The following is a 57,671-nucleotide window of genomic DNA, read 5'->3' on the forward strand; positions in this document are numbered from 1 at the left end:
CCGGTGTGCTGGCCGACGGCGCGACCACCACGGCCTTCACCTACGTGGGTGAGGAAATCACGCAGGCCATCTACTGGAACGGTTCGATCGGTGCGGCCAAGAAGGACCTGGACGAGAAGGTGCAGGGCATCCGCGCGAAGCTGGCCCCGATCGGCGGCGATGCGCGCGTGTCGGTACTCAAGGCCGTGGTGACACAGGCCAGCTCGGCCATTCCGACCATGCCGCTGTACCTGTCGTTGCTGTTCAAGGTGATGAAGGAAAAGGGCACGCACGAGGGCTGCATCGAGCAGCTCGACACGCTGTACGACATCCTTTACGGCGGCAAGGACACGGGCACCGCTACCGAGCGTCTGCGCCACCAGCTGCTGGCCGATGGCCGCACCGTTGAACTGGTCGACGAAGCCGGTCGCCTGCGCGCGGATTACAAGGAAATGGCGCCGGAGGTACAGGGCGAGGTCGTCGCGCTGTGGCCGCAGGTGACCAACGAGAACCTGTACGAGATCAGCGACCTGGCCGGCTACAAGGCCGACTTCCTGCGCCTGTTCGGCTTCGGCGTGGAAGGCGTGGACTACGAAGCGGACGTGCCCACCGATGTGGCCATTCCGAACCTGGTTGATATGACCTGATCGACGGCATGCCGACCCACGGTCGGCATCTACCGGCAATCCATGAAAAATGCCGCCCGATGGGCGGCATTTTTTTGGGTTATCGCGTGCGTACAAAAAGAGCAGACACGCATGGCGTGTCTCTACGACGGTATGCCGGTGGAGGGCGGTAGGGTTGGTTCCAGAACAACCGCCGACCGTGCCGATCGGCACGGAAACGCATGAACCAAAAACGAAACTGCATTTGACGTTGCTCGCCTCCGGCCACCAGCCAACCGTCAAAGGGTCGGCGGGGGTGGGTTTGCGGGACTGTAGAAAACATGGATGTTTTCTACAAGCCTACATGGACGTATTCACGGCGTGTCCCGCAAACCCACCGCCGCCGGCCCAAAGCAGTGACATCTGCAGGCATGAGCTTAATCAGAAATCGAAGTTCATCACCGGGCCCGCCGGGCCCACGAACTCGCCCTGCACGTAATCGACGCCCGCGCTGAACAACAGGCTCATCGAACCGTTGTCGGCCACGAACTCGGCGATCGTGCGGATGTTGGCTTCCTGCGCGCGCGTGGTGATTTCCTTGATCTTCTCGCTGTTCTCGCGGGTGCGGGCGAAATCGCTGGTGAAGTCGCGGTCCAGCTTGAGGAACTGCGGCTGGAAGTGCGCCAGCAGCTGGAACGAATCCAGGCCCGAACCGAACTGCTCCAGGCCGATCCGGCAGCCCAGGGGCACCACGTCGGCCAGGAACTGCTGTGCATTGCGCAGGTGCGTAAACACCTTGGCTTCCGGCGCATGGAGCCACAGCCGCTCGCCCGGCACGCCCTGTGCCTGCAGTTCGCGACGGATCGTGGCCACCATCTGCGGGTCGTTGAACGACTCCGGCGTGATCTTGACCATCATGTGCGTCGCGTGACCGGCTCGCTCGCGCTCGCCCAGCACGCCGATGGCGTGCTTCACCACCCACCGGTTGATGTCCGCCAGCAGCCCGTGTTCCTCGGCGATCCCCAGGAACGCGGTGGGGCTGACCAGTTCGCCATTGTTGTCCAGACGCAGGAAGGCCTCGTACAACTCCAGCGGCTCGCCGCCCAGATTGAGGACCGGCTGGTAGTAGAGCTGGAAACCGTCGCCGGACAGCGCCTCGTTGATGCGCGCCACCCAGCGCTGGATGCGCTCTTCCTCCACGCGGTCGATCGCGGCCGGGTCGAAGATGCGGCTCGTGTTGCCCAGCTCGGAGGCCGCCTGCTGGCATTCGGTCGCGCGTGCCAGGACCTGTCCGATGCTGGCGATCTTCTCACCGACCTGCACGCCACCGATGCTGACCGTCACCGTGGCGGAGCGCTCGCCGATGCTGAACACCTGGCCGGCAAACGCATCGCGGATCTGATCGGCCAACGCCTCGGTCTGGGCAAACGCGCCCTCGGTCAGCACCGCGAAACTGTGCTCGTTGAAGCGGGCCACCTGCACCCCGTCGCCGACGGCAGCCGCCAGCACCCGGGCGAGGGCAGCGATCAGCGCATCGGCCGAGTCCAGCCCGATGTCCGGCAGCAGCCGTGCGTAATGGTCCGGTTCGACCAGCAGCAGGCCGAAGCGGCCCTCGCTGCGACCGGCCTGGGCCACGGCCTGCTCCACATGCAGCATGAAGGTCGGGCGGTTGAGCAGGCCGGTCACCTGGTCGCGCTGGCGCAGGTCCTCGACCTCGCGCGCCAGCTCCGGGTCGAACTCCATCCGGCGGCGGAACACCACCTGCAGGCAGCTCTCGCCCTCGTAGGTGGCCGGCGTGAATTCCATGGTCGCGGCGAACACCGCGCCGTCCTGGTTGCGCGCGTCCACCTGGTACTGCGGCGGTGGCGCCTCACCCTTGCTCAACGACTTGAGCAGCTGCTTGAAGCCGTCCACGTGCTGCGGCGCGACCATGTCCAGCAACGAAATGCCTTCCACGTCGTCGAACGCTTCAAACCCGAACATTTCCAGGTAGGCCTCGTTCGCACGGATGTGCATGCCTTCGTGGACGTAGGCGATCGGGTCGCGCGAGGAGGAGATCAGCGCATCACAGCGGCGCTCGGTCTCGCGCATCTGCGCCTCGATCCGACGCAGGCCGCGGCGGGCATGCAGGTCGGTCCACTCGTTGCGGACCACCGCCAGCAGGTGCTCGGGGCGATGGCGCAGGGCGACCGCACGGATGCCGTTGGCACCGGCTTCCACCCATTCGGATTCGTTGATGGTCTCGGCCAGCAGGATCATCGGAATGTCCTTGCCGCTGGCCGCGATCTGCTGGGTGACCAGGAGCAGCGGAATGCTCTGCGCGGGGGCGGCCAGGACCAGGTCGATCGGCTGGCTGCCGATGATCTGCGCCAGCTCTTCGCCGTTCTGCGGGCGCGCCGGGCGCACGGCAATGCCGCTGTTGCGCAGCATGCTGACGATGGTTTCGGCATTCTCGCCGCTGTCATCCACGATCAACAGGCGGACGGTGATGTCATTCGCGTTCTGCATTCACTACTCCCCAGACTGCAAACTTGATACACGATGCGTGTGACTACGTCCATGCCGGCGATGGCCGCCGATCACAGATTGTGAGGGCGGTTACACCACCTGGCCGGCGGCATGGCCACTGGCCCAGGCCCACTGGAAGTTGTATCCGCCCAACCAGCCGGTGACGTCGAGCACTTCGCCGATGAAATGCAGGCCCGGCACCAGCTGCGATTCGAACGTGCTGGACGACACCTTGCGGGTGTCCACCCCGCCCAGCGTGACCTCTGCGGTACGGTACCCCTCGGTGCCGCTGGCGACCAGAGGGAAGTCCTGCAGCAGTGCGGCGGCCTTGAGCAGCTCGCGCTCATCGATCTGGCGCACCGGGCGGTCGGGCAGCCAATGCTCGCACAGGCGCACGGCCAAGCGTCGTGGCAGCACCTCGGACAGCACCGTGCGCAGTTCGGCCGCGCCCCGGTCGCGCTTCATCGCGCGCAGCCAGGCCTCGGCATCCTGGCCGGGCAGCAGGTCCAGGTGCAGCGCGTCGCCGGGCTGCCAGAACGAGGAGATCTGCAGGATCGCCGGGCCACTGATGCCCCGATGGGTGATCAGCATCGAGTTGCGGAATTCCATGTCGTTGCAGCGCGCCGCCACCGGCAGCGCGACCCCGCTCAGCTCATGGAAGCGCTCCTGGTGCGTGCCACTGAGGGTCAACGGCACCAGCCCGGCCCGGGTCGGCAGCAGCGTATGGCCGAACTGCCGCGCCAGCTCGTAGCCGAAGCCGGTGGCGCCCAGGCTCGGAATGGACAGGCCGCCCGTGGCGACCACCAGCGAGGCGGCATGGAAGCGGCCCTGCGCGGTCTGCACATGGAAGCCGTCGGTCCCGCGCTCGACACGCTCCACCGCACAGTCGGTACGGATGTTGACCCCGGCCGCGGTGCACTCGTCCACCAGCATGCGCACGATCTGCTTGGACGACACATCACAGAACAGCTGGCCCAGCTCCTTCTCGTGGAAGGCGATGCCATGCCGCTCCACCATGCCGATGAAGTCCCATGGCGTGTAGCGCGCCAGTGCCGACTTGCAGAAGTGCGGGTTGGACGACAGGAAGTTGGCGGGCGTGGTGCCGGTGTTGGTGAAGTTGCAGCGGCCCCCGCCGGACATCAGGATCTTCTTGCCCACCTTGTTGGCATGGTCGATGACCTGCACGATGCGCCCGCGCTGACCGGCCGTCAGCGCGCACATCAGCCCGGCCGCGCCGGCACCGATCACCAGCACATCACAGCGGATCGTACTCATCGCGCGGGGCTCACGCCTGTGGCTTCTGCTTGCGCCAGGTCGGGGTGACGCTCAGCTCTGCCTTGTCCGAGATCAACCGCACTTCGCCATCCTGGATCATCACGTCCCAGCGCATGGTGCGCTCGATCTGGGCGGCCCACTCGCTGACGAACTCGCCCGGCAGCTCCATGACGTCAAGCGCCGAGAGCTTGTTCAATGCCGAACTGTTGCGCTTCCACCAGATCTCGGAGGCGTTGCCGCCGTACATGACCAGCTGCACGGCGCGTGCGCGGCCCGCGGCCTTGCGCAGGCGCGATTCGTCCGGCTGGCCCAGCTCGATCCACAGCTCGATGTCCCCGGTGTAATCGCGGCGCCACAGGTCCGGCTCGTCGTCCACGCTCAGGCCGCGGCCGAACTCCAGCCGGTCGTCGGCATTCAGGGCAAAGGCCAGCAGCCGCACCATGAGGCGATCGTCATTCTCGGACGGGTGCTGGGCCAGGGTCAGGTTGTGGGTCGCGTAGTAACCGCGATCCATGTCGCTGATCTGCAGCTCGGCCTTGCGGATGGTGGCGGTGAGGGCCATGGGGGTACCGTAAACAAAGAGCGCCATGATAATGCTTGGGCCATGACCCCGTCCGATTCCATCCTGCCCGGCGTACCTGCCAGCCGCCTGCAGTTGCCGCCCGGCGACTGGCCCAGCCTGCTGGACGGGCTGTGCGCGCGGTTTCCGCGCATCGCGCGCGCGCAGTGGCTGGACCGCTTCGCGCGCGGGCGGGTCCAGGACGCGCAGGGCAGGGCGCTGGCGCCCCAGCACCCTTGGCGGGTGGGGCTGGAGATCCTCTATTTCCGCGAGGTGGTGGACGAGCCGGTGATCCCGGTGCAGGAATCGATCCTGTTCCAGGACGCAGACCTGCTGGTGGCCGACAAGCCGCACTTCCTGCCGGTGACGCCTGCCGGCAGCTACGTGCGCGAGACGCTGTTGGCGCGGCTGGTGGCCCGCACCGGCAATCCCGCGCTGGTGCCCCTGCACCGGTTGGATCGGCTCACGGCGGGGCTGGTGCTGTTCTCGACCCGCGCTGCGACGCGTGACGCCTACCAACGGCTGTTTCGTGAGCGCCGCATCGTGAAGACCTATGAAGCGCTGGCCGGCGCGCTGCCCGGACTGACCTTCCCGCGGGAGCGGCACAGCCGGATGGTGCCGGGCGAGCCGTTCTTCCGGATGGCCGAGGCGCCGGGCGAGCCCAACGCGCGCACCCGGATCGAAGTGATCGATGGCGAGGGCGGGCACTGGCGCTATCGCCTGCATCCGGAGACCGGGCGCAAGCACCAGCTGCGCGTTCACATGGCCGCGCTGGGCGCCCCGATCCTGGGGGACAACCTGTATCCGCAGCTGCGCGCGGCGGGCGAGGCGGCTGCAGATCTGCCCCTGCAACTGCTGGCCCAGGCGCTTTCGTTCGACGATCCGTTGACCCGCCAGCCAAGGCATTTCACCAGCCAGCTGACCCTGCGCGTCCCGTAGAGCCACGCCCTGCGTGGCTGGGAAGGTCGACCCCGCCCGCGAGAGGCGTCTGGCTGTACGACCATATCGGCCACCGGTCCAGTCTTCCTCAGGTCATGGCCGCCCATCATTTGGCTGAAATTAAGGCTGGAAAAACATGAATGGGGCAGCGGATTTCGTGTAGGATGCGCCAATCCCTTGTCCTGTCAGGCGGGAGGGGGCCGGTGGCTGAATAACGCAGCTATCGCTTTTTCGGTAAAAGAAGCGTATCGTCCCCCACACTGTGTTTGCTAGGGTCACCGTGAATCGTGGCCTGGTGCAGTTGATCTCACGATCCGCTCATCGATCCGCTTTACCAACGCCTGCAACTCAGTCTCGGCACCGGAAAACCGGTTGTCGCGATTATTTCAACTTTTGTTTCAGGAGTTAGTACATGTCTGATCGTCAGAGCGGCACCGTCAAGTGGTTCAACGATGCCAAGGGCTTCGGCTTCATCACCCCGGAAAGCGGCCCGGACCTGTTCGTGCACTTCCGTGCCATCCAGGGCACCGGCTTCAAGTCGCTGCAGGAAGGCCAGAAAGTGACCTTCGTCGCCGTGCAGGGCCAGAAGGGCATGCAGGCTGACCAGGTGCAGGCGGCTTAATTGCCCCTGCAACCGTAAGGTTGCCAGAAACGCCGGAAGCGCAAGCTTCCGGCGTTTTTTTTTGGGCGTTGCAGTGGCTGCAGGGCGATGACGCGCCCGTTCACGGCGGCGGTTAGGATGGGGGTTTGCCTTCCCCGGAACCGTCGATGATCAAGGTGCACCATCTGGACCACTCCCGTTCGCAGCGCGTGCTGTGGATGCTGGAGGAGCTGAACCTGCCGTACCAGCTGGTCAACTACCAGCGGGATCCGACCACCTGGCTGGCGCCGCCGGCGCTGCGCGCGATCCATCCGCTGGGCAAGTCGCCAGTCCTGCAGGACGACGCACTGGTGCTGGCCGAATCCGGCGCGATCCTGGAATACCTGGCCGACCGCTACGACAGCGCCCGCCAGCTGTCGCCCGAGCCGTTGCCGGCGCAGGCCGACGAGCGGGTCCGTTACCGCTACTGGATGCACTACGCCGAAGGCTCGGCGATGCCGCCGCTGCTGATGAGCCTGGTGTTCGCGCGGGTGCGCAAGGCGCCGATGCCGTTCTTCGCCAAGCCGATCGCCCGCGGCATCGTCGACAAGGTAATGAAGACCTTCGTCGGGCCGCAGCTGAAGCTGCACCTGGACTGGATGGAGCGCGAACTGGGCGCCTCGCCGTGGTTCGCCGGTGAGCGCTTCACCGCGGCCGACATCCAGATGAGCTTCCCGGTCCAGGCGGCCGCTTCGCGCGCCGGCAGCATGGAGCGCTACCCGAAGCTGCAGGCCTTCCTGCAGCGCATCGAGCAGCGGCCGGCGTACCAGCGTGCCATCGAGCGCGGCGGCCCGCTCAACCTGGGCGCAGGCGCGGCCTGAGCTTGCACGCGCCCGTCGCTGCCCCCATGTCGATGCCATGAGTACAGAGCCGCTGCGTTTCGACAACCGTTTCCTGCGGGAACTTCCCGGCGATGAAGAAGACGGGCCACGCGTCCGCGAGGTGCGCGGCGCGGCCTGGTCGTCGGTGATGCCCACGCCGGTGGCCAACCCGACGTTGCTGGCGTATTCGCCGGCGCTGGCGGCGCAGTTGGGCCTCGGCCAGGACCTGCTGGACAGCGCCGACTTCCCGCGCGTGTTCGGCGGCAATGCCCTGTATGCCGGCATGCAGCCGTGGGCGGCCAACTACGGCGGCCATCAGTTCGGGCACTGGGCCGGTCAGCTCGGCGATGGCCGCGCCATTTCGCTGGGCGAGCTGCTTGCCCCGGACGGTGCGCGCTGGGAACTGCAGTTGAAGGGGGCAGGGCGCACGCCTTATTCGCGCGGTGCCGATGGCCGTGCGGTGCTGCGTTCGTCGATCCGCGAATTCCTGTGCAGCGAAGCCATGTACCACCTGGGCGTGCCGACCACGCGCGCGCTCAGCCTGGTCGCTACCGGCGAGGCAGTGGTGCGCGACATGTTCTATGACGGTCACCCGGAGCCGGAACCCGGCGCGGTGGTATGCCGGGTGGCACCGTCGTTCCTGCGCTTCGGCAGTTTCGAGCTGCCGGCCTCGCGTGGCGATGTCGACCTGCTGCGGAAACTGGTTGATTTCTGCATCGCGCGCGACTTCCCGGCACTTGCCGATGCGGGGGCAGACCGCTATTCGGCGTGGTTCGCGCAGGTCTGCGAACGCACGGCGGTGCTGGTCGCGCATTGGATGCGGGTGGGCTTCGTGCATGGCGTGATGAATACCGACAACCTGTCGATCCTCGGCCTGACCATCGACTACGGTCCGTACGGCTGGGTGGACGACTACGATCCGGATTGGACCCCCAACACCACCGACGCGCAGGGGCGGCGCTACCGCTTCGGCACGCAGCCGCAGGTGGCCTATTGGAATCTCACCCGGCTGGCGCAGGCGCTGTCGCCGCTGTTCGACGACGTGGCGCCGCTGCACGCGGGGCTGGCCCGTTTCCAGGCGGTGCATGCACAGCGCGAGCGCGAGGACATTGCCGCCAAGTTCGGCCTGGCAGCGTGCCGCGATGACGACGTGGCGATGATGGCCGCGTGGCTGCAGATCCTGCAGGACGGCGAGATGGACATGACGCTCGCGTTCCGCGGCCTGATGCGGTTCGATCCGCAGGCACCTGACCCGGCCGTGCTGGAGGACGCCTTCTACAGCATGGAGCGCCGCAGCGAAGTGCTGCCGGCGGTGCAGGCGTGGTTGCAGCAGTACGCGGCGCGGCTGCGCAGCGATGCGCTGGACGCGGCGGCGCGCCAGCAACGGATGGCGGCGGCAAATCCGCTGTACGTGCTGCGCAACTGGCTGGCCCAGGAGGCCATCGAGCAGGCTGAACAGGGTGACCTCAGCGGCGTGCATGCGCTGCAGGAGGTGCTGCGCCACCCCTACGACAGGCAGCCGGGCCGTGAACACTACGCCGGCAAGCGACCGGAATGGGCCCGGGACAAGGCCGGCTGTTCGATGCTGTCCTGCAGTTCCTGAGCGCGATGGCGCGGTCCATGCGGGGCCGGGTTACCCTATGCCACCCCTTTGGTTGCCGCTTTCCATGACCGACGCTTCCGCCACGCCCGCCTGGGCAGGTCGCCTCCGCGACATCGCCGATTTCCCCAAGCCGGGCATCCTGTTCAAGGACATCATGCCGCTGCTGGCCGACGGCGATGATTTCGCTGCGGCGATCGACGCCATGGTCGCGCCGTGGCGCGATGCGCGCCTGCACGCGGTCATGGGCATCGAATCGCGCGGCTTCATCCTGGGCGCGGCGATGGCGCGGGTGCTGGGCGTGGGCTTCGTGCCGGTACGCAAGCCGGGCAAGTTGCCCGGCAAGGTGCTGCGCCAGGACTACACGCTGGAGTACCGCACCGACAGCATTGAAGTGCATGCCGATGCGTTGCCGCCCGGCGCACGGGTGCTGGTCGTGGACGACGTGCTGGCCACCGGCGGCACGTTGCTGGCCGCCCTGTCACTGGCGCGGCAGTTGCAGGTCGAGGTGATCGGTGCGGCGGTGCTGGTCGAGCTGGCCGGCCTGGGTGGCCGCGAGCGCTGGAGCAGCGACGTGCCGCTGCTGGCGAATCTGGTGTATTGATCCTGCTGGACACGCATGGCGTGTCCCTGCGTGGTTGTGGCCCGGCATCGCGTAGGGACACGCCATGCGTGTCCACGCGGTACCGGGCCTGCCATTACATCTGGCGCACGCGGAAGCGTCGGCCCTTGATCTTGCCGGCTTCCAGCCGTGCGATCGCCTTGCCGACATGGTCGCGGGCGATGGCCACATAGGAGCGCGTGGCATAGATGTCGATCTTGCCGATCACCTTGGCCGAGAGACCCGCGTCGCCGGTCAGCGCGCCCAGGATATCGCCAGGACGCAGCTTGTCGGTCTTGCCGCCATCGATGCGCAGCGTCTCCATCGCCGCCTGCGGCAGCACGGCCGGGCGTGCGGTGGCCAGCGGGGTTTTCTGCCAATCCAGCGGCTTGCCCTGCGCCGCTTCAAGCGCGTCGGCGCGGTTGCGTTCGCGGCTGGTCACCAGGCTGATGGCCAGGCCGGTGGCACCGGCACGGCCGGTACGACCGACGCGGTGTTCGTAGGTTTCGATATCGGTCGGCAGCTCGTAGTTGATCACGGCCGCCAGGTCCTGCACGTCCAGACCGCGCGCGGCCACGTCGCTGGCCACCAGCACGTTGCAGCTGCGGTTGGCGAAGCGCACCAGCACCTCGTCGCGGTCGCGCTGTTCCATTTCACCGTGCAGCGGCAGCGCGGAGAACCCGAACTGCTGCAGTGAAACGGCCACGTCATCCACATCGCGGCGGGTGTTGCAGAACACCACCGTCGACTCCGGGTTGTACTTGAGCAGCAGCCCGGCCAGTGCCTTCTGCTTGCTGGCCAGGTCAACCTCGCAGAACAGGTGGCGGATCGCCGGCGCGTGGTCGGCGCCTTCCACGGTTACCTCGACCGGGTCGCGCAGCAGCACGCGCGCGATCTCGCGGATCTCGTCGGGATAGGTGGCCGAGAACAGCAGCGTCTGGCGGTCCTTGCTGGTCCGCCCGGCGATCTCACGGATCGGCTCCTCGAAGCCCATGTCGAGCATGCGGTCGGCTTCGTCGAGCACCAGGGTGGTCACGCCCCCCAGCTTCAGGACGCGCTTGCGGCCCAGTTCCTGGATTCGCCCCGGGGTGCCGACGACCACATGCGGGTCGTGGGCTTCCAGTGACGCCAGCTGCGGGCCCAGCGGCATGCCGCCGGTCAGCACCACCAGCTTCAGGTTGGGGATGCCGGTGGCCAGTTTGCGGATCTGCTTGCCGACCTGGTCGGCCAGCTCACGGGTCGGGCACAGCACCAGCGCCTGGGCGCGGATCACCGACGGGTCCAGCGCCTGCAGCAGGCCCAGGCCGAAGGCGGCGGTCTTGCCGCTGCCGGTGGGGGCCTGTGCGATCAGGTCGCGGCGCTCAAGGATGGCCGGCAGGCTCTGCGCCTGCACGGGAGTCATCTGGGTATAGCCCAGCGCGTCGATGCCCGCCGCCAGCGAGGCCGACAGGGGCAGTTCGGAGAATTCGTTCATGCCGCATTCTACCCGGTGCGCCGGTCCGGCGCCGCCGCCACGACCAACGGTCGTGGCCTACCGGAGAAGGGCGTGCACGCCCAGGTTGATGGCCAGCCCGACGACCAGCAGCCAGGCAAACAACAGCAGGGCAAGCAGCAGCGGTTTCAGCCCGGCCTGGCGCAACGCGCGCACCTGGGTGGTGAGGCCGAGCGCGGCCATGGCCATCGCCAGCAGCACGGTGTCCACCTGCAGCGCCGCCGTGACCAGTACCGGGGGCAGGACCTGCAGCGAATTCACCGCCGCCACGGCCACGAAGCCGAACGCGAACCACGGCACCACGACCCTGTGGTTTCCACCGTCACGTGCGGTGGGGCGCTGACGGGCCAGCAGCAGCGACAACCCCACCAGGAACGGCGCCAGCATCATCACCCGCACCATCTTGGTGATCACCGCCGTGTCGGCGGCGGCCGCGCTGACCGCGCCACCGGCGGCCACCACCTGGGCCACTTCATGGACGGTCGAGCCGGTGAACACGCCATACAACTGCTCGCTGAAGGAGAGTGCGCCCACGGCCAGGTTGAGCTGGTACAAAGCCGGGTACAGCACCATCGCGACCGTGCCGAACACCACCACGGTCGATACGGCCACCGTGACCTGCGCCGGCCGCGCGCGCACCACCGGCTCGGCGGCCATCACCGCCGCCGCCCCGCAGATGGCACTGCCGGCGCCGATGAGGAGGGCAGCCTCGCGGTCCATCCCGAGCACGCGGGTCCCGGCCCACCAGGCCAGCGCGAACGTGCTGGTGAGCACCAGCGCGTCGATGGCCACGCCCGCCATCCCGACCTGGCCGATGTCCTGGAAGGTCAGCCGCAGCCCATACAGCACGATGCCGGCGCGCAGCAGCCAGTGCTTGCAGAAGGCCACGCCCGGCGCAGTCGGGTTCGCGATGCGCGGGTACACGGTGTTGCCGACCGCGATGCCCAGCACGATGGCCAGGGTCAGCGCGCTGAGGCCATGCGCCTGGGGCCAGGGCAGGGCGGCCAGCACCAGCGCGCCAGCGGCCAGCGCCGCGACCAGCAGCAGCCCGGTGGCGCGGCCCCGCCAGCGCTGCAGCAGGGCGGGGAAAGGATCAGTGGCAAGGGGCACATTCACGGCGCTGCTCCGGCAGGGGAGAGGTGAGCGTGCGTGCCGGATGAACTACCTGTAAAACGGATAAAATCAGTAGTACAAACCAGCAAAAACAGGTTGGTTATTCGATGCGCCTCTCACTTCGCCAATGGCAGGTCCTTGTCGCCGTCGCCGATGCCGGGACCACGACCGCGGCGGGGGCGCGTATCGGCCTGTCCCAGTCGGCCGTCAGCGCCGCCCTGAACGAGCTTGAGGGCCAGCTGCCGTTCCCGGTGTTCGACCGGATCGGCCGTGGCCTGGTGCTCAATGCGGCCGGCCGCGCCCTGCTCGACCCGGCGCGCGCGCTGCTGGTGGCGGCGCAGGCGCTGGAGCGCTCGGCCGGCGTGGGGCAGGCTGGCGCCGCCGACACGTTGCCGCTGCACCTGCGGATCGGCGCCAGCACCACGATCGGCAACTATCTGCTGCCTGGACGCGTTGCCGCGTTGCTCGCCCGCCAACCCGAGGCCCAGGTGGACCTGCGGGTCGGCAACAGTGCCGACGTGGTGGCCGAGGTACAGCGGTTGGAGGTGGACCTGGGCCTGATCGAGGGCCCCTGCCACGCCAGCGGACTGCAGGTGCTTCCGTGGCAGCGCGATCAACTGGTCATCGTGGCGGCCGCGGCTGCGGACCTGCCGTCCCGCGTGGACGTGCCGGCCCTGGCCGCGGCGCGCTGGCTGCTGCGCGAACCGGGCTCGGGCACCCGCGAGGCGGTCGAGCAGGGCCTGCTGCCACACCTGCACCACTTCGCACGGTCGATGCAGCTGGGCAGCACCGAAGCCATCAAACAGGCCGCGGCCGCCGGCCTGGGCATCGCCTGCCTGTCACGGCTGGCGGTGGCCGACCTGGTCGCGCTGGGCAGCCTGCGGATCCTGGACACGCCGCTGCCGCCGCTGTCGCGCCAGTTGTGGATGGTGCGCCACCCCGGCAAGCGGGTCCCCCCGGCGCTGGCTGAATTGCTGGCGCTGCCGCCGGGAGTTTTCGCGTCCGCCTGAGCGACGCCACGCAGCGTCAGCCCGTACAATGGTCGGATGCCTCTGATTACTCTGCAAAGCGTCGACTTCAGCGTCGGCGGCCCGTTGTTGCTGGAAAAAGCCGAACTGTCGATCGAGCCGGGCGAACGCATCGCCCTGATCGGCCGCAACGGCGCCGGCAAATCCACCCTGCTCAAGCTGTTGTCCGGCGACCACAAGCCCGACGACGGAGAAGTGCGCGTGCAGCAGGGGGTGCGCATCACCCGGCTGGAGCAGGAGGTGCCGCACGGTGCCGCCGGCAGCGTCTTCGACGTCGTCGCCGAAGGCCTGGGCGAACTGGGCCACTGGCTCGCCGAGTTCCATCACCTGAGCGTGGCCGAGGAGTTCGACGGCGATGCGTTGTCGGCTGTGCAGGCCAAGATCGACGCCGCCAACGGCTGGGGCCTGGACCAGCGCGTCAGCGAGACGCTGACCAAGCTGGACCTGGATGGCGAGGCGGAATTCGCGCGCCTGTCCGGCGGCATGAAGCGCCGGGTGCTGCTGGGTCGCGCGCTGGTGTCCGCGCCGGACCTGCTGCTGCTCGACGAGCCGACCAACCACCTGGACATCGAGGCCATCGACTGGCTGGAAATGTTCCTGAAGAACTGGAACGGCAGCGTGGTGTTCGTCACCCATGACCGTCGCTTCCTGCGCGCGCTGGCCACCCGGATCGTCGAAATCGATCGCGGCCAGGTCACCAGCTGGCCGGGCGACTGGGCCAACTACGAGCGCCGCCGCGAAGAACGCCTGAACGCGCAGGCACAGGAAAACGCGCGGTTCGACAAACTGCTGGCGCAGGAAGAAGTGTGGATCCGCCAGGGCATCAAGGCCCGGCGCACCCGTGACGAAGGCCGTGTGCGCCGCCTCAAGGCGATGCGCGACGAGCGTACCCAGCGCCGCGAGCTGGGCGGCAACGTCCGCATGGAAGCCTCGCAGGGGCAGAACTCCGGCAAGAAGGTCATCGACGTCAAGGACATCTCCTTCGCGTTCGGCGAGCGGGTGATGGTCAAGGACTTCAGCACCACCATCCTGCGCGGCGACCGCATCGGTCTGATTGGTCCCAATGGCAGCGGCAAGACCACGCTGCTCAAGCTGCTGCTGGGCGACCTCGCCCCGGACAGCGGCGAAGTGCGTGCCGGCACCAACCTGCAGATCGCGTACTTCGACCAGTACCGCTCGGTACTGCGCGAGGATTGGACCGCGATCGAGAACGTCGCCGAAGGCCGTGATTTCCTCGAGGTCAACGGCAAGCGCAAGCACGTGCATGCCTACCTGCAGGACTTCCTGTTCACCCCGGAACGCGCCCGTGCGCCGATCACCCGCCTGTCCGGCGGTGAGCGCAACCGGCTGCTGCTGGCCAAGCTGTTCGCGCAGCCGTCCAACCTGCTGGTGATGGACGAACCGACCAACGATCTGGATGTGGAAACGCTGGAACTGCTCGAAGAGCTGCTCGGCGACTACACCGGCACGCTGCTGCTGGTCAGCCATGACCGTGACTTCCTCGACAACGTGGTGACCTCCACGATGGTGATGGAAGGCGACGGCGTGGTCGGCGAGTACGTGGGCGGTTACACCGACTGGCAGCGCCAGGCGGCGCGCATGGCCGCGGCGGCGGCGGCTGCACCGGTGGCCGTCTCCCGGCCGGCGACGCAGGCAGCGGTGGCGACGGCGGCACCGGCCGAGCCGGCCGCCCCCAAGCGCAAGCTCAGCTACAAGGACGCGCGCGAGCTGGAGCAGTTGCCGCTGAAGATCGAAACGCTGGAGAAGGACGTCGAGGGCCTGACCGCCGCGATGAACGACCCGGCGTTCTATCAGCGCAGCGCCCCGGACATGGCGGCGCACACCCAGAAGCTGGGTGCGGTGCAGGCCGAACTGGATGCCGCGTACAAGCGCTGGGAAGAGCTGGACGCCTGATTTTTCTGGCTTCGGATGTTTTGAACGTCGGCCCCATTATTGGGGTCGGCGTTGGAATGCCTTCGGATGGTTGTGCCGCGCTGCGCGCGGTGGACACGCATGGCGTGTCACTACGAACCGCTACGTGCGCAGGACGATGGCGTTTTTCGCGTAGCGACACGCCATGCGTATCCACGTAGCGACACGCCATGCGTGTCCCACGTAGCGCGTGGGATCACGCATGGCCCACACCGAGTTATTTGACCCCGTGCAGATCCCGCAACTGGCTCGGTCTTGAGCCGAAATACGCGGCCAGGTCGGCAATGTCCTGGTCGCTCAGGTCCGTCGCCTGCGGCGTCATCAGCGGATGCTGGCGATCACCGGCGCGGTACGCCTGCAGGGCATGGGCCAGGTAATCGCCATACTGCCCGCCCAGTTTGGGGTAGGTCGGGTCGATCGGCTTGTTGCCGTCCGCCCCGTGGCAGTCGATGCAGCTTTGCCCGGTGGCCTTGCCCTTGACCTGGGCGCGGGCCTCACCGGCGGCGATGCGTCCGGTCGGGAGACCGGCGGAAGAGCCTGAACCGTGCTCGCCACTGGCGTGGCCCGGGTCGGCGGCGGAATCTGCGCTGTTTTCCACCTGCGACTGCGAACAGGCAGCCAGCAGCAGGGCAACGGACAGGGCGATGGCGTGACGCTTGAACGGCGCGGCTTTCGTCATGAGCGGTGCTTATTTGACGGTGGACAGGTAAACAGCGAGATCGGCGATCTCCTGTTCGCTGAAACTCATGGACTGCGCCTGCATCGTGGGATGCCGGCGCTTGCCCTGGCGGTACTCGCTCAGCGCCTGGCTGAGGTACTGCTGGGTCTGCCCACCGATCTTGGGCACCCGGTAACTGGGATAGGCGTTCTTGTACCCGGTAATACCGTGACACCCCTGGCAGGTATAGGCCAGGGTCCGGCCATTGTCGAACTGTCCGACAAGGGCGGCCGGGGAGGCTGCCGGGGCAACTGCAGGTGCGGCGGGTGCAGCTGGAGCAGGTACGGCTGGAGCAGGTACGGCTGGAGCTGATGCGGCCTGTGCGGCGGCCCCGAGGGGCAGGAGGACGGCCAGAGCGAGACAAGCGGCGAGCGGCTGCGGGCGCATGATGTCGTTTCCGATATACGGGTTCTGGTCGTTCCGGCGTGGGGTACGGAACTGACCCGAGTATAGCCTGCGTTTTCATCTAGCTGAAACCGGGTCCGGCCAAGGGCGGGACGCAGGTCACCATGACCTTTGGGATATGGTGTTGTCGTGACGTGGTGCATTACTTTGCTACCACACCTGCCCACGCATCCTTCAGGGACACGACGATGTTGCGAATCTCTCTTCTGCCCGGCCGCACCGGAACCTGCGCCGCGGCGCTGCTCATCACCACCACGCTGCTGCTGAGCGGCTGCGGCGCCGGCGGCGCTGCCGACGCCCAGGCGGCGGAGAAAGACGCCAAGGCCGAAAAGGCGCTGGAAGCGGTGCCGGTGGAGGCCGTGGCGGCCTCGCGCCGCGCCGTGGCGGCCAGCTACACCGGCACGGCGGCGCTGGAAGCGCGGGCCGAATCGCAGGTGGTGGCCAAGACCTCCGGCGTCGCGCTGGCGGTGCTGGTCGAGGAAGGCCAGCAGGTCCGCGCCGGGCAGCCGCTGGTGCGGCTGGATCCGGACCGTGCACGGCTGGCGGTGGCCCAGAGCGAAGCGGTGATGCGCAAGCTTGAGAACAACTACCAGCGGGCGCAGAAGCTGATCGGCCAGCAGATGGTCAGCGCCGCCGATGTCGACCAGATCAAGTACGACGTGGAAAACGCGCGCGCCCAGTACCGTCTGGCGACGCTGGAGCTCTCCTACACCACGGTGGTGGCGCCGATCTCCGGCGTGATCGCCTCGCGCTCGATCAAGACCGGCAACTTCGTCCAGATCAACACGCCGATCTTCCGGATCATCGACAACTCGCGCCTGGAAGCCACCCTCAACGTTCCCGAACGCGAGCTGGCCACGCTGCGCCCCGGCCAGCCGGTGACCTTGGTGGCCGACGCGCTGCCGGGCAAGTCGTTCCCCGGCACGGTGGACCGCATCGCCCCGGTGGTCGACGCCGGCAGCGGCACCTTCCGCGTGGTCAGCGGCTTCGGTGAGGACGCCGAGGGCCTGCAGCCGGGCATGTTCGGTCGCATCCGCATCGACTACGACCAGCGCGCCGACGCGCTCGTCGTGCCGCGCCTGGCGCTGCTGGACGATGGCGAGCCGGCGGTGTTCCGCGTGCGCGGCGGCAAGGTCGCCCGCGTACCGGTCAAGCTCGGCTATGCAGAGGGCCCGTGGGTGGAAATCCGTGACGGTCTGGCGGCCGGCGACCTGGTGGTGACGGCCGGCAAGGTCGCCCTGCGCGACGGTACCGCCGTGCAGGTGATCGGCGACAAGCCGGCCACTGCCGTCGCGGGCAAGGCGGCTCCGGTCAAGGCGGAGACCCGTCAATGAGTTCGGCCGGCAACGACCACGGCAACGAACCGCAGCGGGGCGGTGGGCTGGTGGAGTTCGCCACCCGCCGCCGCGTCACCATCTTCATGTGCATGATCACGCTGGTGCTGTTTGGTCTGATCGCACTGGGCAATCTCAAGGTCAACCTGCTGCCGGACCTGAGCTATCCCACACTCACCGTGCGCACCGAATACACCGGGGCGGCACCGACCGAGATCGAAACCCTCATCACCGAACCGGTCGAAGAGGCCGTCGGCGTGGTCAAGAACCTGCGCAAGCTGAAGTCGATCTCGCGTACCGGCCAGAGCGATGTGGTGCTGGAGTTCGCGTGGGGCACCAACATGGACCAGGCGAGCCTGGAGGTGCGCGACAAGATGGAAGCGCTGAACCTGCCGCTGGAAGCCAAGGCGCCGGTGCTGCTGCGCTTCAATCCGTCCACCGCGCCGATCATGCGCCTGGTGATCGCCGCCAAGGGCGATCCGTCCAGCGAGGCCGATGCGGTGCGCCAGCTCACCGCGCTGCGTCGCTATGCCGATGAAGACCTGAAGAAGAAGCTGGAGCCGGTGGTCGGCGTGGCTGCGGTGAAGGTCGGCGGTGGTCTCGAAGACGAAATCCAGGTGGACATCGACCAGCAGAAGCTGGCCCAGCTCAACCTGCCCATCGACAACGTCATCAAGCGTCTCAAGGAAGAGAACATCAATATTTCCGGCGGGCGGCTGGAGGAAGGCTCGCAGCGCTTCCTGGTCCGCACCGTCAACCAGTTCGCCGACCTGGAGGATATCCGCAACCTGCTGGTGACCACCCAGGGCAACAACGGCAACGCCGCCGACGCCGCCATGCAGCAGATGTTCGCCATCGCCGCCTCCACCGGTTCGGATGCCGCCGTGGCCGCCGCCTCGGCCGCGCAGAGTGCCTCCAGCAGCAGCTCGTCCACCATCGCCAATGGCGTGCCGGTGCGCCTGAAGGACGTGGCCACCGTGCGCCAGGGCTTCAAGGAGCGCGAGGCCATCATCCGCCTGGGTGGCCGCGAAGCGGTCGAGCTCGCGATCTACAAAGAAGGCGATGCCAATACCGTGGCCACCGCCGAAGCGCTGCGCGCCAAGCTGGAGCAGATCAAGGCACAGATTCCCGGCGATGCCGAACTGACCACCATCGAGGACCAGTCGCGCTTCATCGAACACGCCATCAGCGACGTCAAGAAGGACGCGGTGATCGGTGGCCTGCTGGCCATCCTGATCATCTTCCTGTTCCTGCGCGATGGCTGGAGCACGTTCGTGATCAGCCTCTCTCTGCCGGTCTCGATCATCACCACGTTCTTCTTCATGGGCCAGCTGGGCCTGAGCTTGAACGTGATGTCGCTGGGCGGCCTGGCGCTGGCCACCGGCCTGGTCGTGGACGATTCCATCGTGGTGCTGGAAAGCATCGCCAAGGCACGCGAACGTGGGCTGGGCATCCTGCAGGCGGCGATCGTCGGCACCCGCGAGGTGAGCATGGCGGTGGTCGCGTCCACGCTGACCACCATCGCGGTGTTCCTGCCGCTGGTGTTCGTCGACGGCATTGCCGGCCAGCTGTTCCGCGACCAGGCGCTGACCGTGGCCATCGCCATCGCGATCTCGCTGCTGGTGTCGATGACCCTCATCCCGATGCTGAGCTCGCTCAAGGGCAACCCGCCGCTGGCGTTCCCGGAAGAAGCGGAAGGCCAGGCCTGGCAGCCGCAGCACCGCTGGCTCAAGCCGGTGGCCGGTGGCCGCCGCGGCATCGGCGCCCTGGTGCGCTGGAGCTGCTTCGGCGTGGCCTGGGCGGTGGTGCGTGCATGGCGCCTGCTGACGGCCGTGATCGGGCCGGTCATGCGCAAGGCCAGCGACCTGGCGATGAAGCCCTACGCCGGTGCCGAACGCGGCTATCTGACACTGCTGCCCAACGCACTGGGTCATCCGGGCAAGGTGCTCGGCCTGGCCGGCCTGGCGTTCGTGGCCACCCTGGCGCTGGTGCCGATGCTGGGTGCGGACCTGATCCCGCAGCTGGCCCAGGACCGCTTCGAGATGACCGCCAAGCTGCCGGCAGGTACACCGCTGAAGCAGACCGATGCGCTGGTGCGCGAGCTGCAGCTGGCACACGCCAAGGACGACAGCATCACCTCGTTGTACGGCGTCAGCGGCAGCGGCACGCGGTTGGATGCCAGCCCGACCGAGAGCGGCGAGAACATCGGCAAGCTGACGGTCGTGATGGCCGATGGCGGCAGTGCCAGGGCGGAGGCGGAGATCACCGAGCGCCTGCGTGATTCGATGCGCGGCCATCCCGGCGTGCAGGTCGACTTCGCGCGGCCGGCACTGTTCAGTTTCTCCACGCCACTGGAAGTGGAGCTGCGTGGCCAGGACATGGCCACGCTGGAACGCGCCGGCCAGGCGCTCGCCGCGCGGCTGCGCAGCAACCCGCACTACGCCGATGTGAAGTCGACCGTGGAGGAGGGCTTCCCCGAGATCCAGATCCGCTTCGACCAGGAGCGTGCCGGTGCGCTGGGCCTGACCACGCGGCAGATCGCCGATGTGGTGGTCAAGAAGGTGCGCGGCGATGTTGCTACGCGCTACAGCTTCCGCGACCGCAAGATCGACGTGCTGGTGCGTGCCCAGGAAGGCGACCGCGCCAGCGTGGAAAGCATCCGCCGCCTGATCGTCAACCCGGGCAGCACGCGGCCGGTGACGCTGGACGCGGTGGCCGAGGTCGTGGCCACCAACGGCCCCAGCGAGATCCATCGCGCCGACCAGACCCGCGTGGCCGTGGTCTCGGCCAACCTGCGCGACATCGACCTGGGCGGCGCGGTGCGCGAAGTGCAGGACATGGTGGCCAAGGAGCCGCTGGGCGCCGGCGTGGGCATGCATATCGGCGGGCAGGGTGAGGAGCTGGCCGAATCGGCGCGCTCGCTGATCTTCGCCTTCGGCCTGGCCATCTTCCTGGTCTACCTGGTGATGGCCTCGCAGTTCGAATCGCTGCTGCATCCGTTCGTCATCCTGTTCACCATCCCGTTGGCGCTGGTGGGGGCGATCCTGGCCCTGATGCTCACCGGCAAGCCGATCTCGGTGGTGGTCTTCATCGGCCTGATCCTGCTGGTGGGCCTGGTGACCAAGAACGCCATCATCCTGATCGACAAGGTCAACCAGCTGCGGGAGGCCGGTGTGGCCAAGCACGACGCGCTGATCGAAGGGGCACGCTCGCGCCTGCGCCCGATCATCATGACCACCTTGTGCACGCTGTTCGGCTTCCTGCCGCTGGCGGTGGCGATGGGCGAGGGTGCCGAAGTGCGCGCGCCGATGGCGATCACCGTGATCGGCGGCCTGCTGGTCTCCACGCTGCTCACCCTGCTGGTGATCCCGGTGGTGTACGACCTGCTGGATCGTCGTGGCGATGCCTACTACCGCGAGCGCGGTCGCCAGCACCAGCGCGGCGCCGGCGCTGTGGATGCCGCCGGCGATGCGGCACGGGAGCCGGCATGAGCATTGCCGAGTTCTCCATCCGCCGTCCCATCACCACCATCATGTGCTTCGTGTCGCTGGTGGTGGTGGGCCTGATCGCGTCGTTCCGCCTGCCGCTGGAGGCGCTGCCCGACATCTCGGCGCCGTTCCTGTTCGTGCAGGTGCCTTACACCGGCTCGACCCCGGAGGAAGTGGAGCGCACCATCATCCGGCCGACCGAGGAAGCGTTGGCCACGATGACCGGAATCAAGCGCATGCGCTCCCAGGCCACCGCCGAAGGGGCCAGCATCTTCATCGAGTTCACCGACTGGGACCGCGACATCGCCATTGCTGCGTCGGACGCGCGCGAGCGGATCGACGCGATCCGCAGCGACCTGCCCGATGACCTGCAGCGCTACAACGTATTCAAGTGGTCCAGCAGCGACGAACCCGTGTTGAAGGTCCGCCTCGCCAGCAGTACCGACCTGACCGGCGCCTACGACATGCTCGACCGCGAGTTCAAGCGGCGCATCGAGCGCATTCCCGGTGTGGCGCGCGTGGAGATCTCCGGCGCGCCGCCGAACGAGGTCGAGATCGCGATCAGTCCGGATCGCCTGACCGCGCACAACCTCAGCATCAACGAACTGAGCGAGCGCCTGCGCACGCTCAACTTCTCCATCTCTGCCGGACAGATCGACGACAACGGCCAGCGCGTGCGGATCCAGCCGGTCGGCGAGATCACCGACCTGCAGGAACTTCGCGACCTGGTGATCGATACCAAGGGCCTGCGCCTGGGCGACATCGCGGAGATCCGGCTCAAGGCCACGCGCATGAGCTACGGGCGCCGGCTGGACGGCAACCCGGCGGTGGGCCTGGACATCTACAAGGAGCGCAGCGCCAACCTGGTGGAGGTCTCGCGCGGTGCCCTTGCCGAGGTGGAGGCGATCCGCAAGCAGCCCTCGATGCGCGACGTGAACATCCGGGTGATCGACAACCAGGGCAAGACAGTGACCTCGTCGCTGCTGGAACTGGCCGAGGCCGGCGCGGTGGGCCTGCTGCTGTCGGTGACGGTGCTGTTCTTCTTCCTGCGCCACTGGCCGTCGACGCTGATGGTCACCCTGGCCATCCCGATCTGTTTCGTGATCACCCTGGGTTTCATGTATTTCGCGGGTGTCACGCTCAACATCCTGAGCATGATGGGGCTGCTGCTCGCGGTGGGCATGCTGGTGGATAACGCGGTGGTGGTCGTCGAGAGCATCTACCAGGAACGCGAGCGCATGCCCGACCAGCCGGTGCAGGCGTCGATCATCGGCACCCGCAACGTGGCCATCGCGCTCAGCGCCGGTACGCTCTGCCATTGCATCGTATTCGTGCCGAACCTGTTCGGCGAGACCAACAACATCAGCATCTTCATGGCGCAGATCGCGATCACGATTTCGGTCTCGCTGCTGGCGTCGTGGCTGGTGGCGGTGAGCCTGATCCCGATGCTGTCGGCGCGCATGCAGACACCCAAGCTGGTGCATTCGCAGAGCGGCCTGATCGCACGCCTGCAACGCCGCTATGCCAGGGTGCTGCAGTGGACGCTGGAACATCGTGGCTGGAGCGTGTTCGGCATCATCATGGTGGTGCTGATCAGCCTGGTGCCGATGAAGCTGACCAAGATCGACATGTTCGGCGGTGAAGGCGGAACCGATGTCTTCATCGGCTACAACTGGAAGGGTGCCTATACGCGGGCGCAGATGTCCGACGAGGTCGCGCGGGTCGAGCAGTACCTGGACCAGAACCGCGAGAAGCTGCACATCACCCAGGTGTACTCGTGGTACAGCGAGCAGGAAGGCTCCAGCACCATCGTCACCCTGGACGCGGAACATGCCGGCAACATGGCCGCGGTGCAGGAATCACTGCGCAAGGGCCTGCCGCGCTCGGCGCGCGCGGACTACATCGTCGGCAACCAGGGCGGTGACGGCGGCGGCGGTGGGGGTGGCAACAAGGGCGTGGAGGTACAGCTGATCGGCGACTCCACCCAGATGCTGCAGGAGATTGGCGAGGACGTCGTGCCGCTGCTGGCCCAGCGCAAGGAGCTGCGTGACGTGCGCATCGACAACGGCGAGAAGGGCAGCGAGCTGTCCATCCACGTCGATCGCGAACGCGCCGCCGCGTTCGGCTTCAATGCCGAACAGGTCGCCAGCTTCGTGGGCCTGGCACTGCGTGGCGCACCGCTGCGCGAATTCCGCCGCGGCGACAGCGAAGTGCCGGTGTGGGTGCGCTTCGCCGGCGCCGAGCAGAGCAGTCCGGAAGACCTGGCCAGCTTCACCGTGCGGACCGGCGACGGCCGTTCGGTACCGCTGCTGAGCCTGGTCGATGTGAGCATCACGCCGTCGGCCACGCGCGTCGGCCGCACCAACCGCCAGACCACGCTGACCATCAAGGCCAACCTGGCCGAGAAGGTCACGGCGCCGGAGGGCCGCAAGGCGATGGAGGAAACGCTCAAGCCGATGAGCTTCCCGGCCGGCTACACCTTCACCTTCGACGGCGGCGATTACGGCGACGACAACGAAGCCATGCAGCAGATGATGTTCAACCTGATCATCGCCCTGGTGATGATCTACGTGGTGATGGCAGCGGTATTCGAGTCGCTGCTGTTCCCGGCGGCGATCATGAGCGGCGTGCTGTTCTCGATCTTCGGCGTGTTCTGGCTGTTCTGGCTCACCGGCACCTCGTTCGGCATCATGTCCTTCATCGGCATCCTGGTGCTGATGGGGGTGGTGGTGAACAACGGCATCGTGATGATCGAACACATCAACAACCTGCGCCGCCGCGGCATGGCCCGCACACAGGCGCTGGTGGAAGGCTCACGCGAGCGCCTGCGCCCGATCATGATGACCATGGGCACGGCGATCCTGGCGATGGTGCCGATCTCGCTGACCGACACCCAGTTGCTGGGCGATGGCCCGCCGTACTACCCGATGGCACGGGCCATTGCCGGCGGTCTGGCCTTCTCCACCGTGGTCAGCCTGCTGTTCCTGCCGACCATCTACGCGATGCTGGATGACATGAGCATCAATGTGTCCCGCATCGTGCGGCGGGCGAGGGGCCTGCCGCCGAAGGGCAGCGACGCGGTGATCGAGCCGGCGTAACAAGGACTGCATCTGGGGGAGAGCCCCCTGAGTCAGGGGGCGGCCGCGCAGATGCGCTGCCGCGTAACCCGGCACAAAGGCGGCGCTACGCGCCGACTTTGTGCCAGACCTGGAAGCCCGTCAGCCACAGCCCCAGCATGCTGCCCAGATTGGTCAGCATGAAGGTCAGCACCACCCGGGTGACGCGGTTGCGGTACCAGCCGCGCAGGCTCTGCGCATCATCGCGCAGCTTCAGGAAATCCTCGTAGGCCGGCTTGCGCAGGCGCGTTTCGACCAATGCGGCAAACGCGCCGGTCGGAATGCTCAGGCGGAACGGCTTGAACGGCGCGACCACGATCGCGGTCAGGATGCTCAACGGATGGCTGCCGGCCAGCAGGCACCCCAGTCCAGCCAGCCCACCGGTATACATCGCCCAGGTCAGCAGCAGCTCGCCACCGACGCCGAGGCCGCCACGGTAGAAACCCACCGCAATACCGGCCAGCACCACCGCCAGGATGATGAGCGTGATCCACGGAATGTTGCGCTTCTTCGGCACCGCTTCCAGCGATTCGCGCAGCGGGCCCGGTGCATCGGTGTCGGTTTCGAGGTACCTGGCCAGCCCGGCCAGATGGCCGGCGCCGACCACGGCCAGCACCTCACGTTGCGCCGGATCGTGCACTTCGCGCAGGCGCGTGGCCATGTAGCGGTCGCGCTCGCCGATGATGGTCTCGTACAGCGCCGGGCTTTCGCTGGCGAATTCGCCGAAGCTGGCTTCGAGCATGTCGCCCTGCTTGAGCTTCTCGATCTCGTCCTCGCCCACGTCCTCGGACGCGAACAGGCCTGCACCCAGGCCCATGACCAGCTTGATCTTGCCGAAGAAACCCAGCCGCTGCGAGGCACGCCTGAAGGTCAGGCCCACTTCGCGGTCGATCAGGTGCACCGGCAGGTTGCGTTCGTTGGCCAGGCCGACGGCGCGCTTGAGTTCGGCGCCGGGCTCGATGCCGAGCTGCTCGGCCAGGCGCCGCTGGTAGGCCGCCAACGCGAGGTTGGCGGCGAACAGCGCAACGCGGCCCTTGCGGATCACTTCGACCAGATCGAGCTTGGCCAGCGCGTCGGGATTGGTCAGCGCCTGCAGGCGCTGCGGGTCGAGCTCCACCGCCACCGCGTCGAAGCGGCCGCTGTTGATGGCGCGTTCCACCACCTCCACGCTGGCCTGCGAGACATGCGCGGTACCCAGCAGGGTGTAGCGCACGCCGTCGCGCTCGACCACGCGCACGGGTTGGCCGGCGAACAGGGTGTCGCCGCTATCGTCCATCGGGATATCAGTCATTTCATCATTCATTCGAGGGGGCGCCGTCGGCACCATCGCCAAGCGCGCGCTGCATCTGCACCGTATCCAGCCAGCGCCCATGCTTGCGGCCCAGGCCACGGAAGATGCCAACCAGGTGGAAGCCAAAACGTTCGTGCAGCTTGATCGAGGCGGTGTTGGAGGGTTCGCCGATCACCGCCACCATCTGCCGGTAGCCACGGGCGACGCAGGCATCGATCAGGCCCTGCATCAGCGCGGTGCCGACGCCGCGACCTTGGAAGGCCGCGTCTACGTACACGGAATTCTCAACCGTCCACTGGTAGGCGATGCGGCCGCGGTAGGTATTGGCGTAGGCGTAGCCGGCGACCTGGCCGTCGACCTCGGCCACGATGTAGGGAAAGCCGCGCGCGACAATGTCATGCATGCGTCGCTGCATTTCCGTTGCATCGGGAACATCGTATTCGTAGGTGTTGACGAAGTCGGTCACTTCCACCGCATAGATGGCGGTGATGGCCGATATGTCGGCATCGGTGGCGTCGCGCAGCAGCACGGTCACGGGGCAGGGTTCCTGTGGAGTCAGTCGATGTAGCGTTTGAGCAGGTCGCCATAGGCGTCGATGCGGCGGTCGCGCAGGAACGGCCAGATGCGGCGGACGTGCTCGCTGCGCTGCAGGTCGACCTCGCAGAGCAGTACGGTCGGCTCGCCACCGGCCTCGGCAATGAATTCGCCCTGCGGGCCCAGCACGTGGCTGTTGCCCCAGAACTGGATGCCGGAGGCGCCCAGCGGCGAGGGTTCGTGGCCCACGCGGTTGCAGCTCAGCACCGGCACGCCATTGGCCACGGCATGGCCACGGTGGCTCAGCACCCATGCATCGCGCTGGCGGCCCTGTTCGTCTTTCTGGTCCTCCGGGTCCCAGCCGATCGCGGTGGGGTAGAGCAGCAGTTCGGCACCGGCCAGCGCCATCAGGCGCGCCGCTTCCGGATACCACTGGTCCCAGCACACGAGCACGCCGAGGCGACCCACGGAGGTATCGATCGGTTTGAAGCCGATGTCGCCCGGGGTGAAGTAGAACTTTTCGTAGAAGCCGGGGTCGTCCGGAATATGCATCTTGCGATACTTGCCGAGCAGGGTGCCGTCCTTCTCGAACACGACGGCGGTGTTGTGGTACAGGCCGGCCGCACGGCGCTCGAACAGCGAACCGACGATCACCACGCCATGCTTCTTCGCAAGCGCGCCAAGGCGCTCGGTGCTCGGCCCGGGAATCGGTTCTGCCAGGTCGAACTCATCCACCGATTCGTGCTGGCAGAAGTACGCGCCGTTATGCAGTTCCTGCAGCAGGACCAGCTTGGCACCCTGGGCAGCCGCTTCAGCCACGCGCGTTTCGATCACGGCCAGGTTGGCGGCCGCGTCACCGTGGTTGCGCTCCTGGATCAGGGCGACGGAAAGGGTGTGGCGTGAGCTCATCCGGGGCGGGTCCTGCAGGGGGAAAAACGCAGTTTATCGCGGATGGGTGTGTACGGCGTGCTGGCGGTTAAACCGGGGCTCCAGCAGCCGGGTTGGCGGGGCGCCGGGCGTTGCCCGGCTTCTGATGGTCTTGGGCGAACAGCCGGTGGGCCGCGCACGGTCTGAGCTGGGCCGGCGGGTGCGGGTTTGCGGGACACGCCGTAAACCCATCCATGGGGGCTCGTAGAAAACATCCATGTTTTCTACGGTCCCGCAAACCCGCCCCCGCCGACCCTCGACGGTGTGTTGGCGGCCATGGAAGATCAGATGCCGGATTCCAGAACGAAGGCGCAGCTGACGTTGGCTGTCGCGGTTGCTTGCCTCTGGCCGCCGACCAACCGTCAAAGGCGGGTCGGGGCGGGTTTGCGGGACTGTAGAAAACATGGATGTTTTCTACAAGCCTCCAAGGACGGATTCACGGCGTGTCCCGCAAACCCGCACCGTCCCGCCAAACCAGGGAAACAGGGGGCCCACCGGCTGTTCGCCCAAAACCAAAAGCGCCGGGCAAAGCCCGGCGCCTGGGAAACTCTCGATTGCCGACGAGCTCTACGAAGCCAGCAACCCAGCCGGCAACTGCATCGTGATGCAATGCAGGCTGCCGTTCTGCCAGATCAGCGAGCGGCAGGGGACCTGCACGATTTCGTGGTCCGGGTAGGCTAGGGCCAGCACGTCGCGCGCAGCGTTGTCGGCTTCGTCGCCGTATGCCGGCATCAGCACCGCGCCGTTGAGGATCAGGTAATTGGCGTAGGACGCGGCCAGGCGGCGGCCTTCGTCCATCACCGGCCGCGCCCACGGCAGCGGGAACAGCCGGTACGGCTGGCCGTCGGCCGTGCGCAGTGCGGCCAGCTCGTTGCCCATCGCCTGCAGTTCGGCAAAGTGCGAGTCGCTGCTGTCATCGCAGGCCTGGTAGACGATGCTGTCCACCGAGGCGAAGCGCGCCAGTGTGTCGATGTGCGCGTCCGTGTCGTCGCCTTCCAGGTAACCGTGGTCCAGCCACAGCACACGGTCCTGGGCCAGCCAGGTGGCCATGTCGGTGCTGAGCGAGGCGCGGTCGCGGTCCGGGTGGCGCTCGTGCAGGCACTGCCAGGTGGTCAGCAGCGTGCCCGCACCGTCGGTTTCGATGGCCCCGCCTTCCAGTGCGAACGGAATGCTCTGCAGCTCGGCGTTGGCGAACAGGTTGGCGGCGTGCAGCACGCCCACCAGCTGGTCGTCCAGGCTCGCCTCGAACTTGCCGCCCCAGCCGGTGAAGCGGAAGTCGAGCAGGCGGAAACCGCCGTCGGCGCGGCGCAGCGAAATCGGGCCCGAATCGCGCAGCCAGGTGTCGTCGTACGGCGCGGTGACGAAACGCACGCGGTCCGTGTCGATCCGGTTGGAGCGCAGGCGCGCGTCGGCGTAGGCCTCCAGGTCGTCGTCGGCCACGATGATCACCACCGGCTGGAAGCGGGTGATGGCCGCGACCAGCGCGATGTAGGTGTCCTCGACGTCACCCAGGCGGTCGGCCCAGTCGGTGTCGGCGTGGGGCCAGGCGATCAGGATGGCGGACTGGGTTTCCCATTCGGCCGGAAAGCGGAGCGTGTCGTTCATGGTCTCGGTGCGATGGCCCACCGTGCGGTGGGCGTAGGAGGGGTCAGCGGATCGGCGGGCGCGGGCCGACTTCGTTGGCATCGGCCTTGTTGGCCACCACGTCGATCACCTTCTGCTTCTCGAAGTAGACGGTGAACATCGGGTAGACCCAGCGGTTGATGGTCGGCCACTGGCGCTTCTGGCCGCCGCGCGGCTCCAGCTTCTCGCTGGGTTCGCCGAAGGTGGACAACACCTGGCTCGCGCTCTGGCCGCGGACCGGCACGACGGGCGCGGGCTGCTCCTTGGTCCGGTCGATCAGCAGGGTATCGGCATGGGCGCCGGAGCAGGCCAGCAGGGCAAGCAACGGCAGGGTGGTCAGGTAACGCTTCATCTCGATCTACTCCCCAGTTATCAAGAATGGAGTCACGACCAACGGTCGTGACCTACCGGCGATTACAGCGAAGGCGTCGTGACCGACGGCCGCGACGTACCCCGCGATTACAACAAAAACGGCAATAAAAAACCGCCCGGAGGCGGCTTTTTATTCAGGCAGTCGCGACCATCGGTCGAGACTCCTTCCGGCTCAGCGCTGGCGAGCCTTGAAACGCGGGTTCGACTTGCAGATCACGAAGATCTTGCCGCGACGACGAACGACCTTGCAGTCGCGGTGACGGGACTTGGCCGACTTCAGGGAAGACAGGACTTTCATTGCATACCTCGGCAGAAACGTGGATACGGTTGGAGCGCGGCCGCGATATGCAGACGACAATCGGCAGGTGACGCTCGTTCAAGCCCGCCATTCTACCGGTCTTTTTTCCATCCTTTCAAGTGGTTGCACCAAAAAGGTCTCGGGAGCGGTCAGCCAGGGGCTAGAATGGGCGGTCAAATCCACAGGGAAACCCATGAACCAGCTACCTCCCGTGCTCACCATCGACGGCCCGTCCGGGGCTGGAAAGGGGACCGTCAGCCGCATTGTCGCACGCCGGCTGGGCTGGCATTACCTGGATTCAGGCGCCCTGTACCGTGCCGTGGGCGTGGCCGCCAGCTGGGCCGATATCGACACTTCGGACGCCTCCGCGCTGGTCCGCTGCACCTTCGATACCCATGTGCGCTTCGTCGAGTCCGCCGACGGTGGCCTGCGTGTCATCGTCAATGAGACGGATGCCACCGACGAGCTGCGGCTGGAGACCACGGGCGCCCTGGCGTCGGCCATCGCCGCCATTCCCGAGGTGCGCGCCGCCCTGAAGGAGCGCCAGCGCGCATTCAGGGTCGAGCCGGGCCTGGTGGCCGACGGGCGCGACATGGGGACGGTCATCTTCCCGGATGCCCCATTCAAGGTCTTCCTGACGGCCAGTGCCGAGGAGCGCGCCGAGCGCCGGCATAACCAGTTGAAAGACAAGGGGGTTTCTGTTAACTTTGATGACCTCCTGCGCGAGATCATGGCCCGCGACGCCCGTGATGCACAGCGCACAGTGGCGCCCCTGAAGCCGGCAGACGATGCCGTCGTCATCGACACCAGTGGTATCGGCATCGACGCCGTCGTTGCCAAGGTACTGGATCTGCTTCCGGTTTCGGGTGCCTGATCCGTTGTAAGGAGGGTCGTCAGTCCATCGACGGCAGTCGCACCAATGCAAGGCAACAACAGCTCCGTCCCGCAATGATGCGTGGCGGTTTTCCTACTTAACACACGACCTGCGTTTCCGGGGTCGACCAACAGGCGGGCAGTAAACGGACCCTTTGCGGGGGCCAATGCCCATGTGTCCAACAGAGTAAATCTAATGACCGAATCATTTGCCGAACTGTTCGAAGCCAGCCAGGCCAATCTGGCCAAGCTGAAGCCGGGCTCCATCGTCAGCGGTGTTGTCGTGGAAGTCCGCGGCGACGTCGTGGTGATCAACGCCGGCCTGAAGTCCGAAGGCATCGTCCCGATCGAACAGTTCCGTAACGACGCAGGCGAGATCGACGTCGCCGAAGGCGATGTCGTCAAGGTCGCCCTCGATTCCATCGAGAACGGCTTCGGTGAAACCGTCCTGTCGCGCGAGAAGGCCAAGCGCGCGATGGTGTGGGACGAGCTGGAAGAAGCGTTGGAGAAGAACGAAACCATCACCGGCCGCATCAGCGGCAAGGTCAAGGGTGGTTTCACCGTGGACATCAAGGATGTCCGCGCGTTCCTGCCCGGTTCGCTGGTGGATGTGCGCCCCGTGCGCGACCCGGCCTACCTGGAAGGCAAGGAGCTGGAATTCAAGCTCATCAAGCTGGACCGCAAGCGTAACAACGTCGTGGTCTCGCGCCGCGCTGTCGTCGAGAGCGAGCACTCGGAAGAGCGCGAGCAGCTGATGGACAAGCTGCAGGAAGGCGCGATCCTGAAGGGTGTCGTCAAGAACCTGACCGATTACGGCGCGTTCGTGGACCTGGGCGGTATCGACGGCCTGCTGCACATCACCGACATGGCCTGGAAGCGCGTGCGCCATCCGTCCGAAGTCGTGAACGTCGGCGACGAGCTGGACGTCCGCGTGCTGAAGTTCGACCGCGAGCGCAACCGCGTTTCGCTCGGCCTGAAGCAGCTGGGTGAGGATCCGTGGGACAACATCGCCCGTCGTTACCCGGCCAACAGCCGCGTGTTCGGCAAGGTCTCCAACGTCACCGATTACGGCGCGTTCGTCGAGATCGAGCCGGGCGTCGAAGGCCTGGTGCACGTGTCCGAGATGGATTGGACCAACAAGAACGTCAACCCGTCCAAGGTTGTGCAGGTCGGTGACGAAGTTGAAGTCATGGTCCTGGACGTCGACGAGGAGCGTCGCCGCATCTCGCTGGGCATGAAGCAGGTTGCCGCCAATCCGTGGGAAACCTTCGCTGCCATCCACAAGAAGGGCGACAAGGTGTCGGGCCAGATCAAGTCGATCACCGACTTCGGCATCTTCATCGGCCTGGACGGCGGTATCGATGGCCTGGTGCACCTGTCGGACATCAGCTGGAACACCACCGGCGAAGACGTGGTCCGCAACTACAAGAAGGGCGACAACCTGGACGCCGTCGTCCTGGCCGTCGATCCGGAGCGCGAGCGCATCAGCCTGGGCGTCAAGCAGCTGGAGCAGGATCCGTTCGGTCAGTACATGGCTGCCAACCCGAAGGGTTCGAAGGTCGAAGGCGTGGTCAAGGAAGTGGACGCCAAGGGCGCTACCATCGAACTGGCTGACGGCATCGAAGGCTACGTGTCCGCTCGCGATGTTGCGAACGAGCGCGTGGACGACGCGACCCAGTTCCTGAAGGTCGGCGACAAGGTTGAAGCCAAGTTCGTGGGCATGGATCGCAAGGGTCGTACCCTGCAGCTGTCGATCAAGGCCAAGGACGATGCGGAAATGCGCGAAGTGCTGGAGGAATACCAGTCCTCGTCGGCGTCGAGCGGCACCACCCAGCTCGGTGCGCTGCTGCGCGCCCAGCTGAACGGCAACAAGTCCGAGTAATCGGCCTTACCCGTAGCAAGCAGTTTCCTGGACGGCCCGGACACTTGTCCGGGCCGTTTCAGGGTCAGAGACCCTCGACACGAGTCCGCAATGACCAAATCCGAGTTGATCGAAATCCTGGCGCGCCGACAGGCGCATCTGAAGTCGGACGATGTCGATCTGGCGGTGAAGTCGTTGCTGGAAATGATGGGCGGGGCGCTGGCCGGCGGGGATCGCATCGAGATCCGCGGGTTCGGCAGTTTTTCGTTGCACTACCGGCCGCCCAGGCTGGGGCGCAACCCCAAGACCGGGGAATCGGTCGCGTTGCCGGGCAAGCATGTCCCGCACTTCAAGCCGGGCAAGGAACTGCGTGAGCGCGTGAGCGCCGTGGTGCCGCTGGAAAGCGATCCGGCCTGAGCGTTGGCGTCCGCACTGGCGGATGCGTCTCTTTACAGCCATCCGGCGGGTAGAACGGACCCGGCTGATAGAGCGGACCCGGCTGGTAGAGCGGTCCCGGCTGGTAGAGCGGACTGTTAGTCCGCTACTCTCTACCCCTAAAGGAACGGGAGCTGCCAAATGAAAGTCGTACGCCTGCTCATTCTGCTCGCGGTTCTGGTGGCCGGACTCATCGTCGGCGCCCTCAATTCGCAGGACATGACCCTCAATCTTGGGTTCACTGCCATCCATTCCAGTACCGGTCTGGCGATCACCGTCGCCCTGTTGACCGGTGCGTTCATCGGCGGCGGCCTGGTGCTCGTCGGCCTGGTGATTCCGCTGTATTCCCGACTGCGCAAGGCGCAGAAGACGGCCCCGGCCGTCGCCCCCGTGGTACCTCCTTCTTCTACTTTCGACGGACGCTGAGCGCCGATGGAATTCGTCTCTGAATGGTTCTGGTTCTTCCTGTTTCTGCCGTTGGCAGCGGTGTCCGGCTGGGTGATCGGCCGGCGCGGTGGTCAGCGCCATGGTGACAACCAGGTCAGCCGCCTCTCCAGCACCTACTTCCGTGGCCTGAACTACCTGCTCAATGAGCAGCCGGACAAAGCCATCGAACTGTTCCTGCACATCGCCGAGCTGGACAAGGAGACCTTCGAGACCCAGGTCGCCTTGGGTCACCTGTTCCGCCGCCGTGGCGAGGTCGACCGCGCCATCCGCCTGCACCAGGGGCTGGTCAACCGCGCGGACCTGAGCGATGCGCAGCGCGTACAGGCACTGCTGGCGCTGGGCGAGGACTACATGAAGTCCGGCCTGCTCGACCGTGCCGAAACCGTGTTCACCGAGCTGGCCCAGATCGACCAGCGCGCACCGCAGGCGCTCAAGCACCTGATCGGCATCTACCAGGCCGAGCGTGACTGGGAAAAGGCGATCGACAACGCCACCCGCTATGAAGAAGTCACCGGCGAGCCGATGGGCAAACTGGTCGGCCAGTTCGAATGCGAGCTCGCCGAACGCTTCCGCGGGGCCGGCAAGCTCGACGAGGCACGCGCGGCCATCGCCCGTGCCTACCAGGCCGATGCCATGTCGGTGCGTGCCGGCATCATCGAAGGCCGCCTGGAAACCGACGCCGGCAACGCCGAGGCGGCAGTGCGCGCGTTCGAGCGTGCGGCCCGCAATGATCCCGAGTACCTGCCGGAAGTGTTGCAGCCGTTGATGCAGAACTACCGCAAGGTCGGCGATATGGGGGGCGCGCGCGCCTTCCTTTCGGAAATGACCGAGCACTACCGCGGCATCGCCCCGGTGCTGGCCCTCACCCAGCTGATGGAGGAGCAGGAGGGCGTTGCCCCCGCACGCGCCTATCTGGGGCGCCAGCTCAAGGATCGGCCGTCGGTACGCGGCGAATCGGCCCTGATCGACCTGACCCTGGCCGAAGGCGCCGACTCCACCGCAACCCTGCACGACCTCAAGCACATCACCGACCAGCTGCTGGTGCGCAACCCGGCCTACCGCTGCACGCGGTGTGGCTTCGGCGCGCGTACCCACCACTGGCAGTGCCCGAGCTGCAAGGAGTGGGGCACGGTCAAGCCGCTGCTGAACTACGCGGTGCTCTGAGCCATGCCGTCTGCCTGGATGATCGGACTGCCGGCGGTGCTGGCAGTCTCGGCGACGCTTACCTGGGCCGCGCGCCACTATGCGCTGCGGCGCAACCTGCTTGATCAGCCCGGTGAGCGCCGCAGTCACGGCGTCGCCACGCCGCGCGGCGGCGGCATCGCGATCGTCCTGACCCTGCTGTTGGCCATGGCGGTGGCAGCCGTCTTCCTGGCCGCCGCGCGGGTACCGCTGCTGGTATTCGGGCTGGGTCTGGTGATGGTCGCCGGAATCGGCTGGTGGGACGACCACCGGCCGCTGCCTGCGGTGCGCCGGTTGCTGGTCCATCTGGCGGCAGCGGGCTTGCTGGCCGGTCTGGTCTGGCAGGCCACCGGAAATCCGTGGCAGGCCCTTCTGGCGCTGTTGTTCACCACCTCGCTGATCAACATCTGGAACTTCATGGATGGCATCAACGGGATTGCCACCAGCCAAGCCATCCTGGCTGGTGTCGCGTTCGCCCTGGTGCTGCCCGGCCCGCTGGCACTCGCCGGCATTGTCCTTGCGCTGGCCTGCCTTGGCTTCCTCCCGTTCAATTTCCCGCGCGCGCGGATCTTCATGGGGGACGTGGGCAGTGGGGCGCTGGGCTACGCCATAGCCGGGTTGGTCTGTCTGGCCAGTGTTGCCACGACCCTGTCCTGGCTGCTGTTGCTGGTGCCGTTGACCGCCTTCCTCGTGGACGCGGGCTTCACACTGCTTTCGCGCATGCTCTCCGGACAACGATGGATGGAGGCCCACACCCAACATCTGTATCAGCGTGCCGTCAAAGGTGGTGCAGGGCACACTTCGATTACAGGGATGTACTTTGTTTTTGGTTTGTTCAGTATTACAGTGTTTAATGCTTGCAAGAATTTGCAGCCGAGGTGGGAGGCTGCCGTGGCCGTAGCGTGGATACTGTTCGCGACCGGCCTTTGGCTACTCCTGCGCAAAGGAATGCGCAACTAAAAGGATTGTTTGTTTTATGACGCCTTGGCAAGACCGCTTCACGAGTCTGCTTCCCCGCGCCGCCATCGTGGCCCACGACCTTTTCATGGTCTGGGCGTGCTGGCAGCTGCTGCATGCCGGCCGCTATTCCATGCTGGCCGATGCCCCCTCGCTGCCGCTCTGGAACATCGACACCTCGCTGGTGCTGGTGATCCAGGCCATCGTGTTCTGGCGCGTGGGCCTGTATCGGGGCCTCTGGCGCTTCGCCAGCGTGGCCGACCTGCTGCATATCTTCAAATCCAGCTTCATCGGGCTGCTCGCCATCGTGGTGGTGCTGGCCTACAAGCGCTTCAACGGCGTGCCGATGTCGGTGCTGGTGATCTATCCCTTCGCCCTGTCCGCACTGCTGGGCGCGCCGCGCCTGCTGTACCGGGCCTGGAAGGATTACCAGGCACTGCAGTCCGATGCGACCGCGCGCCGGGTACTGATCCTGGGCGCCGGCCAGGCCGCAGAGGCCCTGGTCCGTGACCTGCGCCGTTCCGGTGATTTCCATCCGGTGGGCCTGCTGGATGATGCCCCGCACCTGCAGGGCGCCAAGCTGCAGGGGCTGCCCATCCTGGGCACGCTCGACGATGCCCCGGCGGTGGTGCGCGAAACCGCGGCCAAACTGCTGGTCATCGCCATTCCCTCGCTGGACGCGGCGGGCATGCAGCGCGTAGTGGCCATCTGCGAAAGCACGGGTGTGCCGTTCCGGATGGTGCCCAAGCTCAATGACGTGCTGCTGGGCCATTCACTGCCTGGCGAGCTGAAAGAAGTGGCGATCGAGGACCTGCTGGGGCGCAAGCCGATCCTGCCGGACTGGTCGCTGATCCGCGGTTGGCTGGGTGGACGCACGGTGCTGGTCACCGGCGCCGGTGGCTCGATCGGTTCGGAGCTGTGCCGCCAGTGCGCGCGGCATGGGGCAGGGCGGATCGTCCTGCTGGAAATGAGCGAACTGCTGCTGCTCACCATCGAGGCCGAGCTCAAGCGCAGCTTCCCCGACCTGCTGGTCGAGGCGGTACTGGGCGATTGCGGCGATCCGGCGGTGATCCGCCATGCGCTGTCCCTGTCGCAGGTGGACGCGGTCTTCCACGCAGCCGCGTACAAGCAGGTGCCGGTGCTGGAGCGCCAGCTGCGCGAGGCGGTGCGCAACAACATCCTGTCCACCGAAACGGTGGCGCGTGCCTGCGTCGAGGCGCGCATCGAGCATTTCGTGTTCATCTCCACCGACAAGGCCGTGGACCCGGTCAATGCGCTGGGCGCCAGCAAGCGCTACGCCGAGATGATCTGCCAGAGCCTGGACCAGAAGACCACCCACACCCGCTTCGTCACCGTGCGCTTCGGCAACGTGCTGGCGTCGGCAGGCAGCGTGGTGCCGGTGTTCCGCGAGCAGATCCTCAAGGGCGGTCCGGTCACCGTGACCGACCCGGAAGTCACCCGCTATTTCATGACCATTCCCGAAGCCTGCCAGCTGATCCTGCAGGCGGCCGCGTCCGCCTCGCATGGGGCGATCTACACGCTGGACATGGGCGAGCCGGTACCGATCCGGGTGCTGGCCGAGCAGATGATCCGCCTGGCGGGCAAGCAGCCGTACAAGGACATCGCGATCATCTATACCGGCCTGCGCCCGGGCGAGAAGCTGCACGAGACGCTGTTCTATTCGGACGAGGACTACCGCCCCACGTCACACCCCAAGATCCTCGAGGCGGGCGTGCGTACGTTCGCCCGCGAGCAGGTCCTGGGCAATGTACCGCGCCTGCGCGAGGCCATCGCCAACTACGACACCGATGCCATCAACAGCATCCTGTTCGCGACGATGCCGGAGTTTGCGCCGCTGCAACAGGACGATCACGTCGAGTCGGCTAAAGTGCTTCCCTTTCCGGCGCGAGAGGCCAACAGGCTGTGACGAGCACACGCATTCGCAAGGCGGTTTTTCCGGTGGCGGGTCTGGGAACCCGTTTCCTTCCGGCGACCAAAACGGTACCCAAGGAGATGCTGCCGATCATCGATCGGCCGCTCATCCAGTACGCCGTCGATGAGGCGATCGAAGCGGGGTGCGACACCCTGATCTTCGTCACCAACCGCTACAAGCATGCGGTGGCCGACTATTTCGACAAGGCCTACGAGCTCGAGCAGAAGCTGGAGCGCGCGGGCAAGACCGAGTTGCTGGAACTGGTCCGCAACGTGTTGCCGGAAGGCGTTCGCGCGGTCTTCGTTACCCAGACCGAGGCACTGGGCCTGGGCCATGCGGTGCTCTGCGCGAAATCCGTGGTCGGTGATGAGCCCTTCGCGGTGCTGCTGCCGGACGACCTGATCTGGAACCGCGGCGACGGCGCACTCAAGCAGATGGCCGATCTCAACGCCGCCACCGGTGCCAGCGTGATCGCGGTCGAAGACGTGCCACACGAGAACACCGCGAGCTACGGCATCGTGGCGACCGAGGCCTTCGACGGCCGCAAGGGTCGCATCGCGCAGATCGTGGAGAAGCCGAAGCCGGAAGATGCACCGAGCGACCTGGCCGTGGTGGGACGCTACGTGCTCAGCCCGAAAATATTCGAGCTGCTTGAGTCGACCGGCCGGGGTGCCGGCGGTGAAATCCAGCTGACCGACGCCATTGCCGAACTGCTGAAAACAGACGAGGTCGATGCCTACCGTTTCGAAGGCACCCGGTTCGACTGCGGTACCCATCTGGGCCTGGTCGAAGCGACCATCCGCTTCGCCCTCGAGAACAAGAAGCTGGCCAAGCCGGCGCGCGAGAAGCTGACGCAGATGCTGGCCGAGGATTGATCGCTACGCGATCGATCAAATGAAAAGGGCGGCCCGAGAGGCCGCCCTTTTTTTTGGTCCGCGTACCGACCAACGGTCGGTACCTGCCGGGGAGACCGACCAGCGGTCGGTCCCCGTCGGTGCATCACAGCGATTCGAAAATACCCGCCGCGCCCATGCCGGTGCCGATGCACATGGTGACCATGCCGTACTTCTGCTGGCGACGGCGCAGGCCGTGCAGCAGGGTGGCGGTGCGGATCGCACCGGTCGCGCCGAGCGGGTGGCCGAGCGCGATCGCGCCGCCCAGCGGGTTGACCTTGGACGGATCCAGGCCGCAATCACGGATGACCGCGAGCGACTGCGCGGCGAAGGCTTCGTTGAGCTCGATCCAGTCCAGCTGGTCCTGGGTCAGGCCCGCCTGCTTGAGCGCCTTCGGGATGGCGGCGATCGGGCCGATGCCCATCACTTCCGGGCGTACACCGGCGACCGAGAAGCTGACGAAGCGGGCCAGCGGGGTCAGGCCGTAGTCCTTGATCGCCTGCTCGGAGGCCAGCAGCACCGCACCGGCGCCATCGCTCATCTGCGAGGAGTTGCCGGCGGTGACGGTGCCGCCGAACTGGCCGTTGCGGAACACCGGGCGCAGCTTGGCCAGACCTTCAGCGGACGAATCCAGGCGCGGACCTTCGTCGGTGTCGACGATCCTGTCGCGGGTGATGATGCGGCGGCCGTCGGCAAGGTCGGGCTGGCGGGTGCGTACGTCGTACGGGCTGATCTCGTCCTTGAACTCGCCGTTCTGGATGGCGGCGATGGCCTTCTGGTGGGAGGCGAGCGCGAACGCGTCCTGCTCCTCACGCGAGACCTTCCACTCTTCGGCGACCTTCTCGGCGGTGATGCCCATGCCGTAGGCGATGGCGACGTGGTCGTTGTCGAACACGCTCGGGGCCATCGCGATCTTGTTGCCCATCATCGGCACCATCGACATCGACTCGGTGCCACCGGCCAGCATCAGGTCCGAATTGCCCAGGCGGATCTGGTCGGCGGCCATGGCCACGGCCTGCAGGCCAGAGGAGCAGAAGCGGTTGACGGTCTGCGCGGCGATCGTGTCCGGCAGGCCGGCCAGCAGCACGCCGATGCGCGCCACGTTCATGCCCTGCTCGGCTTCCGGCATGGCGCAGCCGATGATGGCGTCGTCGATGCGGCTGAGGTCGATGCCCGGCGCCTGCGCGACCACGGACTTGAGCACATGGGCGAGCATGTCATCGGGACGGGTATTGCGGAACACGCCCTTGGGCGCCTTGCCTACCGGGGTGCGGGTGGCGGCGACGATGTAGGCGTCCTGGATTTGCTTGGTCATTGCAGTGATCTCTTGAATGTAGGGACAGGTGTGCCGACCAGCGGGCGGCACCTGCCGGGCGCGGACGGAGGCCGTCGCGCCCGGCGCGCCATCAATTGCGCAACGGCTTGCCGGTCTTGAGCATGTGCGCGATGCGGGCCTGGGTCTTTTCCTGCTGGGCCAGTTCGACGAAGTGCTTGCGCTCCAAGGTGAGCAGCCACTCTTCGTCGACCAGCGTGCCGCGATCCACTTCGCCGCCGCACAGCACGGTGGCGATGCGCACGGCGATCTCGTAGTCGTACGGGCTGATGAAACGGCCTTCCAGCATGTTCACCAGCATCATCTTGAAGGTGGCGATACCCACGTCACCGGCGACCTGGATGCGGCGGGCCGGCATCGGCGGACGGTAGCCGCCTTCGGCCAGCGCCTGCACTTCGGCCTTGGCGATGTACAGCGCTTCGAAGCTGTTGAACACCACCTTGTCGGTCGGGCGCATCAGGCCCAGCTCCTGCGCATTGACCGCCGAGTTGGAGACCTTGGCCATGGCCACGGTTTCAAAGGTCTTCTTCAGCTCGGCGAACACGTCACCGCCCGGACCAGCGGCCTGCGACGCGCGCACCGCCAGCTCCTTCAGGCCGCCACCGGCGGGCAGCAGGCCCACGCCGGCCTCCACCAGGCCGATGTAGCTTTCCAGCGCCGCCACGCTCTTGGCGCTGTGCATCTGGAACTCGCAGCCGCCACCCAGGGCCAGGCCGCGCACGGCGGTCACCACCGGCACCAGGGAGTATTTGATGGCCTGGCTGGTGCGCTGGAAGTTGTGCACCATCTCTTCGAACTGGTCGACCTTGCCGGCCTGCAGCAGGCCCAGCGCGCCGGCCAGGTCCGCACCGGCGGAGAAGGGTTCCTTCTGCTGCCAGATGACCAGACCCTTGAAGTCCTTCTCGGCGCGCTTGATCGCGTCCTGCAGGCCGTTGAGGACGTGGTCGGACACGGTGTTCATCTTGGTCTTGAAGCTGACCACGGCAATGCCGTCGCCGTCGTGCCACATGCGCACGCCGTCGTTCTCGAACACGGTTTCACCCGGGCTGAAGGTCTCGCCCAGCAGCGGATCCGGGAAACGCTGGCGCTGGTACACCGGCAGCGCCGAACGCGGCAGCTTGGCGTTGCGCGTGGGGCTGTAGCTGCCTTCGGCGGCGTGCACGCCATCGCGGCCATCGAACACCCAGTCCGGCAGCGGGGCGTTGCTCATGCTCTTGCCGGCGACGATGTCATCGGCGATCCACTGTGCCACCTGCTTCCAACCGGCAGCCTGCCAGGTCTCGAACGGGCCGAGCGACCAGCCGTAGCCCCAGCGGATGGCCAGGTCCACGTCGCGCGCGGTCTCGGCGATGTCGGCCAGGTGGTAGGCGCTGTAGTGGAACAGGTCGCGGAACGTCGCCCACAGGAACTGTGCCTGCGGGTGCTGGCTCTCACGCAGCTTGGCGAATTTTTCGGCCGGGTTCCTGATCTTGAGGATCTCGACCACTTCCGGCGCCGCGGTGCGATCGGCGGGGCGGTAGTCCTGCTTCTCCAGGTCCAGCACCACGATGTCCTTGCCGACCTTGCGGAAGATGCCGGCGCCGGTCTTCTGGCCGAGGGCACCCTTGGCGATCAGTGCGTCCAGCCACTTCGGCGCGCTGAAGTACTGGTGCCACGGATCGTTGGGCAGGGTGTCGCCCATCGTCTTGATGACGTGGGCCATGGTGTCCAGGCCGACGACATCGGAGGTGCGGTAGGTCGCCGACTTGGGACGGCCGACCAGCGGGCCGGTCAGGCCGTCCACTTCGTCGAAGCCCAGGCCGAACTGCTGGGTGTGGTGGATGGTGGACAGGATCGAGAACACGCCGATGCGGTTGCCGATGAAGTTCGGGGTGTCCTTGGCGTACACCACGCCCTTGCCCAGGGTGGTGACCAGGAACGCTTCCAGGCCTTCCAGCACCGAAGCATCGGTGGTGGTGGCCGGAATCAGCTCGGCCAGGTGCATATAGCGCGGCGGGTTGAAGAAATGCACGCCGCAGAAGCGGTGGCGCAGCTGCTCGGGCAGCACGTCGGCGAGCTTGTTGATGCCCAGGCCCGACGTATTGGAGGCCAGCACGGCATGGTCGGCCACGAACGGCGCGATCTTCTTGTACAGGTCCTGCTTCCAGTCCATCCGTTCGGCGATGGCCTCAATGATCAGGTCGCAGTCGCGCAGCTGCTCCAGGCCGGTCTCGTAGTTGGCGGGCGTGATCGCCTCGGCGTAGGACTTGCTGGCCAGCGGGGCAGGGCTGAGCTTGCCGAGGTTGGCGATCGCCTTGAGCACGATGCCATCGGCCGGACCTTCCTTGGCGGGGAGGTCGAACAGCACGGTGTCGACGCCGGCGTTGGTCAGGTGGGCTGCGATCTGGGCACCCATGACGCCGGCACCCAGCACGGCGGCGCGGCGGACTAGCAGGGAATTGGACATGTCGATAAGCCTTTGGTTGTCTGGAAGTCGGGCCTGGCCCGGCTCTACGGGGTGGAGAGGGACGTTGCCGTCGGCACGGGTACCGCGCTTGCGCGGAAGCCGGCTTCGGCGAAATGGATCAATTCCTGGGCGGCATGCGCACGATGCGCCGCTTCGGTGACACCGGCGGGTCGCTTGATCAGGCCGAAATCGGCCATCGCATAGGTCAGCGATCCGGCCAGGAAATCCAGCCGCCAGTACAGCTCTTCCTTGCTCAGGCCCGGCACGCAGGCGGCAATGGTCCTGCCGAACTCGCGCAGTACATGGCCGTAGTGGTCGGAGAGGAACTTGCGCAGGTTGTCGTTCTTTTCGGCGTAGGCGCGGGCAATCACCCGCACGAAGGCGCCACCGCTCTGGCGGTCCTGGGCCATCGCCAGGGCGGGCTCGACGAAGGCGGCCAGCACCGGCCGCAGCTGTCCGGGATGGTCCTGGCGGGCCGACTCCAGCTGCGAGAGCCGGGCGGCGGTCATTTCGTCCATGCGCCGACGGAAGACCTCGTTGACCAGGTTTTCCTTTGAGCCGAAGTGGTAGTTCACCGCCGCGATGTTCACGTCGGCCTGGCTGGTCACCTGGCGCAGGGAGGTGCCGGCGAACCCATGCTGGGCGAACAGCTCCTCGGCGGCGCCGAGAATGCGGTCCTTGGTGGAGAAGTGGGCGGGCTTGGCCATGGCGGGCAGGGTTCAATCAAACGATTGTTTGATATTAGACCTGGATGGGCGGGCTGGCATGCTGCGGCGCAGCAGATATGGCCTGTCGTTCATCTGCCGTGGGGGGGGGGGGGGGCGTCCGGGCGTGGGTGGACCTGTAAATGTGAATGGAGGGCCTTCCTGCGTCCGCCGGGCCTGCCGGGGAGGGCCTTCCTCCGTCATTGCTGGGCTTGCCACGCAGGGCGTGGCACTACCGTAGATTCGGCCTGCCACGGAGGGCCTTCCTGCGTCATTGCTGGGCCTGCCACGCAGGGCGTGGCACTACCGTTGATTCCGCCTGGATCCGGGGTGCTACGGATGCGTGGCACTGCGACCCTTGAGGCTGTAGAATTACGCCACGTATATAGGCTAAGCCCGCGTTTTGACGCGGGTTTTTTTCATGTTACTCTCGGGCCGATCAGTGGCCCGCCCAACGGAGAATTCCCATGGCGCTGGAGCGCACCCTTTCCATCATCAAGCCGGACGCCGTCGCCAAGAACGTCATCGGTGAAATCTACGCCCGCTTCGAAAAGGCCGGCCTGAAGGTCGTCGCCGCCAAGTACAAGCAGCTGTCGCGCCGCGAAGCGGAAGGCTTCTATGCTGTGCACCGCGAGCGTCCGTTCTTCAACGCGCTGGTCGAGTTCATGATTTCCGGCCCGGTGATGATCCAGGCGCTGGAAGGCGAGAACGCCGTCCTGGCCCACCGCGACCTGCTGGGCGCCACCAATCCGAAGGAAGCTGCTGCGGGTACCATCCGCGCCGATTTCGCCGAATCCATCGATGCCAACGCCGCCCACGGCTCGGACTCGGTCGAGAACGCTGCAATCGAAATTGCCTACTTCTTCGCCGCCACTGAAGTGGTCTCGCGCTGAGAGTGATGCCGTGAACGAGGTCGTACAGCCCACCGCCATCCCCTCCGTACTCGTCCCGAGTCCGGTTGTGGCCAAGCAGAACCTGCTCGACCTCGATCGCGAGGGTCTGGAGCGCTTCTTCGCCGAGACACTCGGCGAAGCGCGCTACCGTGCCCACCAGGTGATGAAGTGGATCCACCACCACTACGTCACCGATTTCGACCAGATGACCGACCTGGGCAAGGCGCTGCGCAGCAAGCTGCAGCAGCACGCCGAGGTCCGCGTGCCGAATATCGTGTTCGACAAGCCCTCCGCCGACGGCACCCACAAGTGGCTGCTGGCGATGGGCACCGATGGCAAGAATGCCATCGAAGCGGTGTACATCCCGGACAAGAACCGCGGCACCCTGTGCGTGTCCTCGCAGGTGGGCTGCGCGCTGAACTGCACCTTCTGTTCGACCGCCACCCAGGGCTTCAACCGCAACCTCTCCACCGCCGAGATCATCGGCCAGGTGTGGGTTGCCGCACGCCACCTGGGCAACATCCCGCACAAGCAGCGTCGCCTCACCAACGTGGTGATGATGGGCATGGGCGAGCCGTTGATGAATTTCGAGAACGTCGTGCGCGCCATGAGTGTTATGCGCGACGACCTGGGCTACGGCCTGGCCAACAAGCGCGTGACCCTGTCGACCTCCGGCCTGGTGCCGCAGATCGACCGCCTGTCCGCGGAGAGCGACGTCTCGCTGGCCGTCTCGCTGCATGCGCCCACTGACGCGCTGCGCGAAACGCTCGTGCCGCTCAACAAGAAGTACCCGATCGTGGAGCTGATGGCCTCGTGCGCACGCTACCTGCGCGCCAACAAGCGACGCGAATCGGTCACCTTTGAATACACCCTGATGAAGGGCATCAACGACCAGCCCGAGCACGCCCGTCAATTGGCGCGGCTGATGCGCCAGTTCGACAATGCCGTGCAGACCTCGCATGCGGGCAAGGTCAACCTGATTCCCTTCAACCCGTTCCCGGGCACCCGCTACGAGCGATCGGGCGACACGGAAATCCGTGCCTTCCAGAAGATCCTGCTCGACGCGCAGGTGCTGACCATGGTGCGACGCACCCGTGGCGACGACATCGATGCCGCCTGTGGCCAGCTCAAGGGCCAGGTCATGGATCGCACGCGTCGCCAGGCCGAATTCAACAAAACACTGCAGGACGGGAAAAACCGGGATGCCGCTGCCTGACCTCCGATTGCCAGCCGTTGTTCTCGTCGCGCTGGCATTGGCCGGATGTGGCAGCAAAGGCATCAAACCCTCCAGCGCGCCCTTGGGCATCGCACCCGAATACGTGGCGCGTGACAATGCCGATACCCGGCGCCGGGTGAACTATCAGGACCAAGTGACCCTGTCGGCGGAGGCGTTCCGCGCCGGTGCGATCGACGTTGCCGAAAAACGGGCGAAGAGCGCGCTGAAACTCGATGCCAGCCGCCCCGACGCGTACATCCTGCTTGCGGCCCTGGCCAACCAGCGCGGCGCCGATGCCGAGGCTGGCCCGCTGTTCCAGAAGGCGGCCGAGCTCGCGCCGAACAGCGGCGAGGTGCTCAACAATTATGGCGCGTGGTTATGTGGTCATGGCCGGGCCACCGAAGCCCTGCCGCTGTTCGACCGCGCGCTTGCCGCGCCCGGCTACCGCACCCCGGCTGCGGCCCTGGCCAACGCCGGTGGCTGCGCGCTTGATGCCGGGCAGCCGGAGCGGGCGTCCCGTGACCTGCGCAAGGCCCTGGCGCTGGAGCCGGACAACGCCTACGCGCTGGAATCCATGGCCCGCAACGAGTACGCCCAGAACCGCTATTTCGAGGCGCGAGCCTTTGCGCAACGGCGTCTTGCGGCTGCACCGGCCACACGTTCCGTGTTACAACTTGCGTCTCAAATCGAGGCGCAGCTCGGTGACACAGTGGCATCCGGTCGCTATCTGCAGCGAATTCGCGACGAATTTCCGCAGGATGCGGCTCCCAATCCCCGGAGTTGAAGCATTGTGATTGATGACCAGACTGTGAACGCTTTTGACACCGCAGCCGGCTGTGGAGCACGTCTCCGCCAGGCGCGGGAAGCGGCAGGACTGACGCTCGAAGCAGTGGGGCAGCAGTTGCGCATGCCGGTGCAGGTGGTGAAATCGCTGGAGGCCGAACAGTGGGATCGCCTCGGTGCCCCGGTATTCGTCCGTGGCCAGCTGCGCAGTTATGCGCGCCTGCTCAAGATCGACCTGGGTGATGTGCTGGAGCAGTCCCGGATCGGGCCGGTCGTGCCGCCGCAACTGGTCAGCCACACCCATACCCCGCGCGCCCGTCGCATTGCCGAAAGCCTGGGTCGCCGCGTGCTGTACGTGGGCATCACGGCCGCATTGGCCGTGCCGGTCTGGTTCGCGACCCGCGGGCATTTCGACAGCCCCTCCAGTACCCCCAACACCGCGTCGCTGGATGTGATTCCAGCGGCGGTGCCGGTCGTCGGCAGCGCCGAGCCGGCGTCCCCGAGCAGCCCGGTCGCCGCGCCTGCCGCGGCGCCCAGCGCGCCCTCGGCACCTTACCTGGCCTCCTTGACCCCGGTCCCGCGTACCGCTGCTGCGCCGTCGGCGCCCGGTGGCGCGCTGAACCTGCAGTTCAACGGCGACAGCTGGGTGGACATCGCCGCCCCCGATGGCAGCACCGTAGAGAAGGCGCTGATCAAATCGGGCGAAACGCGCAGCTTCAGCGCGGGCCAGGTGGGCCGGATGACGCTGGGCAATGCGTCGGCGGTCGAGGTTCAGCAGGCCGGCACTATCGTCGACCTTTCGCCTTACCAGCGAGCCAACGTGGCACGCTTTACGGTATCCTCTGACGGCTCCGTGGCTCCGGTTTCACACTGAGTCGCGTTTCCCAATTCAATTCAAAGAGTCCCTCCTGACAGGCAGGGGCGAGAGTACGCATGGCGATCGACGACCTGCTCGACGAGCACGAACAAAGTGAACGCGTCCGCAGCTGGCTGCGGAAGAATGGTGTCAGCATCATCGCTGGTGTGGCGATTGCCATCGGCGGCATTGCTGGCTGGCAGTGGTGGCAGAAGGAACAGGGCAATCACCTAGCCGGCGCCAACGTGCAGTACCAGACCGTGCTCAAGCACCTCCAGGACAAGAACCTGGATGCGGCCGCCAAGGGCTTGAAGGAGCTTGAGGGCAGCAAGGCGAACATCTACGCCGACCTGGCCTCGCTGCAGCTGGCCAAGGCACAGGTCGACGCCGGCAAGAACGAAGACGCGCTGGCGACCCTGCGCGCGATCCAGGCCGACCCCGAATTCAAGCCGGCGATCGACCAGCGCATCGCGCGCCTGCTCATGGCCACCGGCAAGAACGACGAGGCCATCAAGCAGCTCGGCACCGCCAGCGACAGCGCCAGCCTGGAAATCCATGGCGACGCGTTGATGGCGCTGGGCAAGCGTGATGAAGCCCGCGGGCAGTATGAGAAGGCGCTCAAGACGCTGGACGTGGCAGCGCCGCAGCGGCGCCTGCTGGAAACCAAAGTGATGGATGCCGGTGGCACCGTCACCGATCCTGCGGAGTCGGTGTAATGAAGCAGATGGTCATGATCAAGCGTGTCGCCACCCTGGTACTGATGGGCGTGGCGTTGTCCGGTTGCACCACCGTCAAGGGCTGGTTCGCCGGCAAGGACGCGGCGGCCAAGAAGGCGCTGGAGCCGGCGGAGCTGGTGAAATTCGAGCCGACCGCCAAGGTCGACCGGATCTGGAGCGCCAACGTCGGCAAGGGCGAGGGGCGCATCGGCGTCCGCCAGGGCCCGGTGGTTGCCGATGGCCGCGTATACGCGGCGGCGATCTACGGCGGCGTGCACGCGCTGGATCTGCAGACCGGCAAGACGGTCTGGACGTATGAGCCGGCCAAGGTGAAGAAGCAGCCCAAGCTGCGCCTCTCCGGTGGTCCGGGCGTTGGCGAAGGCCTGGTGGTGATCGGCACGCTTGACGGCCAGGTCATCGCACTGGACGCCAACGACGGTACCGAGAAGTGGCGTGCCAAGGTGCCGGGCGAAGTGATCGCCGCACCGGCCGTCGCCCAGGGCATCGTGTTCGTGCGCAGCAACGACGGCCGCGTGACGGCCTTCGATGCCAGCAATGGCACCCAGAAGTGGTTCAACCCGCGTGAGCTTCCTGCCCTGACCGTGCGTGGCAACGCGCCGGTGGTGGCGGGGCCGGGCGTGCTGTTCATCGGCAACGATGACGGCAGCGTCGCCGCGCTGGCCATGCAGGACGGCCGCACCGTATGGGACCAGATGGTCGCCAACGGCGAAGGCCGCACCGAGCTGGAGCGCATGTCGGATATCGATGGCGCCCCGGTGCTGGAAGGCAACACGCTGTTCGTGAGCAGCTTCAAGAGCCAGACCATGGCGATCGATGGCCCGACCGGCCGTCCGCTGTGGACGCGGGATCATGGTGGTGCCGGCGGCGTGGCCCTGACCTCGGGCAATGTATTCGTGACCGACAACAAGGGCGGCGTGTTCGGCCTGGACAAGGCCGGCGGCACCGCGATGTGGTCGCAGAACGGCCTGGCCCGGCGCTCGCTGACCGGTCCGGTCGTGCAGGGAGATTTCGTTGTAGTCGGTGACTACAAGGGTTACCTGCACTGGTTGCGGACGGATAATGGTGAACTGGCCGCGCGCGCCAAGAGTGGCGGCGACGCCCTGCTGGCGCAGCCGGTAGTCGCCGATGGGATTCTGCTCGTGCAGAACGTTGATGGAAAGCTGACCGCATTCCGGTTGGCACAATAAGGAGTTACCGCGATGCTGCCCTTGGTCGCCCTGGTTGGACGGCCGAATGTCGGCAAGTCCACCATTTTCAATGCGCTGACCCGTACCCGTGACGCCCTGGTCCATGACCAGCCTGGCGTCACCCGGGACCGCAACTATGGTGTTTGCCGTCTGGACGAGGACAACCATTTCCTCGTCGTCGACACGGGCGGCATCTCGGAGGATGAGGAAGGTCTGGCCGGTGCTACCGCCGACCAGGCCCGCGCTGCCGCGGGTGAAGCCGACCTGATCGTGTTCGTGGTGGATGCCCGTGACGGCACCTCCGCGCAGGATGACGAGATCCTGTCGTGGCTGCGCAAGCTGTCCCGGCCGACCCTGCTGCTGATCAACAAGATCGACGGTACGCACGAAGACACCGTGCGCGCGGAGTTCGCCCGCTACGGCTTCAGCGAAATGCTCACCATGTCGGCCGCGCATCGGCAGGGCCTGGACGACCTGCTCGAAGAAGTGGTCCAGCGGCTGCCCGAGGAAGGCAGTGCCGAGGAGATGGACAACGATCCGGCCCGCATGCGCATTGCCTTCGTCGGCCGCCCCAACGTGGGCAAGTCGACGCTGGTCAACCGCATCCTGGGCGAGGAGCGGATGATCGCCTCCGAAGTGCCCGGTACCACCCGCGACTCGATCGCGGTGGACCTGGAGCGTGACGGGCGCGAGTACCGCCTGATCGACACCGCCGGTCTGCGCCGCAAGGGCAGGGTGGAAGAGGTGGTCGAGAAGTTCAGCGTCATCAAGACCCTGCAGGCCATCGAGCAGTGCCAGGTGGCCGTGCTGATGCTGGACGCCAGCGAAGGCGTGACCGATCAGGATGCCAGCGTGCTCGGTGCGGTGCTCGATGCCGGCCGCGCACTGGTCGTGGCGATCAACAAGTGGGACGGGTTGACCGACTACCAGCGCGAGCAGGCCGAGGCGCTGGTGGCGCGCAAGCTGGGCTTCGTGCCGTGGGCCGAAGTGGTGCGCATCTCGGCCAAGCATGGCTCGGGCCTGCGCGAGCTGTTCCGTGCGGTTCACGCGGCACATGCCTCGGCAACCCACGAGTTCAGCACCAGCGAGGTCAACAAGGCGCTGGAAGTGGCGTACGAGACCAACCCGCCGCCGGCGATCCGTGGCCATGTCTCCAAGCTGCGCTACGTGCACCCGGGCGGCTCCAATCCGCCGACCTTCATCGTGCACGGTACGCGTCTGAAGGATCTGCCGGAGTCGTACAAGCGCTACCTGGAGAACTTCTTCCGCAAGCGCTTCAAGCTGGTCGGTACCCCGGTGCAGTTCATCTTCCGCGAGGGTGCCAACCCATACGAGGGCAAGAAGAACGTGCTGACCGAGCGTCAGATCGCCAAGAAGAAGCGCCTGATCAAGCACGTAAAGGGCAGGTAACGTAGTGCCACCCCATGGGTGGCTGCGCGATGCCAATGGACCCGGCCGTAGAGCCACCCCATGGGTGGCTGCGCGATAATACGGCCATGACCGCCATCCCCGAGATCACCCCCGAACAGGCCCGCCACCGCCTCGCGCAAGGCGCGCTTCTGATCGACGTACGCGAACCGCACGAGCGCGCCACCGGCATGGCCGAAGGTGCGTTGGGCATCGCCAGGGGCGAACTGCAGGCAGATCCATCAACGCACCTGCCCGCGCTGGGTCGCGACGTCGTGCTCATCTGCCAGAGCGGCAAACGCTCCATGGACGCCGCCCAGGCACTGGCCGAGCTCGGCTACCCCAACATCGCCTCCGTCCACGGCGGCACCACCGCGTGGCGCGCTGCCGGGCTGCCGCTCGTGCAGCCGCTGCAGAGCGACGACGAGCGCGATTTCAACGAGCGTTATTCACGCCACCTGCTGCTGCCCCAGATCGGCGTGGCCGGCCAGCAGGCGCTGCTCGGTGCCCGCGTGTTGGTGCTCGGCGCCGGCGGGCTCGGCTCACCGGCGGCCTTCTACCTGGCGGCGGCGGGGGTAGGGCACCTGCGCATTGCCGACGATGACGTGGTGGATCGCAGCAACCTGCAGCGGCAGATCCTGCACACCGATGCCAGCGTGGGACTGCCCAAGGTAGATTCCGCCCGCGAGCGGCTGCTCGCGCTCAATCCGCGGCTGGACGTGGAGGCGGTGCAGGCGCGGGTGAGCTCGGCCAACATCGACGCGCTGCTGGAAGGCGTGGACGTGGTGGTGGATGGCTCCGACAACTTCCCGCTGCGCTACCTGCTCAACGACGCCTGCATACAGCACGAAATTCCGCTGGTGTATGGCGCGGTGGAGCGTTTCACCGGCCAGGTGAGCGTGTTCGACGCCGGCCGCCAGCGCGGGCAGGCGCCGTGCTATCGCTGCCTGTTCCCCGAGCCGCCGCCGCCCGGGTTCGCGCCCAACTGCGCCGAAGCCGGGGTACTGGGCGTGCTCCCGGGCATGGTCGGCCTGCTGCAGGCCACCGAAGTGCTCAAGCTGCTGCTCGGCATGGGCGAGCCGTTGGTGGGGCGGTTGCTGACCTTCGATGCATTGGGCATGCGCTTCCGCGAGATCCGGCTGCGGCCCGATCCGGCGTGCCCGCTGTGCGCGCCGGGGCATGCGTTCCCTGGGTATATCGATTACGCCGCGTTCTGCGGCGGTGTGTAGCGATCAGGTGCCGCCGCGCAGGGCCCGGCGCACGCCTGGGTGGAATGATGTGGTGGTTTATTGGCCGGTCGTTCCATTTGCGGCACGATCATGCGCACCCTCCGTGCTATTTCCCTGCATCAACTTGCCCTATCGTGAGGGCTGATCCGAGTTGCAAGGAAAGACCGCATGGCGGTGGAAGCAGGTGCCAGTGAACTGGTGAAAGTGGTCGCCCTGCTGGGTGCGGCAGTGGTGATGGTGCCGCTGTTCCGCCGGCTGGGGCTGGGATCGGTGCTGGGCTACTTCGCCGCCGGGCTGGCCATCGGGCCGTTCGGGTTCGGATGGTTCTCCGACCCGCAATCCATCCTGCATACCGCCGAACTCGGCGTGGTGATGTTCCTGTTCGTCATCGGCCTGGAAATGCGGCCCTCGCACCTGTGGAGCCTGCGCAACGAAATCTTCGGCCTGGGCACGCTGCAGATCGTGGTGTGCGGCGCCGTGCTCACCGGGGTGTGCATGTTGTTCGGCTTCCCGCTGCCGGTGGCCTTCATCGGTGCGGCCGGTTTCGTGCTCACCTCTACGGCCGTGGTGATGCAGCTGCTGGCCGAGCGCGGCGACATTGCGTTGCCGTCGGGCCAGAAGATCGTCTCCATCCTGCTGTTCGAAGACCTGCTGATCGTGCCGCTGCTGGCCGTGGTGGCGTTCATGGCGCCGGTGCAGGCCGACGCGGGAAGCAGTTCGCGCTGGCTCACCGTCGGCATCGCGGCAGGTGCGATTGTCGGGTTGGTGCTGGTCGGCCGGTTCCTGCTCAATCCACTGTTCCGCATCCTGGCCGCGGCCAAGGCGCGCGAGGTGATGACGGCGGCCGCGCTGCTGGTGGTGCTGGGCGCGGCACTGCTGATGCAGCTGGGCGGTCTGTCGATGGCGATGGGCGCGTTCCTGGCCGGCGTGCTGCTCAGCGAGTCCACCTTCCGCCACCAGATCGAAGCGGATATCGAGCCGTTCCGCGGCATCCTGCTGGGACTGTTCTTCCTCAGCGTCGGCATGGCGCTGGATCTCACCGTCGTGGCCAACAACTGGCCGCTGATCGTGTCCGGCGTGTTCGCGTTGATGCTGGCCAAGGCGGTCTGCATCTACACCGTGGCGCGCATCCTGGGCAGCGATCACCGCCAGGCGCTGGACCGTGGCGTGGTGATGGCGCAGGGCGGCGAGTTCGCCTTCGTGCTGTTCTCGGCCGCCGCCGCTGCCGGCGTGATCAGCGTGGAGGTCAATGCCAACCTGACCGCGATCGTGGTGCTCTCCATGGCGCTCACCCCGCTGTTCGTGCTGCTGCACGACAAGCTGATGCCGGTGCGCGAAGTGTCGCTGGAAGGAGTGGATACGGCCGACGGCATGTCCGGCAGCGTGCTGATGATCGGCTTCGGCCGCTTCGGCCAGGTCGCCAGCCAGTCGCTGCTGGCCCGCGACGTGGACGTGACCATCATCGACAACGACGTGGACATGATCCACAACGCCGAGCGTTTCGGGTTCAAGATCTACTACGGCGACGGCACCCGCCTGGACGTGCTGCACGCCTCCGGTGCGGCCACCGCACGGGCGATCGCGGTGTGCGTGAACAACGCGCAGGATGCCGATCGCATCGTTGAGCTCGTCGCGCATGAATTCCCGCAGGCCAAGCTGCTGGTGCGGTCTTTCGACCGCGAGCATTCGCTGCGCCTGATTCATGCCGGGGTCGATTACCAGATCCGCGAGACGTTCGAATCGGCCTTGCTGTTCGGCCAGGCTGCGTTGACCGAACTGGGCGCCGATGCCGACGACGCCCGTGACATCGCCGAACAGATCCGCCAGCGCGACGCCGAGCGTTTCGAGCTGGAAATGGCCGGCGGCGACCTGCTCTCCGGGGCGCACATGGTGTTCGGCACCGCGTTGCCTGGCGTGCCCACGCCGACGCCGTTCACCGCGCCCAAGCGCAAGGCGCGCACCCTCAACGCCGACGAAGTGCCCGAAGAGGAAGAATGACCCCGCCACGTTAATCGGGGACAATACCGTCCCCGCCGCCCCACGCCCCTGACTTCGATGAACGATACCGCCCCCCGTCAGCCCGCCCGCATCCTGGACGGCCGCCGCATCGCCGAAGACCTGCTGGACAGCCTGAAGGTCCGCGTCGACGCGCGCCTGGCCGCCGGTGGCAGCCGGCCGGGGCTGGCCGTGGTGCTGGTGGGCGGCGACCCGGCGTCGACCGTGTACGTGCGCAACAAGCGCCGGGCGGCAGAGAAGGTCGGCATCGAGGCCTTCGACTACGATCTGCCGGCGGGCACCACGGAAGCCCAGCTGTTGACCCTGATCGACCAGCTCAACGCCGATCCGAAGATCCACGGCATCCTGGTGCAGCTGCCGCTGCCGGGTATTCCCGACGCCAACCGGCTCATCCACCGCATCGACCCGCGCAAGGACGTGGACGGTTTCCACCCGGAAAACGTCGGCCACCTGGCCCTGCGTGAATTCGGCCTGCGCCCGTGCACCCCGCGCGGCATCACCACGCTGCTGGGCCACACCGACCAGCCGGTGCGCGGCCGCAACGCCACCATCGTCGGGGTCAGCAACCATGTAGGCCGGCCGATGGGCCTGGAGCTGTTGATCGCCGGCTGCACCGTCACCAGCTGCCACAAGTTCACCCCCAAGGACGTGCTGGAACAGGCCGTGCGCAACGCCGACATCCTGGTGGTGGCCGTGGGCCGCCCGGGCATCGTGCCCGGCGAGTGGGTCAAGCCCGGCGCGGTGGTGATCGACGTGGGCATCAACCGCCTGGACGATGGCCGCCTGGTCGGCGACGTGGGCTTCGAGGCCGCCGCCGAACGCGCCAGCTGGATCACCCCGGTTCCGGGCGGGGTAGGGCCGATGACGGTGGCGACCCTGATGCAGAACACGATCGAGGCCGCGGACGCATCAGCGCAATCGCGCTGACGCTCCCGCGGTTTGCTTCGCAAAGCGCGGGCCCCAACTCACCAGCCCCCACGCCCCCGCCGCTTCGCGGTCGCCCCCGAACATCGGGGGCTGTATTCTCCGGTACGTGAACGGGTGGTTCCAGCGCGACACAGCGTCGCATCCGCCCCCTGCCCATCGGGCCGGAATCAGGGTAAAATGTCGCGCTTCCCCACATCTCGGGTATGCCGATGCTGCGCATCCAGGCTGAAGCGCTTACTTACGACGACGTCTCGCTCGTCCCCGCCCATTCCATCATCCTGCCCAAGGATGTGACCCTGGAAACGCGGCTCACGCGCGACCTGCGGTTGAAGCTTCCGATCCTGTCGGCTGCCATGGATACCGTCACCGAAGCGCGCCTGGCCATCGCCATGGCCCAGCTCGGCGGCATGGGCATCATCCACAAGAACCTGAGCGTGGAGCAGCAGGCCGCCGAAGTGGCCAAGGTCAAGAAGTTCGAGGCCGGCGTCATCCGCGACCCGATCACGGTCGGTCCGGAAACCACCATCCGCGATGTGCTGGCGCTGACCCAGGCACGCAACATCTCCGGCGTGCCGGTGGTGGACGGCGGTGGCCAGCTGGTCGGCATCGTCACCCACCGTGACATGCGTTTCGAGACCGAGCTGGACGATCCGGTCCGCCACATCATGACCAAGAAGGATCGCCTGATCACGGTCAAGGAAGGCGCCGCATCGGACGAAGTGCTGCAGCTGCTGCATCGCAACCGCATCGAGAAGATCCTGGTGGTCAACGATGATTTCGCCCTGCGTGGCCTGATCACTGTCAAGGACATCCAGAAGAACACCGATTACCCGAACGCTGCCAAGGACATCTCGACCCGCCTGCTGGTCGGTGCCGCGGTAGGCGTCGGTGGCGATACCGATCGCCGCGTCGAAGCACTGGTCGCGGCCGGCGTGGACGTGCTGGTGGTGGACACCGCGCACGGCCACTCGCAGGGCGTGCTGGACCGCGTCAGCTGGGTCAAGAAGCACTTCCCGCAGGTGCAGGTCGTGGGCGGCAACATCTGCACCGGCGAAGCGGCATTGGCCCTGCTGGACAGCGGCGCGGACGCGGTCAAGGTCGGCATCGGTCCGGGCTCGATCTGCACCACGCGCGTGGTGGCCGGTGTCGGCGTGCCGCAGATCACCGCCATCGACCTGGTGGCAGAGGCGCTGCAGGACCGCATCCCGCTCATCGCCGACGGTGGCATCCGCTACTCGGGCGACATCGGCAAGGCGCTGGCCGCCGGTGCGTCCACCATCATGATCGGCGGCCTGCTGGCCGGTACCGAGGAATCGCCCGGTGAGACCGAGCTGTTCCAGGGCCGTTCGTACAAGAGCTACCGCGGCATGGGCTCGCTGGCCGCGATGGAGAAGGGGTCCAAGGACCGCTACTTCCAGGACGCCTCCAGCGCCGACAAGCTGGTGCCCGAAGGCATTGAAGGTCGCGTGCCGTATCGCGGGCCGGTCGGCGGCATCATCCACCAGCTGATGGGCGGCCTGCGCGCCACCATGGGTTACGTGGGCTGCGGCACCATCGAGGACATGCGCAGCAAGCCGAAGTTCGTCAAGATCAGCGGCGCCGGCCAGCGTGAGAGTCACGTCCATGACGTGCAGATCACCAAAGAGCCGCCGAACTACCGCGCCTGATGCGGCATGAGCAAAGAGGAACGAGGAAGCTGATTCCCGTTCCTCTTTCTCTATCTGCTGCTGCTTTCTGTCATCCCGTTTTCATTCCTGCTTTGCCTGGGCGCCATGACCAACATCCATAACGACAAGATCCTCATCCTCGATTTCGGCGCGCAGTACACCCAGCTGATCGCGCGCCGCATCCGCGAGCTCGGCGTGTACTGCGAAATCTGGGCGTGGGACCACAACCCGGCCGAGATCGCCGCGTTCGGCGCCAAGGGCATCATCCTGTCCGGTGGCCCGGAATCGACCACGCTGCCGGACGCGCCCGCCGCGCCGCAGGAAGTGTTCGACAGCGGCCTGCCGATCTTCGGGATCTGCTACGGCATGCAGACCCTGGCCGCGCAGCTCGGTGGTGCCACCGAAGCGGCTGACCAGCGCGAGTTCGGCCACGCCGAAGTCAACGTCGTGCACCCCGACGCGCTGTTCAAGGGCCTCAGCGATCACGGCGGCGAGCCGAGGTTGAACGTGTGGATGAGCCACGGCGACCACGTTTCCGTCGCGCCCCCGGGCTTCACCATCACCGCCACCACCGACCGCATTCCGGTGGCCGCGATGGCCAATGAAGAGAAGCGCTGGTACGGCGTGCAGTTCCACCCGGAAGTGACCCACACCCTGCAGGGCCAGGCGCTGCTGCGCCGGTTCGTGGTGGACGTGTGCGGCTGCCAGACGCTGTGGACCGCGGCCAACATCATCGACGACCAGATCGCCCGCGTGCGTGAGATGGTGGGCGATGACGAGGTGATTCTGGGCTTGTCCGGCGGCGTCGATTCGTCGGTGGTGGCCGCGCTGCTGCACAAGGCGATCGGCGACAAGCTGACCTGCGTGTTCGTCGACACCGGCCTGCTGCGCTGGCAGGAAGGCGACCAGGTGATGGCGATGTTCGCCGAGCACATGGGCGTCAAGGTGATCCGCGTCAACGCGGCCGACCGCTATTTCAGCAAGCTCGAAGGCGTGAGCGATCCGGAAGCCAAGCGCAAGATCATCGGCAACCTGTTCGTGGACATCTTCGACGAAGAGTCCACCAAGCTGAAGAACGCCAAGTGGCTGGCGCAGGGCACCATCTACCCCGACGTGATCGAGTCGGCCGGCAGCAAGACCGGCAAGGCCCACGTGATCAAGAGCCACCACAATGTGGGCGGCCTGCCGGAGCACATGAAGCTGGGCCTGGTCGAGCCGCTGCGGGAGCTGTTCAAGGACGAAGTGCGCCGCCTCGGCGTCGAACTCGGCCTGCCGCGCAGCATGGTCTACCGCCACCCGTTCCCGGGCCCGGGCCTGGGCGTGCGCATCCTCGGCGAAGTGAAGCGCGAATACGCCGAGCTGCTGGCCAAGGCCGATGCGATCTTCATCGATGAACTGCGCAAGGCCGATCTGTACGACAAGACCAGCCAGGCCTTCGCGGTGTTCCTGCCGGTGAAGTCGGTAGGCGTGGTGGGCGATGCACGCGCGTATGAGTGGGTGATCGCACTGCGCGCAGTGGAAACCATCGACTTCATGACCGCACATTGGGCGCACCTGCCGTATGACTTCCTGGGCACGGTGAGCAACCGGATCATCAATGAGCTGCGGGGGGTGTCGCGGGTGGTGTATGACATCTCGGGCAAGCCGCCGGCGACGATCGAGTGGGAATGAATCCGCCGCGTCGGCGCGATCGAACACATTGGTAGTAGTCGAGAACAAGGGCCGCAATGCGGCCCTTGTTCATTTCGTCGCTGATTCAGCCATCCGTCGACCGCGTGAGCGCTTCCCAGGCGGTTGCTTCGACCACCATCGCATCCAGCTTGTGTCGCATCAACTGCAGTGCATCGCTGCCCAGCAGCAGGTGTGCGGGCGGCGCATCGCTTTCCATCACGGCCAGCATCGCGCGTGCGGCCTTGGCCGGATCGCCAAGCTGGTGGCCGCTCTTTTCCTCCCGCGCCTTGCGGATGGGATCGAACAACAGATCGTAGTCGGCGATCGAACGCGGCGTGCGCGACATCGAACGACCGGCCCAGTCGGTGCGGAACGAACCCGGCGCGACCGCCGTGACATGGATCCCGAACGGCTTCACTTCCTTGCCCAACGCTTCGGAGATTCCCTCCAGCGCGAACTTGCTGCCGCAGTAGTACGCAATGCCCGGCATCGTGATGAAGCCGCCCATCGAGGTGATGTTGAGGAGGTGGCCGCGCCGGCGCGCGCGCATGTAGGGCAGGACGGCCTTGATCATGGCGACCGCGCCGAATACGTTCACGTTGAACTGGCGGCGCATATCGTCCAGCGGTGATTCTTCCAGGATGCCCTCGTGTCCGTAGCCGGCGTTGTTGACCAGCACATCCAGCGGCCCGACGTTCTGTTCGATGTCCGCCACGACATCGTCGATGGTGTCGAAATCGGTGACATCCAGAATGCGCCCGGTCGCGCGGTGGGGATGAAGCTGTTCGAATTCGTGCAGGGCCTGTGGGCTGCGTACGGT

48 protein-coding genes (2 of these 48 running past the window's edge) are annotated in these 57,671 nt (G+C 66.5%); 31 read left to right on the forward strand and 17 right to left on the reverse strand.

The genetic code is table 11. The features are described from left to right. Positions 1–626: the 3' end of an enoyl-ACP reductase FabV gene (gene fabV / locus AC3ITN_RS08395; protein WP_489392641.1), read on the forward strand. It extends 631 nt beyond the left edge of the window; 626 of the gene's 1,257 nt are visible here — the last part of the coding sequence; its start codon lies beyond the left edge, outside the window; the stop codon is at positions 624–626. A 399-nt stretch (positions 627–1,025) separates the two neighbouring features. Here the strand turns inward: fabV and AC3ITN_RS08400 are convergent, their stop codons facing one another. From AC3ITN_RS08400 to AC3ITN_RS08410, 3 genes are all read right to left on the reverse strand, one after another. Continuing rightward, complete coding sequence (locus AC3ITN_RS08400; protein WP_313342516.1) at positions 1,026–3,092, reverse strand: GGDEF/EAL domain-containing response regulator; 2,067 nt, start codon at positions 3,090–3,092, stop codon at positions 1,026–1,028. A 90-nt stretch (positions 3,093–3,182) separates the two neighbouring features. Continuing rightward, a complete protein-coding gene (locus AC3ITN_RS08405; RefSeq protein WP_489392642.1) occupies positions 3,183–4,367 on the reverse strand; it encodes a BaiN/RdsA family NAD(P)/FAD-dependent oxidoreductase in 1,185 nt (394 codons plus the stop codon). Between the two features lie 10 nt (positions 4,368–4,377). Beyond that, positions 4,378–4,929, reverse strand: a complete 552-nt coding sequence (locus AC3ITN_RS08410; protein WP_313342522.1) for a YaeQ family protein — start codon at positions 4,927–4,929, stop codon at positions 4,378–4,380. Between the two features lie 42 nt (positions 4,930–4,971). On the opposite strand from AC3ITN_RS08410, the gene AC3ITN_RS08415 reads away from it, so the two are divergent. The 5 genes from AC3ITN_RS08415 to AC3ITN_RS08435 all read left to right on the forward strand — a co-directional run bounded on the left by AC3ITN_RS08415 (position 4,972) and on the right by AC3ITN_RS08435 (position 9,530). Further along, positions 4,972–5,865: a pseudouridine synthase gene (locus AC3ITN_RS08415; protein WP_489392643.1), complete on the forward strand. Its 894-nt coding sequence runs from the start codon at positions 4,972–4,974 to the stop codon at positions 5,863–5,865. 412 nt (positions 5,866–6,277) lie between these two features. Further along, complete coding sequence (locus AC3ITN_RS08420) at positions 6,278–6,487, forward strand: cold-shock protein (RefSeq protein WP_068851222.1); 210 nt, start codon at positions 6,278–6,280, stop codon at positions 6,485–6,487. Between the two features lie 146 nt (positions 6,488–6,633). Further along, positions 6,634–7,326 carry a glutathione S-transferase family protein gene (locus AC3ITN_RS08425; protein WP_489392644.1) on the forward strand — a complete coding sequence of 231 codons (693 nt, stop codon included), beginning with the start codon at positions 6,634–6,636 and terminating at the stop codon, positions 7,324–7,326. A gap of 37 nt (positions 7,327–7,363) precedes the next feature. Further along, positions 7,364–8,929 carry a protein adenylyltransferase SelO gene (locus AC3ITN_RS08430; protein WP_489392645.1) on the forward strand — a complete coding sequence of 522 codons (1,566 nt, stop codon included), beginning with the start codon at positions 7,364–7,366 and terminating at the stop codon, positions 8,927–8,929. A 64-nt stretch (positions 8,930–8,993) separates the two neighbouring features. After that, positions 8,994–9,530, forward strand: a complete 537-nt coding sequence (locus tag AC3ITN_RS08435; RefSeq protein WP_489392646.1) for an adenine phosphoribosyltransferase — start codon at positions 8,994–8,996, stop codon at positions 9,528–9,530. A gap of 94 nt (positions 9,531–9,624) precedes the next feature. Here the strand turns inward: AC3ITN_RS08435 and dbpA are convergent, their stop codons facing one another. Together dbpA and AC3ITN_RS08445 are read right to left on the reverse strand one after the other, a co-directional pair. After that, positions 9,625–11,001 (reverse strand): ATP-dependent RNA helicase DbpA, encoded by a 1,377-nt coding sequence (gene dbpA / locus AC3ITN_RS08440; protein ID WP_489392647.1) that lies wholly within the window; start codon positions 10,999–11,001, stop codon positions 9,625–9,627. A gap of 57 nt (positions 11,002–11,058) precedes the next feature. Then, on the reverse strand, positions 11,059–12,129 hold the full coding sequence (locus AC3ITN_RS08445; protein WP_489392896.1) for a YeiH family protein: 1,071 nt from the start codon (positions 12,127–12,129) through the stop codon (positions 11,059–11,061). Positions 12,130–12,239: 110 nt separating this feature from the next. Here AC3ITN_RS08445 and AC3ITN_RS08450 point away from each other — a divergent pair, with 110 nt between their 5' ends. Then, positions 12,240–13,142, forward strand: a complete 903-nt coding sequence (locus tag AC3ITN_RS08450; RefSeq protein ID WP_489392648.1) for a LysR substrate-binding domain-containing protein — start codon at positions 12,240–12,242, stop codon at positions 13,140–13,142. A gap of 36 nt (positions 13,143–13,178) precedes the next feature. Then, the gene (locus tag AC3ITN_RS08455; RefSeq protein ID WP_313342540.1) at positions 13,179–15,074 is read left to right on the forward strand and encodes an ATP-binding cassette domain-containing protein; all 1,896 of its coding nucleotides are present in this window, start codon (positions 13,179–13,181) and stop codon (positions 15,072–15,074) included. Between the two features lie 235 nt (positions 15,075–15,309). On the opposite strand, the gene AC3ITN_RS08460 is transcribed toward AC3ITN_RS08455, so the two are convergent. Together AC3ITN_RS08460 and AC3ITN_RS08465 are read right to left on the reverse strand one after the other, a co-directional pair. Beyond that, a complete protein-coding gene (locus AC3ITN_RS08460) occupies positions 15,310–15,771 on the reverse strand; it encodes a c-type cytochrome (RefSeq protein ID WP_489392649.1) in 462 nt (153 codons plus the stop codon). A 9-nt stretch (positions 15,772–15,780) separates the two neighbouring features. Continuing rightward, entirely contained in the window at positions 15,781–16,197 is a 417-nt protein-coding gene (locus AC3ITN_RS08465) for a c-type cytochrome (protein ID WP_489392650.1), read from the reverse strand. Positions 16,198–16,403: 206 nt separating this feature from the next. On the opposite strand from AC3ITN_RS08465, the gene AC3ITN_RS08470 reads away from it, so the two are divergent. From AC3ITN_RS08470 to AC3ITN_RS08480, 3 genes are read left to right on the forward strand one after another with little or no spacing between them, the layout of a single operon-like run. Continuing rightward, positions 16,404–17,549: an efflux RND transporter periplasmic adaptor subunit gene (locus tag AC3ITN_RS08470; protein WP_489392651.1), complete on the forward strand. Its 1,146-nt coding sequence runs from the start codon at positions 16,404–16,406 to the stop codon at positions 17,547–17,549. Then, positions 17,546–21,040: an efflux RND transporter permease subunit gene (locus tag AC3ITN_RS08475; RefSeq protein WP_489392652.1), complete on the forward strand. Its 3,495-nt coding sequence runs from the start codon at positions 17,546–17,548 to the stop codon at positions 21,038–21,040. Before AC3ITN_RS08470 ends, AC3ITN_RS08475 begins: the two co-directional genes overlap by 4 nt. Beyond that, the gene (locus AC3ITN_RS08480) at positions 21,037–24,135 is read left to right on the forward strand and encodes an efflux RND transporter permease subunit (protein ID WP_489392653.1); all 3,099 of its coding nucleotides are present in this window, start codon (positions 21,037–21,039) and stop codon (positions 24,133–24,135) included. Before AC3ITN_RS08475 ends, AC3ITN_RS08480 begins: the two co-directional genes overlap by 4 nt. Positions 24,136–24,220: 85 nt before the next feature. Here the strand turns inward: AC3ITN_RS08480 and AC3ITN_RS08485 are convergent, their stop codons facing one another. The 6 genes from AC3ITN_RS08485 to ykgO form a co-directional block, all read right to left on the reverse strand. Next, positions 24,221–25,456 (reverse strand): TraB/GumN family protein, encoded by a 1,236-nt coding sequence (locus AC3ITN_RS08485; RefSeq protein ID WP_313342558.1) that lies wholly within the window; start codon positions 25,454–25,456, stop codon positions 24,221–24,223. Continuing rightward, positions 25,449–25,979, reverse strand: coding sequence for a GNAT family N-acetyltransferase (locus AC3ITN_RS08490; protein ID WP_489392654.1), 531 nt, complete (start codon positions 25,977–25,979; stop codon positions 25,449–25,451). The genes AC3ITN_RS08485 and AC3ITN_RS08490 overlap by 8 nt, the downstream gene beginning before the upstream one ends. A 20-nt stretch (positions 25,980–25,999) precedes the next feature. After that, complete coding sequence (locus AC3ITN_RS08495) at positions 26,000–26,887, reverse strand: carbon-nitrogen hydrolase (RefSeq protein WP_489392655.1); 888 nt, start codon at positions 26,885–26,887, stop codon at positions 26,000–26,002. Positions 26,888–27,472: 585 nt separating this feature from the next. Next, a complete protein-coding gene (locus AC3ITN_RS08500) occupies positions 27,473–28,510 on the reverse strand; it encodes an agmatine deiminase family protein (protein WP_313342566.1) in 1,038 nt (345 codons plus the stop codon). A gap of 43 nt (positions 28,511–28,553) precedes the next feature. Then, on the reverse strand, positions 28,554–28,880 hold the full coding sequence (locus AC3ITN_RS08505) for a hypothetical protein (protein ID WP_313342568.1): 327 nt from the start codon (positions 28,878–28,880) through the stop codon (positions 28,554–28,556). A 192-nt stretch (positions 28,881–29,072) separates the two neighbouring features. Continuing rightward, entirely contained in the window at positions 29,073–29,198 is a 126-nt protein-coding gene (gene ykgO, locus AC3ITN_RS08510) for a type B 50S ribosomal protein L36 (RefSeq protein WP_017355593.1), read from the reverse strand. A 193-nt stretch (positions 29,199–29,391) separates the two neighbouring features. Here ykgO and cmk point away from each other — a divergent pair, with 193 nt between their 5' ends. The 8 genes from cmk (at position 29,392) to galU (ending at position 37,761) form a co-directional block, all read left to right on the forward strand. Continuing rightward, on the forward strand, positions 29,392–30,072 hold the full coding sequence (gene cmk, locus AC3ITN_RS08515) for a (d)CMP kinase (protein ID WP_313342570.1): 681 nt from the start codon (positions 29,392–29,394) through the stop codon (positions 30,070–30,072). A 195-nt stretch (positions 30,073–30,267) separates the two neighbouring features. Beyond that, on the forward strand, positions 30,268–31,953 hold the full coding sequence (rpsA, locus tag AC3ITN_RS08520) for a 30S ribosomal protein S1 (protein WP_313342572.1): 1,686 nt from the start codon (positions 30,268–30,270) through the stop codon (positions 31,951–31,953). A 90-nt stretch (positions 31,954–32,043) separates the two neighbouring features. Continuing rightward, on the forward strand, positions 32,044–32,349 hold the full coding sequence (locus tag AC3ITN_RS08525) for an integration host factor subunit beta (protein ID WP_017355596.1): 306 nt from the start codon (positions 32,044–32,046) through the stop codon (positions 32,347–32,349). A 159-nt stretch (positions 32,350–32,508) separates the two neighbouring features. Continuing rightward, complete coding sequence (locus AC3ITN_RS08530) at positions 32,509–32,793, forward strand: hypothetical protein (protein WP_313342575.1); 285 nt, start codon at positions 32,509–32,511, stop codon at positions 32,791–32,793. A gap of 6 nt (positions 32,794–32,799) precedes the next feature. Continuing rightward, positions 32,800–33,978, forward strand: coding sequence for a lipopolysaccharide assembly protein LapB (gene lapB, locus AC3ITN_RS08535; protein ID WP_313342578.1), 1,179 nt, complete (start codon positions 32,800–32,802; stop codon positions 33,976–33,978). A 3-nt stretch (positions 33,979–33,981) separates the two neighbouring features. Further along, the gene (locus tag AC3ITN_RS08540; RefSeq protein ID WP_489392656.1) at positions 33,982–34,956 is read left to right on the forward strand and encodes an MraY family glycosyltransferase; all 975 of its coding nucleotides are present in this window, start codon (positions 33,982–33,984) and stop codon (positions 34,954–34,956) included. Positions 34,957–34,972: 16 nt separating this feature from the next. After that, positions 34,973–36,880 (forward strand): polysaccharide biosynthesis protein, encoded by a 1,908-nt coding sequence (locus AC3ITN_RS08545; RefSeq protein ID WP_313342584.1) that lies wholly within the window; start codon positions 34,973–34,975, stop codon positions 36,878–36,880. Next, positions 36,877–37,761 (forward strand): UTP--glucose-1-phosphate uridylyltransferase GalU, encoded by an 885-nt coding sequence (gene galU, locus AC3ITN_RS08550; protein WP_489392657.1) that lies wholly within the window; start codon positions 36,877–36,879, stop codon positions 37,759–37,761. The genes AC3ITN_RS08545 and galU overlap by 4 nt, the downstream gene beginning before the upstream one ends. A gap of 124 nt (positions 37,762–37,885) precedes the next feature. Here the strand turns inward: galU and AC3ITN_RS08555 are convergent, their stop codons facing one another. From AC3ITN_RS08555 to AC3ITN_RS08565, 3 genes are all read right to left on the reverse strand, one after another. Then, complete coding sequence (locus tag AC3ITN_RS08555) at positions 37,886–39,094, reverse strand: acetyl-CoA C-acyltransferase (protein ID WP_489392658.1); 1,209 nt, start codon at positions 39,092–39,094, stop codon at positions 37,886–37,888. Positions 39,095–39,185: 91 nt separating this feature from the next. Further along, positions 39,186–41,558, reverse strand: coding sequence for a 3-hydroxyacyl-CoA dehydrogenase/enoyl-CoA hydratase family protein (locus AC3ITN_RS08560; protein ID WP_489392659.1), 2,373 nt, complete (start codon positions 41,556–41,558; stop codon positions 39,186–39,188). A 44-nt stretch (positions 41,559–41,602) separates the two neighbouring features. Further along, on the reverse strand, positions 41,603–42,265 hold the full coding sequence (locus tag AC3ITN_RS08565; protein ID WP_489392660.1) for a TetR/AcrR family transcriptional regulator: 663 nt from the start codon (positions 42,263–42,265) through the stop codon (positions 41,603–41,605). 464 nt (positions 42,266–42,729) lie between these two features. Between AC3ITN_RS08565 and ndk the strand changes: the two genes are divergently transcribed. The 12 genes from ndk (at position 42,730) to guaA (ending at position 56,851) form a co-directional block, all read left to right on the forward strand. After that, positions 42,730–43,155: a nucleoside-diphosphate kinase gene (gene ndk, locus AC3ITN_RS08570; RefSeq protein ID WP_008265389.1), complete on the forward strand. Its 426-nt coding sequence runs from the start codon at positions 42,730–42,732 to the stop codon at positions 43,153–43,155. A 10-nt stretch (positions 43,156–43,165) separates the two neighbouring features. Continuing rightward, positions 43,166–44,371 carry a dual-specificity RNA methyltransferase RlmN gene (gene rlmN / locus AC3ITN_RS08575; RefSeq protein ID WP_313342599.1) on the forward strand — a complete coding sequence of 402 codons (1,206 nt, stop codon included), beginning with the start codon at positions 43,166–43,168 and terminating at the stop codon, positions 44,369–44,371. Beyond that, positions 44,358–45,155, forward strand: a complete 798-nt coding sequence (gene pilW, locus AC3ITN_RS08580) for a type IV pilus biogenesis/stability protein PilW (RefSeq protein ID WP_313342600.1) — start codon at positions 44,358–44,360, stop codon at positions 45,153–45,155. Before rlmN ends, pilW begins: the two co-directional genes overlap by 14 nt. Positions 45,156–45,161: 6 nt before the next feature. Then, the gene (locus AC3ITN_RS08585) at positions 45,162–46,028 is read left to right on the forward strand and encodes a helix-turn-helix domain-containing protein (RefSeq protein ID WP_313342602.1); all 867 of its coding nucleotides are present in this window, start codon (positions 45,162–45,164) and stop codon (positions 46,026–46,028) included. A 59-nt stretch (positions 46,029–46,087) separates the two neighbouring features. Then, positions 46,088–46,726: a YfgM family protein gene (locus AC3ITN_RS08590; protein ID WP_489392661.1), complete on the forward strand. Its 639-nt coding sequence runs from the start codon at positions 46,088–46,090 to the stop codon at positions 46,724–46,726. Then, a complete protein-coding gene (bamB, locus tag AC3ITN_RS08595) occupies positions 46,726–47,934 on the forward strand; it encodes an outer membrane protein assembly factor BamB (RefSeq protein ID WP_313342607.1) in 1,209 nt (402 codons plus the stop codon). Before AC3ITN_RS08590 ends, bamB begins: the two co-directional genes overlap by 1 nt. Before the next feature lie 12 nt (positions 47,935–47,946). Next, positions 47,947–49,344 (forward strand): ribosome biogenesis GTPase Der, encoded by a 1,398-nt coding sequence (gene der / locus AC3ITN_RS08600; protein ID WP_313342609.1) that lies wholly within the window; start codon positions 47,947–47,949, stop codon positions 49,342–49,344. Positions 49,345–49,430: 86 nt separating this feature from the next. Then, positions 49,431–50,570: a molybdopterin-synthase adenylyltransferase MoeB gene (gene moeB, locus AC3ITN_RS08605; RefSeq protein WP_489392662.1), complete on the forward strand. Its 1,140-nt coding sequence runs from the start codon at positions 49,431–49,433 to the stop codon at positions 50,568–50,570. Between the two features lie 168 nt (positions 50,571–50,738). Next, positions 50,739–52,568: a monovalent cation:proton antiporter-2 (CPA2) family protein gene (locus AC3ITN_RS08610; protein WP_489392663.1), complete on the forward strand. Its 1,830-nt coding sequence runs from the start codon at positions 50,739–50,741 to the stop codon at positions 52,566–52,568. Between the two features lie 57 nt (positions 52,569–52,625). Beyond that, positions 52,626–53,513: a bifunctional methylenetetrahydrofolate dehydrogenase/methenyltetrahydrofolate cyclohydrolase FolD gene (gene folD / locus AC3ITN_RS08615; RefSeq protein ID WP_489392664.1), complete on the forward strand. Its 888-nt coding sequence runs from the start codon at positions 52,626–52,628 to the stop codon at positions 53,511–53,513. A 209-nt stretch (positions 53,514–53,722) separates the two neighbouring features. Next, positions 53,723–55,180 (forward strand): IMP dehydrogenase, encoded by a 1,458-nt coding sequence (gene guaB / locus AC3ITN_RS08620; protein WP_313342621.1) that lies wholly within the window; start codon positions 53,723–53,725, stop codon positions 55,178–55,180. 105 nt (positions 55,181–55,285) lie between these two features. Further along, positions 55,286–56,851, forward strand: a complete 1,566-nt coding sequence (guaA, locus tag AC3ITN_RS08625; protein WP_489392665.1) for a glutamine-hydrolyzing GMP synthase — start codon at positions 55,286–55,288, stop codon at positions 56,849–56,851. Positions 56,852–56,936: 85 nt separating this feature from the next. Here the strand turns inward: guaA and AC3ITN_RS08630 are convergent, their stop codons facing one another. Beyond that, a protein-coding gene (locus AC3ITN_RS08630; protein ID WP_489392666.1) for an oxidoreductase crosses the window boundary here: on the reverse strand, positions 56,937–57,671 show its 3' portion. The gene runs 99 nt beyond the window's last position; 735 of the gene's 834 nt are visible here — the last part of the coding sequence; the start codon falls outside the window, past its right edge; it ends in the stop codon at positions 56,937–56,939.

Source organism: Stenotrophomonas sp. KH_036_B (genome assembly GCF_057839485.1).

Coding starts and splice junctions, on each gene's coding strand:
- AC3ITN_RS08400 (WP_313342516.1), bottom strand. CDS start 3,092: ATGCAGAACGCGAATGACATCACCGTCCGCCTGTTGATCGTGGATGAC.
- AC3ITN_RS08405 (WP_489392642.1), bottom strand. CDS start 4,367: ATGAGTACGATCCGCTGTGATGTGCTGGTGATCGGTGCCGGCGCGGCC.
- AC3ITN_RS08410 (WP_313342522.1), bottom strand. CDS start 4,929: ATGGCCCTCACCGCCACCATCCGCAAGGCCGAGCTGCAGATCAGCGAC.
- AC3ITN_RS08415 (WP_489392643.1), top strand. CDS start 4,972: ATGACCCCGTCCGATTCCATCCTGCCCGGCGTACCTGCCAGCCGCCTG.
- AC3ITN_RS08420 (WP_068851222.1), top strand. CDS start 6,278: ATGTCTGATCGTCAGAGCGGCACCGTCAAGTGGTTCAACGATGCCAAG.
- AC3ITN_RS08425 (WP_489392644.1), top strand. CDS start 6,634: ATGATCAAGGTGCACCATCTGGACCACTCCCGTTCGCAGCGCGTGCTG.
- AC3ITN_RS08430 (WP_489392645.1), top strand. CDS start 7,364: ATGAGTACAGAGCCGCTGCGTTTCGACAACCGTTTCCTGCGGGAACTT.
- AC3ITN_RS08435 (WP_489392646.1), top strand. CDS start 8,994: ATGACCGACGCTTCCGCCACGCCCGCCTGGGCAGGTCGCCTCCGCGAC.
- dbpA (WP_489392647.1), bottom strand. CDS start 11,001: ATGAACGAATTCTCCGAACTGCCCCTGTCGGCCTCGCTGGCGGCGGGC.
- AC3ITN_RS08450 (WP_489392648.1), top strand. CDS start 12,240: ATGCGCCTCTCACTTCGCCAATGGCAGGTCCTTGTCGCCGTCGCCGAT.
- AC3ITN_RS08455 (WP_313342540.1), top strand. CDS start 13,179: ATGCCTCTGATTACTCTGCAAAGCGTCGACTTCAGCGTCGGCGGCCCG.
- AC3ITN_RS08460 (WP_489392649.1), bottom strand. CDS start 15,771: ATGACGAAAGCCGCGCCGTTCAAGCGTCACGCCATCGCCCTGTCCGTT.
- AC3ITN_RS08465 (WP_489392650.1), bottom strand. CDS start 16,197: ATGCGCCCGCAGCCGCTCGCCGCTTGTCTCGCTCTGGCCGTCCTCCTG.
- AC3ITN_RS08470 (WP_489392651.1), top strand. CDS start 16,404: ATGTTGCGAATCTCTCTTCTGCCCGGCCGCACCGGAACCTGCGCCGCG.
- AC3ITN_RS08475 (WP_489392652.1), top strand. CDS start 17,546: ATGAGTTCGGCCGGCAACGACCACGGCAACGAACCGCAGCGGGGCGGT.
- AC3ITN_RS08480 (WP_489392653.1), top strand. CDS start 21,037: ATGAGCATTGCCGAGTTCTCCATCCGCCGTCCCATCACCACCATCATG.
- AC3ITN_RS08485 (WP_313342558.1), bottom strand. CDS start 25,456: ATGAATGATGAAATGACTGATATCCCGATGGACGATAGCGGCGACACC.
- AC3ITN_RS08495 (WP_489392655.1), bottom strand. CDS start 26,887: ATGAGCTCACGCCACACCCTTTCCGTCGCCCTGATCCAGGAGCGCAAC.
- AC3ITN_RS08500 (WP_313342566.1), bottom strand. CDS start 28,510: ATGAACGACACGCTCCGCTTTCCGGCCGAATGGGAAACCCAGTCCGCC.
- AC3ITN_RS08505 (WP_313342568.1), bottom strand. CDS start 28,880: ATGAAGCGTTACCTGACCACCCTGCCGTTGCTTGCCCTGCTGGCCTGC.
- ykgO (WP_017355593.1), bottom strand. CDS start 29,198: ATGAAAGTCCTGTCTTCCCTGAAGTCGGCCAAGTCCCGTCACCGCGAC.
- cmk (WP_313342570.1), top strand. CDS start 29,392: ATGAACCAGCTACCTCCCGTGCTCACCATCGACGGCCCGTCCGGGGCT.
- rpsA (WP_313342572.1), top strand. CDS start 30,268: ATGACCGAATCATTTGCCGAACTGTTCGAAGCCAGCCAGGCCAATCTG.
- AC3ITN_RS08525 (WP_017355596.1), top strand. CDS start 32,044: ATGACCAAATCCGAGTTGATCGAAATCCTGGCGCGCCGACAGGCGCAT.
- AC3ITN_RS08530 (WP_313342575.1), top strand. CDS start 32,509: ATGAAAGTCGTACGCCTGCTCATTCTGCTCGCGGTTCTGGTGGCCGGA.
- lapB (WP_313342578.1), top strand. CDS start 32,800: ATGGAATTCGTCTCTGAATGGTTCTGGTTCTTCCTGTTTCTGCCGTTG.
- AC3ITN_RS08540 (WP_489392656.1), top strand. CDS start 33,982: ATGCCGTCTGCCTGGATGATCGGACTGCCGGCGGTGCTGGCAGTCTCG.
- AC3ITN_RS08545 (WP_313342584.1), top strand. CDS start 34,973: ATGACGCCTTGGCAAGACCGCTTCACGAGTCTGCTTCCCCGCGCCGCC.
- AC3ITN_RS08555 (WP_489392658.1), bottom strand. CDS start 39,094: ATGACCAAGCAAATCCAGGACGCCTACATCGTCGCCGCCACCCGCACC.
- AC3ITN_RS08560 (WP_489392659.1), bottom strand. CDS start 41,558: ATGTCCAATTCCCTGCTAGTCCGCCGCGCCGCCGTGCTGGGTGCCGGC.
- AC3ITN_RS08565 (WP_489392660.1), bottom strand. CDS start 42,265: ATGGCCAAGCCCGCCCACTTCTCCACCAAGGACCGCATTCTCGGCGCC.
- ndk (WP_008265389.1), top strand. CDS start 42,730: ATGGCGCTGGAGCGCACCCTTTCCATCATCAAGCCGGACGCCGTCGCC.
- pilW (WP_313342600.1), top strand. CDS start 44,358: ATGCCGCTGCCTGACCTCCGATTGCCAGCCGTTGTTCTCGTCGCGCTG.
- AC3ITN_RS08590 (WP_489392661.1), top strand. CDS start 46,088: ATGGCGATCGACGACCTGCTCGACGAGCACGAACAAAGTGAACGCGTC.
- bamB (WP_313342607.1), top strand. CDS start 46,726: ATGAAGCAGATGGTCATGATCAAGCGTGTCGCCACCCTGGTACTGATG.
- der (WP_313342609.1), top strand. CDS start 47,947: ATGCTGCCCTTGGTCGCCCTGGTTGGACGGCCGAATGTCGGCAAGTCC.
- moeB (WP_489392662.1), top strand. CDS start 49,431: ATGACCGCCATCCCCGAGATCACCCCCGAACAGGCCCGCCACCGCCTC.
- AC3ITN_RS08610 (WP_489392663.1), top strand. CDS start 50,739: ATGGCGGTGGAAGCAGGTGCCAGTGAACTGGTGAAAGTGGTCGCCCTG.
- folD (WP_489392664.1), top strand. CDS start 52,626: ATGAACGATACCGCCCCCCGTCAGCCCGCCCGCATCCTGGACGGCCGC.
- guaB (WP_313342621.1), top strand. CDS start 53,723: ATGCTGCGCATCCAGGCTGAAGCGCTTACTTACGACGACGTCTCGCTC.
- guaA (WP_489392665.1), top strand. CDS start 55,286: ATGACCAACATCCATAACGACAAGATCCTCATCCTCGATTTCGGCGCG.